The 57,351-nt window shown below is 40.9% G+C and carries 48 protein-coding genes and 6 tRNA genes (1 of these 54 cut by a window edge); 32 read left to right on the forward strand and 22 right to left on the reverse strand.

Going from position 1 to position 57,351, the window contains the following annotated elements; translation table 11 throughout:
• From dapE to AB4298_RS19490, 8 genes are all read left to right on the forward strand, one after another.
• On the forward strand, nucleotides 1-1,030 hold the 3' portion of the coding sequence (gene dapE / locus AB4298_RS19455) for a succinyl-diaminopimelate desuccinylase (RefSeq protein WP_371988027.1). It extends 116 nt beyond the left edge of the window; the window shows 1,030 of its 1,146 coding nt (coding positions 117-1,146); its start codon lies beyond the left edge, outside the window; it ends in the stop codon at nucleotides 1,028-1,030.
• Nucleotides 1,021-1,701: a M15 family metallopeptidase gene (locus tag AB4298_RS19460; protein ID WP_371988028.1), complete on the forward strand. Its 681-nt coding sequence runs from the start codon at nucleotides 1,021-1,023 to the stop codon at nucleotides 1,699-1,701. The genes dapE and AB4298_RS19460 overlap by 10 nt, the downstream gene beginning before the upstream one ends.
• A 71-nt stretch (nucleotides 1,702-1,772) precedes the next feature.
• Nucleotides 1,773-2,606, forward strand: a complete 834-nt coding sequence (locus AB4298_RS19465; RefSeq protein ID WP_248997256.1) for an alpha/beta fold hydrolase — start codon at nucleotides 1,773-1,775, stop codon at nucleotides 2,604-2,606.
• 482 nt (nucleotides 2,607-3,088) lie between these two features.
• Complete coding sequence (gene can / locus AB4298_RS19470) at nucleotides 3,089-3,706, forward strand: carbonate dehydratase (protein WP_371988029.1); 618 nt, start codon at nucleotides 3,089-3,091, stop codon at nucleotides 3,704-3,706.
• Between the two features lie 195 nt (nucleotides 3,707-3,901).
• Nucleotides 3,902-5,086, forward strand: coding sequence for an 8-amino-3,8-dideoxy-alpha-D-manno-octulosonate transaminase KdnA (gene kdnA, locus AB4298_RS19475; RefSeq protein WP_371988030.1), 1,185 nt, complete (start codon nucleotides 3,902-3,904; stop codon nucleotides 5,084-5,086).
• A gap of 78 nt (nucleotides 5,087-5,164) precedes the next feature.
• Nucleotides 5,165-6,235: a 3-deoxy-alpha-D-manno-octulosonate 8-oxidase KdnB gene (gene kdnB, locus AB4298_RS19480; RefSeq protein WP_248997259.1), complete on the forward strand. Its 1,071-nt coding sequence runs from the start codon at nucleotides 5,165-5,167 to the stop codon at nucleotides 6,233-6,235.
• Between the two features lie 69 nt (nucleotides 6,236-6,304).
• A complete protein-coding gene (gene kdsB / locus AB4298_RS19485) occupies nucleotides 6,305-7,042 on the forward strand; it encodes a 3-deoxy-manno-octulosonate cytidylyltransferase (RefSeq protein WP_371988031.1) in 738 nt (245 codons plus the stop codon).
• Between the two features lie 20 nt (nucleotides 7,043-7,062).
• Nucleotides 7,063-7,248, forward strand: a complete 186-nt coding sequence (locus AB4298_RS19490; protein WP_371988033.1) for a DUF2897 family protein — start codon at nucleotides 7,063-7,065, stop codon at nucleotides 7,246-7,248.
• Nucleotides 7,249-7,389: 141 nt separating this feature from the next.
• Here the strand turns inward: AB4298_RS19490 and AB4298_RS19495 are convergent, their stop codons facing one another.
• From AB4298_RS19495 to dapA, 4 genes are all read right to left on the reverse strand, one after another.
• The gene (locus AB4298_RS19495; RefSeq protein ID WP_371988034.1) at nucleotides 7,390-10,482 is read right to left on the reverse strand and encodes an efflux RND transporter permease subunit; all 3,093 of its coding nucleotides are present in this window, start codon (nucleotides 10,480-10,482) and stop codon (nucleotides 7,390-7,392) included.
• A complete protein-coding gene (locus tag AB4298_RS19500) occupies nucleotides 10,479-11,561 on the reverse strand; it encodes an efflux RND transporter periplasmic adaptor subunit (protein WP_371988035.1) in 1,083 nt (360 codons plus the stop codon). Before AB4298_RS19500 ends, AB4298_RS19495 begins: the two co-directional genes overlap by 4 nt.
• Before the next feature lie 373 nt (nucleotides 11,562-11,934).
• Complete coding sequence (locus tag AB4298_RS19505; protein WP_248997264.1) at nucleotides 11,935-13,032, reverse strand: NlpB/DapX family lipoprotein; 1,098 nt, start codon at nucleotides 13,030-13,032, stop codon at nucleotides 11,935-11,937.
• 3 nt (nucleotides 13,033-13,035) lie between these two features.
• Nucleotides 13,036-13,920, reverse strand: coding sequence for a 4-hydroxy-tetrahydrodipicolinate synthase (gene dapA / locus AB4298_RS19510; protein ID WP_248997265.1), 885 nt, complete (start codon nucleotides 13,918-13,920; stop codon nucleotides 13,036-13,038).
• 239 nt (nucleotides 13,921-14,159) lie between these two features.
• Between dapA and AB4298_RS19515 the strand changes: the two genes are divergently transcribed.
• Both AB4298_RS19515 and bcp read left to right on the forward strand, forming a co-directional pair.
• Nucleotides 14,160-14,696, forward strand: coding sequence for a glycine cleavage system transcriptional repressor (locus AB4298_RS19515; RefSeq protein WP_248997266.1), 537 nt, complete (start codon nucleotides 14,160-14,162; stop codon nucleotides 14,694-14,696).
• 20 nt (nucleotides 14,697-14,716) lie between these two features.
• Complete coding sequence (bcp, locus tag AB4298_RS19520) at nucleotides 14,717-15,184, forward strand: thioredoxin-dependent thiol peroxidase (protein WP_371988037.1); 468 nt, start codon at nucleotides 14,717-14,719, stop codon at nucleotides 15,182-15,184.
• Nucleotides 15,185-15,276: 92 nt separating this feature from the next.
• Here bcp and AB4298_RS19525 read toward each other — a convergent pair whose 3' ends face one another.
• On the reverse strand, nucleotides 15,277-15,891 hold the full coding sequence (locus AB4298_RS19525) for a LysE/ArgO family amino acid transporter (protein WP_371988038.1): 615 nt from the start codon (nucleotides 15,889-15,891) through the stop codon (nucleotides 15,277-15,279).
• A gap of 142 nt (nucleotides 15,892-16,033) precedes the next feature.
• On the opposite strand from AB4298_RS19525, the gene AB4298_RS19530 reads away from it, so the two are divergent.
• On the forward strand, nucleotides 16,034-16,921 hold the full coding sequence (locus AB4298_RS19530; protein WP_248997269.1) for a LysR family transcriptional regulator ArgP: 888 nt from the start codon (nucleotides 16,034-16,036) through the stop codon (nucleotides 16,919-16,921).
• A 140-nt stretch (nucleotides 16,922-17,061) separates the two neighbouring features.
• On the opposite strand, the gene AB4298_RS19535 is transcribed toward AB4298_RS19530, so the two are convergent.
• Entirely contained in the window at nucleotides 17,062-18,156 is a 1,095-nt protein-coding gene (locus AB4298_RS19535; RefSeq protein WP_371988040.1) for an AI-2E family transporter, read from the reverse strand.
• A gap of 90 nt (nucleotides 18,157-18,246) precedes the next feature.
• Entirely contained in the window at nucleotides 18,247-18,462 is a 216-nt protein-coding gene (locus AB4298_RS19540; protein WP_371988042.1) for a sulfurtransferase TusA family protein, read from the reverse strand.
• Nucleotides 18,463-18,572: 110 nt separating this feature from the next.
• On the opposite strand from AB4298_RS19540, the gene bepA reads away from it, so the two are divergent.
• The 4 genes from bepA (at nucleotide 18,573) to AB4298_RS19560 (ending at nucleotide 23,004) form a co-directional block, all read left to right on the forward strand.
• On the forward strand, nucleotides 18,573-20,033 hold the full coding sequence (bepA, locus tag AB4298_RS19545; protein WP_371988043.1) for a beta-barrel assembly-enhancing protease: 1,461 nt from the start codon (nucleotides 18,573-18,575) through the stop codon (nucleotides 20,031-20,033).
• Nucleotides 20,034-20,106: 73 nt separating this feature from the next.
• Complete coding sequence (gene arsC / locus AB4298_RS19550) at nucleotides 20,107-20,457, forward strand: arsenate reductase (glutaredoxin) (RefSeq protein ID WP_371988070.1); 351 nt, start codon at nucleotides 20,107-20,109, stop codon at nucleotides 20,455-20,457.
• A gap of 12 nt (nucleotides 20,458-20,469) precedes the next feature.
• Nucleotides 20,470-20,838 carry a DUF2069 domain-containing protein gene (locus tag AB4298_RS19555; protein WP_248997274.1) on the forward strand — a complete coding sequence of 123 codons (369 nt, stop codon included), beginning with the start codon at nucleotides 20,470-20,472 and terminating at the stop codon, nucleotides 20,836-20,838.
• Nucleotides 20,839-21,036: 198 nt separating this feature from the next.
• Nucleotides 21,037-23,004, forward strand: coding sequence for a hypothetical protein (locus AB4298_RS19560; protein ID WP_371988044.1), 1,968 nt, complete (start codon nucleotides 21,037-21,039; stop codon nucleotides 23,002-23,004).
• A 124-nt stretch (nucleotides 23,005-23,128) separates the two neighbouring features.
• Here the strand turns inward: AB4298_RS19560 and hda are convergent, their stop codons facing one another.
• Both hda and AB4298_RS19570 read right to left on the reverse strand, forming a co-directional pair.
• On the reverse strand, nucleotides 23,129-23,839 hold the full coding sequence (gene hda, locus AB4298_RS19565) for a DnaA inactivator Hda (RefSeq protein WP_248997276.1): 711 nt from the start codon (nucleotides 23,837-23,839) through the stop codon (nucleotides 23,129-23,131).
• Nucleotides 23,840-23,913: 74 nt separating this feature from the next.
• Nucleotides 23,914-25,026, reverse strand: coding sequence for a DUF2066 domain-containing protein (locus tag AB4298_RS19570; RefSeq protein WP_371988046.1), 1,113 nt, complete (start codon nucleotides 25,024-25,026; stop codon nucleotides 23,914-23,916).
• A 176-nt stretch (nucleotides 25,027-25,202) separates the two neighbouring features.
• On the opposite strand from AB4298_RS19570, the gene AB4298_RS19575 reads away from it, so the two are divergent.
• The gene (locus tag AB4298_RS19575; RefSeq protein ID WP_371988048.1) at nucleotides 25,203-26,459 is read left to right on the forward strand and encodes a uracil-xanthine permease family protein; all 1,257 of its coding nucleotides are present in this window, start codon (nucleotides 25,203-25,205) and stop codon (nucleotides 26,457-26,459) included.
• A 98-nt stretch (nucleotides 26,460-26,557) separates the two neighbouring features.
• Here the strand turns inward: AB4298_RS19575 and AB4298_RS19580 are convergent, their stop codons facing one another.
• Nucleotides 26,558-26,902: a Grx4 family monothiol glutaredoxin gene (locus tag AB4298_RS19580; RefSeq protein ID WP_371988049.1), complete on the reverse strand. Its 345-nt coding sequence runs from the start codon at nucleotides 26,900-26,902 to the stop codon at nucleotides 26,558-26,560.
• Nucleotides 26,903-27,389: 487 nt separating this feature from the next.
• On the opposite strand from AB4298_RS19580, the gene sodB reads away from it, so the two are divergent.
• Complete coding sequence (gene sodB / locus AB4298_RS19585; protein WP_220782184.1) at nucleotides 27,390-27,974, forward strand: superoxide dismutase [Fe]; 585 nt, start codon at nucleotides 27,390-27,392, stop codon at nucleotides 27,972-27,974.
• 589 nt (nucleotides 27,975-28,563) lie between these two features.
• Here the strand turns inward: sodB and AB4298_RS19590 are convergent.
• The 4 genes from AB4298_RS19590 to zwf are packed head-to-tail and all read right to left on the reverse strand — an operon-like array spanning nucleotide 28,564 to nucleotide 33,251.
• Nucleotides 28,564-29,208: a bifunctional 4-hydroxy-2-oxoglutarate aldolase/2-dehydro-3-deoxy-phosphogluconate aldolase gene (locus AB4298_RS19590; RefSeq protein WP_248997280.1), complete on the reverse strand. Its 645-nt coding sequence runs from the start codon at nucleotides 29,206-29,208 to the stop codon at nucleotides 28,564-28,566.
• A gap of 21 nt (nucleotides 29,209-29,229) precedes the next feature.
• Entirely contained in the window at nucleotides 29,230-31,056 is a 1,827-nt protein-coding gene (gene edd / locus AB4298_RS19595; RefSeq protein WP_371988051.1) for a phosphogluconate dehydratase, read from the reverse strand.
• A gap of 9 nt (nucleotides 31,057-31,065) precedes the next feature.
• Nucleotides 31,066-31,770, reverse strand: a complete 705-nt coding sequence (gene pgl, locus AB4298_RS19600; RefSeq protein ID WP_371988052.1) for a 6-phosphogluconolactonase — start codon at nucleotides 31,768-31,770, stop codon at nucleotides 31,066-31,068.
• Nucleotides 31,771-31,778: 8 nt separating this feature from the next.
• Entirely contained in the window at nucleotides 31,779-33,251 is a 1,473-nt protein-coding gene (gene zwf / locus AB4298_RS19605; RefSeq protein WP_248997283.1) for a glucose-6-phosphate dehydrogenase, read from the reverse strand.
• A gap of 316 nt (nucleotides 33,252-33,567) precedes the next feature.
• On the opposite strand from zwf, the gene AB4298_RS19610 reads away from it, so the two are divergent.
• The 3 genes from AB4298_RS19610 (at nucleotide 33,568) to AB4298_RS19620 (ending at nucleotide 38,507) form a co-directional block, all read left to right on the forward strand.
• Entirely contained in the window at nucleotides 33,568-34,422 is an 855-nt protein-coding gene (locus tag AB4298_RS19610) for a MurR/RpiR family transcriptional regulator (protein ID WP_220782179.1), read from the forward strand.
• A 184-nt stretch (nucleotides 34,423-34,606) separates the two neighbouring features.
• Nucleotides 34,607-36,046, forward strand: coding sequence for a pyruvate kinase (gene pyk, locus AB4298_RS19615; protein ID WP_371988054.1), 1,440 nt, complete (start codon nucleotides 34,607-34,609; stop codon nucleotides 36,044-36,046).
• Nucleotides 36,047-36,374: 328 nt separating this feature from the next.
• Nucleotides 36,375-38,507, forward strand: a complete 2,133-nt coding sequence (locus tag AB4298_RS19620) for a hypothetical protein (RefSeq protein WP_371988055.1) — start codon at nucleotides 36,375-36,377, stop codon at nucleotides 38,505-38,507.
• Between the two features lie 158 nt (nucleotides 38,508-38,665).
• Here AB4298_RS19620 and AB4298_RS19625 read toward each other — a convergent pair whose 3' ends face one another.
• Together AB4298_RS19625 and psrA are read right to left on the reverse strand one after the other, a co-directional pair.
• A complete protein-coding gene (locus tag AB4298_RS19625) occupies nucleotides 38,666-40,945 on the reverse strand; it encodes an acyl-CoA dehydrogenase (protein WP_371988056.1) in 2,280 nt (759 codons plus the stop codon).
• A 5-nt stretch (nucleotides 40,946-40,950) separates the two neighbouring features.
• The gene (gene psrA, locus AB4298_RS19630; protein WP_248997287.1) at nucleotides 40,951-41,598 is read right to left on the reverse strand and encodes a TetR family transcriptional repressor PsrA; all 648 of its coding nucleotides are present in this window, start codon (nucleotides 41,596-41,598) and stop codon (nucleotides 40,951-40,953) included.
• Nucleotides 41,599-42,037: 439 nt separating this feature from the next.
• On the opposite strand from psrA, the gene AB4298_RS19635 reads away from it, so the two are divergent.
• The gene (locus tag AB4298_RS19635; RefSeq protein WP_371988057.1) at nucleotides 42,038-43,876 is read left to right on the forward strand and encodes a M2 family metallopeptidase; all 1,839 of its coding nucleotides are present in this window, start codon (nucleotides 42,038-42,040) and stop codon (nucleotides 43,874-43,876) included.
• A gap of 135 nt (nucleotides 43,877-44,011) precedes the next feature.
• Here the strand turns inward: AB4298_RS19635 and smrA are convergent, their stop codons facing one another.
• Nucleotides 44,012-44,602, reverse strand: coding sequence for a DNA endonuclease SmrA (smrA, locus tag AB4298_RS19640; protein WP_371988058.1), 591 nt, complete (start codon nucleotides 44,600-44,602; stop codon nucleotides 44,012-44,014).
• A 162-nt stretch (nucleotides 44,603-44,764) separates the two neighbouring features.
• On the opposite strand from smrA, the gene AB4298_RS19645 reads away from it, so the two are divergent.
• Both AB4298_RS19645 and AB4298_RS19650 read left to right on the forward strand, forming a co-directional pair.
• On the forward strand, nucleotides 44,765-45,349 hold the full coding sequence (locus tag AB4298_RS19645) for a YybH family protein (RefSeq protein WP_248997290.1): 585 nt from the start codon (nucleotides 44,765-44,767) through the stop codon (nucleotides 45,347-45,349).
• On the forward strand, nucleotides 45,336-45,815 hold the full coding sequence (locus AB4298_RS19650; protein ID WP_371988060.1) for a YchJ family protein: 480 nt from the start codon (nucleotides 45,336-45,338) through the stop codon (nucleotides 45,813-45,815). The genes AB4298_RS19645 and AB4298_RS19650 overlap by 14 nt, the downstream gene beginning before the upstream one ends.
• A gap of 413 nt (nucleotides 45,816-46,228) precedes the next feature.
• On the opposite strand, the gene AB4298_RS19655 is transcribed toward AB4298_RS19650, so the two are convergent.
• The 3 genes from AB4298_RS19655 to AB4298_RS19665 form a co-directional block, all read right to left on the reverse strand.
• Entirely contained in the window at nucleotides 46,229-48,415 is a 2,187-nt protein-coding gene (locus AB4298_RS19655) for a bifunctional diguanylate cyclase/phosphodiesterase (RefSeq protein ID WP_371988061.1), read from the reverse strand.
• Nucleotides 48,416-48,543: 128 nt separating this feature from the next.
• The gene (locus AB4298_RS19660; protein WP_248997293.1) at nucleotides 48,544-48,831 is read right to left on the reverse strand and encodes a DUF406 family protein; all 288 of its coding nucleotides are present in this window, start codon (nucleotides 48,829-48,831) and stop codon (nucleotides 48,544-48,546) included.
• Between the two features lie 74 nt (nucleotides 48,832-48,905).
• Nucleotides 48,906-49,397 carry a VC2046/SO_2500 family protein gene (locus AB4298_RS19665; RefSeq protein WP_371988063.1) on the reverse strand — a complete coding sequence of 164 codons (492 nt, stop codon included), beginning with the start codon at nucleotides 49,395-49,397 and terminating at the stop codon, nucleotides 48,906-48,908.
• A gap of 326 nt (nucleotides 49,398-49,723) precedes the next feature.
• Here AB4298_RS19665 and AB4298_RS19670 point away from each other — a divergent pair.
• From AB4298_RS19670 to AB4298_RS19695, 6 genes are all read left to right on the forward strand, one after another.
• Nucleotides 49,724-49,808, forward strand: a tRNA-Tyr gene (locus tag AB4298_RS19670).
• A 29-nt stretch (nucleotides 49,809-49,837) separates the two neighbouring features.
• Nucleotides 49,838-49,922 (forward strand) — tRNA-Tyr (locus AB4298_RS19675).
• A 75-nt stretch (nucleotides 49,923-49,997) separates the two neighbouring features.
• Nucleotides 49,998-50,082, forward strand: a tRNA-Tyr gene (locus AB4298_RS19680).
• A gap of 78 nt (nucleotides 50,083-50,160) precedes the next feature.
• A tRNA-Tyr gene (locus AB4298_RS19685) sits at nucleotides 50,161-50,245 on the forward strand.
• Nucleotides 50,246-50,322: 77 nt separating this feature from the next.
• Nucleotides 50,323-50,407: transfer RNA gene (locus tag AB4298_RS19690), tRNA-Tyr, on the forward strand.
• A gap of 197 nt (nucleotides 50,408-50,604) precedes the next feature.
• Nucleotides 50,605-51,693 carry a PLP-dependent cysteine synthase family protein gene (locus AB4298_RS19695; RefSeq protein WP_371988064.1) on the forward strand — a complete coding sequence of 363 codons (1,089 nt, stop codon included), beginning with the start codon at nucleotides 50,605-50,607 and terminating at the stop codon, nucleotides 51,691-51,693.
• Nucleotides 51,694-51,809: 116 nt separating this feature from the next.
• Here AB4298_RS19695 and queE read toward each other — a convergent pair whose 3' ends face one another.
• Nucleotides 51,810-52,478, reverse strand: a complete 669-nt coding sequence (gene queE, locus AB4298_RS19700) for a 7-carboxy-7-deazaguanine synthase QueE (RefSeq protein WP_248997296.1) — start codon at nucleotides 52,476-52,478, stop codon at nucleotides 51,810-51,812.
• 126 nt (nucleotides 52,479-52,604) lie between these two features.
• Between queE and queC the strand changes: the two genes are divergently transcribed.
• Both queC and rrtA read left to right on the forward strand, forming a co-directional pair.
• Nucleotides 52,605-53,291: a 7-cyano-7-deazaguanine synthase QueC gene (queC, locus tag AB4298_RS19705; RefSeq protein ID WP_248997297.1), complete on the forward strand. Its 687-nt coding sequence runs from the start codon at nucleotides 52,605-52,607 to the stop codon at nucleotides 53,289-53,291.
• Between the two features lie 7 nt (nucleotides 53,292-53,298).
• Nucleotides 53,299-53,946 (forward strand): rhombosortase, encoded by a 648-nt coding sequence (rrtA, locus tag AB4298_RS19710; RefSeq protein ID WP_371988066.1) that lies wholly within the window; start codon nucleotides 53,299-53,301, stop codon nucleotides 53,944-53,946.
• Between the two features lie 248 nt (nucleotides 53,947-54,194).
• Here rrtA and uvrB read toward each other — a convergent pair whose 3' ends face one another.
• A complete protein-coding gene (gene uvrB / locus AB4298_RS19715; RefSeq protein ID WP_371988067.1) occupies nucleotides 54,195-56,201 on the reverse strand; it encodes an excinuclease ABC subunit UvrB in 2,007 nt (668 codons plus the stop codon).
• 1,017 nt (nucleotides 56,202-57,218) lie between these two features.
• On the opposite strand from uvrB, the gene AB4298_RS19720 reads away from it, so the two are divergent.
• Nucleotides 57,219-57,294 (forward strand) — tRNA-Asn (locus AB4298_RS19720).
• Nucleotides 57,295-57,351: the final 57 nt, after the last annotated feature.

The following is a 57,351-nucleotide window of genomic DNA, read 5'->3' on the forward strand; positions in this document are numbered from 1 at the left end:
AGTCGGCTTTGAAATCGAATCTATGGTGTTTGAAGATACAACTAACATGTGGGCTCGCAGAGGCAACAAGTCTCCGGTATTTTGTTTTGCTGGTCATACAGACGTCGTACCAGTTGGAGACTTAAACCGTTGGCATACACCACCATTTGATCCCGTCGTAATCGATGATTACCTGCATGGGCGTGGCGCCGCAGACATGAAAGGATCTTTAGCCGCAATGCTGGTGGCGACCGAGCGTTTTGTAACTAAACATCCCGATCATCAAGGTTCTATTGCATTTCTTATTACCAGTGATGAAGAAGGTCCATTTATCAATGGTACTACGCGTGTTATTGATACGCTTGAAGCCCGTAATGAAAAAATAACTTGGTCTTTAGTTGGAGAGCCCTCTTCAACCCATAAGCTTGGTGATATCGTTAAAAATGGCCGTAGGGGCAGCTTAACAGGTAATTTAACCGTTAAAGGAATTCAAGGTCACGTTGCTTACCCTCACCTTGCCGATAACCCTATTCATAATGCGGCCCCTGCGCTAGATGAGCTAGCAAAAATGAAGTGGGATAATGGTAACGAGTTTTTCCCGCCTACTAGTTTTCAAATTGCGAATATCAACGGCGGCACAGGTGCTTCAAATGTGATCCCTGGTGCTCTTGAAGTGATGTTTAACTTTCGTTATTCCACTGAAGTGACTGCAGAAGTATTAATTCAACGTGTACTAAATATCTTAGATGCACATGGCTTAGACTATGATATCGATTGGGTATTTAACGGTTTGCCTTTCTTAACCGGTGATGGTCCATTATTAGCAGCGACAAAAGCAGCGATTAAACAAGTCACAGGCACAGATACAGATCCTCAAACTTCAGGTGGTACCTCTGATGGTCGTTTTATTGCACCAACAGGCGCACAAGTCATAGAGCTTGGTCCGGTAAATGCTACCATTCACAAAGTTAATGAGTGCGTCAAAGTGTCCGATCTTGAATTGCTCACAGACTGTTATGAAGCGATATTGGAAAACCTGCTTTGCCAATAAATAATTCCCATTTATACGGCCTAGACGAGCAGCACCTGGTTGACTACCTAGGCCATCAATTAGAAGCAAATACCGCTGTAGCCTTTGCATCTTTGCAGCAAGCTGCATTAGCAGATGAGATTGATCTACAGATCTGTTCAGGCTTTCGAAATTTTGACAGGCAAATGCTGATTTGGAATGCTAAAGCCACTGGAAAAAGAGCCGTCTTAGATAACAACTCTAAGCCACTAACTATCGAAAAGCTAACATCAAAAGAATTGATTGATGCTATTCTTATTTGGTCGGCAATCCCCGGTCTATCAAGACATCACTGGGGAACAGATATCGATGTTTTTGATGGCAATATGATAAGTAAGCAAAATTTACAGTTAGTTTCCGAAGAGTATGCACTGGGTGGTCCTTGTTTCAAACTCAGCCAGTGGTTAGACGGCAACGCCCAAAAATATGGGTTTTATCGGCCTTTTCAGCCAGGTTTAAGCGGCGTAAGCCCTGAGGCTTGGCATTTAAGCTATTTTCCAATTGCAGAAACATACTTACGCGATTTCGATATTAACGCCGTTAGCGATATATTAAAATCATCAACGGTTAAATTACGCGAACCGATACTTGCTCAAATTGACAAACTTACTGCTGAATATGTTTACAGAGTCGCTCCAGTACCAAAAAGCTAGTTGCCATTATATTAACCTGCGAACACTTTACTTTTTATCTATCTAAATGCATTTTTTGAGACAAATAGAACATGACGAACCTTAGCCAACCATTTACAGAAAATAGACACCAAATCGAAATTGAAGGCAGCCTCCTAAGCTATCTCGATGTGGGTCAAGGTCCTGTTTTGCTAATGGGCCACAGTTACTTGTGGGATAGTGACATGTGGGCGCCACAAATAGCCCATTTAAGTCAACATTACCGCTGTATTGTTCCCGATCTTTGGGGCCATGGTTTTTCAGGTGACGTTCCAAAAAGTTGCCGTAATCTAAAACATATTGCAGCGCATATGCTTAGCTTAATGGATAGCCTTAAAGTCCAGTCGTTTTCTGTTATTGGTCTTTCTGTAGGCGCAATGTGGGGAGCAGAGCTAACACTATTAGCACCATCTAGAGTTAACAGCTTAGTCATGCTAGGCAGTTTTATTGGTTATGAACCGGAAATAACTCGGGACAAATATTACGCAATGCTTGATGTGATAAAAGCTGAACAAATCGTTTCTGACAAAATAGCTCAAGCTGTTACACCATTATTTTTTGCGAATGAACCACAACCAGAGCTTATTGCTCTTTTTAAACACAAGTTAAACCACTTTAATAACAGTAATATCGATTCAGTGTACCAACTCGGTAAAATGATCTTTGGTCGCAGAGATACCATGGATGATGTTGAGCAATTTACTCTTCCTTGCTTAATTATGACAGGAGTTGAAGACAAAGCCCGCAGCGTATTAGAAGGTTATCTAATGCATGATGCAATTGATGGCAGTCAATATGTGCATATTCCACAGTGCGGTCACATCTCAACGCTTGAACAAGCTGATTTTATTAACCATCGTTTGTCTGAGTTCTTATCAAGCTTGTAGAACCAGCACAAATTATGTCGTCATGCTGAAGAATTTAGCAGCAATAAGTTACACATTCTTAGCGTTATGGGTAGCTTATTGCTCTGCAAATATTGGCGAAACTCATTTATATAATGAACTTATAATAGAATAAAAGACGTATTTTATAGCAGCATAAATCTTTAGGTATTTTATTTTCTACTACATTCACATAAAGCCTACTCAGCAAAAGCAGGGAATTGATGTTTGGGCTACAACAACTCTGGTAGGTGGCAATAGTTAAGTCCTGCATAAGGCTGCGTTTCAAAAGTAGCACTTGACAAAATATCAATTCGGCACCAACGCAATAACATTGCGGCAGCATGCGAGACCAATTGAACACACTTTTAACAAATGTTTAAGATTACGTTCCTATACTACTGAGTAGACCAGCAAGGCTAGTTAACGGTGTTAAACTGGCTTAGCTACAAGTTAATCTTAACTGATGAATAAATAAGAGCAGAATGAAACTACTAAAACCTCTTTTTGATAATAATCGCCGCTGGGCAGGTAGGATTTTAGAAGAAGATCCTAAATTTTTTGAACAACTTGCTAAACAGCAAAACCCAGAATATTTGTGGATTGGTTGTTCCGATAGCCGCGTTCCATCGAACCAAATTATCGATTTGATGCCAGGTGAAGTTTTCGTTCACCGTAATATCGCTAATATGGTGATCCACACAGACCTTAACTGTCTATCAGTATTGCAGTATGCAGTTGAAGTACTGAAGGTTAAACATATTATGGTTGTTGGCCATTATGGCTGTGGCGGTATAAAAGCCTCAATGGGCACAGATAGGTTAGGCCTTATCGACAATTGGCTTGGACACATTCGCGACATTTATCGCCTTCATAAACGCGACTTAGAAAGTATGGATGAAGATGAACGTTTCGATCGTTTATGCGAACTAAACGTAATGGAACAAGTCGCTAACGTTACGAGCACCACGATAGTTCAAGATGCTTGGGCACGTGGCCAAGAAGTCGCCGTTCACGGTTGGATATACAGCGTCGAGAACGGTCTTCTTTCAGATTTAGATGTCACAGTTGACAATGAAATGGCAGCGAAAGAACAACAATAATCAGTAAGCACAGTGATATTTTAAAAGGGTATTCTTGCCATTTTGCAAGAATACCCTTTTTAGTATTTATGTTCCTAAAATGTTAGTAAATAGAAGAAAAATAGTAAGATTTCTCGCAGTTATTACACTATCCCAGTTATAATCCGGTATTTATTTTGAGCGCAATTCTGCACATTGAATACTAAGGAAATATCCATGCCTGGCTTTGAATTATTTGGTCCTGAAGAAAAACAAGAAGTCGCGGATGTAATGGAAAGTGGTTTTACCTTCCGTTATAACTTTGATCATATACGTAATGACCGCTGGAAAACTCGTGAAATGGAGGCATTGCTTTGCGAAAAAATGAACGTAAAGCACGCACACTTAGTGTCTAGTGGTACAGCAGCTCTGCAAACTGCTATGGCGGCTGCAGGAATTGGTGCTGGTGATGAAGTAATCGTACCGCCTTTTACTTTTGTCGCTTCTGTTGAAGCAGTATTTATGGCCGGTGCAGTACCCATTTTTGCGGAAATAGATGAAACGCTTTGTTTATCTCCTGAAGGGATAGAGGCTGTTATTACCCCAAAAACTAAAGCTATTAACCTTGTTCATATGTGTGGTTCTATGGCCAAAATGGATGAAATTAGAACTGTTTGCGCTAAACATAATTTAATTATCTTAGAAGATGCTTGTCAGGCAATTGGTGGCAGTTACAAAGGCCAAGCATTAGGTACCATCGGCGATGTGGGTTGTTATTCATTTGATTCAGTAAAAACCATTACCTGTGGTGAAGGTGGTGCAGTAATTACCAATAATGAAGATATTTATAACCACGCACATATGTTCTCAGATCATGGTCATGACCATGTGGGTAGTGACCGTGGAGCTGAAGATCACCCTATTATGGGATTAAATTTCCGTATATCAGAAATGAATTCTGCTATGGGGTTAGCCCAGCTACGCAAACTCGATAAAATTATCGACATTCAGCGCCGTAACAAAAAACAAATAAAAGAAGCAATGTCAGAAATAGCCGAAATTACTTTCCGCGAAATTCCTGACGTTGAAGGTGACTCTGCAGGGTTTTTAACTTTCTTCATGCCAAGTGAAGAACGCACCATTGAGATCAATAAAAAACTTGCTGAAAATGGAGTTGATGGTTGTTTTTACTGGTATATAAATAATTGGCATTATCTTGCAAATTGGCAACATATCCAGCAACTTAAGTCCCCAGCGGCTTTGCCAATCACCTTAATCAAAGAAAAACCTGATTATACAAAGGTTGCTGTCCCCAAGTCAGATGCGATAATGAGTCGTACTATCTCTATGCTAATCAAGCTTTCATGGACTGAAGCTGATATTAAGCAACGTATTGAAAATATCAAACGTGCTTTTGCTTAGGATCGAACACTAACCATCGCAGGTATATGCATCAGACGATGACAAAATTAAACGAAAGGCACAAAGGAGTATGTCCTAATGAGTTTTAAGAATTTCAAGTGTGTACCAAAAATGATTTTTGGCCGTGGTTCATTTGCCCAACTCGATGAAGTGTTGGCTGAAGAACGTAAAGTAGAAAACGATTTTGTTGTATTTTTGGTTGATGATGTCCATCAGAAAAAACCTCTAAGCCATCGTATTCCAGCTAAGACACATGATTTACTTATTTATGTCAACGTGGATGATGAACCAACGACAAAACAAGTTGATACATTAACCGAGCAAGTACAAGCGTTTAATAGTAAACTGCCCGTCAGTGTTATAGGCCTCGGCGGCGGGTCAACATTGGACCTAGCAAAAGCGGTATCGCTAATGCTAACCAACCCAGGCGGAAGTGCTGAATACCAAGGGTGGGATTTGATTAATAATCCTGCAGTACATCACATTGGGATCCCGACGGTGTCAGGTACTGGCGCAGAAGCCTCTCGCACCGCCGTACTTTGTGGCCCAGTGCGTAAGCTTGGTTTAAACTCCGATTATACCGTGTTTGATCAGATATTAATGGATTCTGAACTTATCACAGGAGTACCTACAGACCAATGGTTTTACACAGGTATGGATTGCTATATCCATTGCGTAGAATCATTAGAAGGTACGTATTTAAATGAATTTGCAAAAGCTTTTGCCGAGAAATCGATGGCTCTTTGCCGTGAAGTCTTCATAGACGATCATATCGAGAAAGATGACAAACTCATGATGGCCTCCTATATGGGGGGAATGAGTATCGCCTATAGTCAAGTAGGTGCATGTCATGCAGTGTCTTATGGTTTGGGTTATGTTTTAGGCTACCACCACGGTATCGGTAATTGTTTAGCATTTGATGTACTGGAAGACTTCTATCCAGAAGGTGTGGCTGAATTCCGTAGGATGATGGATAAGCACAATATTGTTCTGCCAAAGAATATCTGTAAAGATCTTCCCGATGAAACTATCGCCAAGATGGTTGCCGTCACTAAAAGCATGGGTCCATTGTGGGACAATGTGTATGGTGAAGGCTGGGAAGCTAAAGTCACCGATGAAATGCTGACTACGCTATTTCGTCGAATCTAAAAATCTAGCGTAAGCAAATATGGACTCTAATTTAAGGGTCCAGAATACTTTTTAAAGTAGGTAAATTGAATGAATGTAACCTTATTAATCCCTGCTCGATACGGTTCAAGCCGTTTTCCAGGCAAGCCATTGGCCCCTATCAACGGTAAGCCGATGATCCAGCATGTCTACGAGCGTGCAGCTTTAGCAAAAGGGCTTAACGACATCTATGTTGCTACTGATGATGAGCGCATTAAAAGTGCTGTTGAAGGTTTTGGCGGCAAAGTGGTTATGACAGGTTCAGATGCAGCCTCAGGTACCGACCGTATCGATGAAGCAATTTCTATATTGGGACTAGCTGACGATGATTTAGTTATTAATCTACAAGGAGATCAACCGTTAATTGATCCAATTGTGATTGAGCAGCTCGTTAACTTATGCGAGCGCCATGAAGGCCAATTTGATATGGCAACCTTAGGAGTTCAAATTACGGACGAAGGTCAGCTAAACGACCCTAATCATGTAAAAATGGTATTTGATAATGACCATAACGCTCTATATTTTTCCCGTGCCCGCATTCCATTTGGCCGCGATACTAGTGACTACCCAGTCTACAAACATATCGGGATTTATGCATATACGCGTAAGTTTATTCAAACATTTGCTAAGTTACCTTTAGGCCGTTTAGAAGAATTAGAAAAGTTAGAACAACTTCGGGCATTAGAATATGGGTATAAAATCAAAGTCGCAATTAGTGCGTTTGATTTTCCAGAAGTTGATACACCAGAAGATATCCGCATCTGTGAAGCAAGACTTTTAGCGAATTAAATAATAAGGCGAGCAATGTAATGTCAGATCTAGAAGTTGGATTATTAATTTTATTAGTTGTCGGCATTATTGCCAGCAACCTGGCTGTTTTAAAATACAGTGCTAAATTTAAAATGACCCAATTTGGTAAAAAAGATCAAAAGGGTGAATCGTCTACAGGTGATACCAAAGAAAATGACGACACTAGTGATGACAAACAGGCTTAGAATTAGTGAGTTTAGGTGGCATATTCACACCTAATTTAATAAAAAAGGCGCTTTGAGCGCCTTTTTTATTTTTGGAAAACAGGGAAAACTTAAATAAGAATGATATAAAGGGCATAGCAGCCTCATGCCCTTTACTTTCTCTTATTCAGCCAACTCTTTTTCAAGTTGCTTCGCAATCATCTCAGGAGAGCCTGAGTTTTTAGCAAGTAGCGAGTAAGCAACTGGAATAACAAACAAGGTAAAAAATGTCGCAAGAGTTATACCCGATAATACAACGACACCGATTACAAAACGCGTTTCGGCCCCCGCACCTTCAGCTAACACTAAAGGAATCGCTCCTGCTGCCGTTGTGATCCCCGTCATTAGAATAGGTCTTAAGCGTTGACTAGATGCTTGAATAATCGCTTGCTTAAACTCTACCCCTTTATCCCTTAACTGATTAGCAAACTCGACTATCAAAATGCCGTTTTTGGCAGCAAGTCCCACCAGCATAATGATACCAATTTGGCTATAAATATTAAGTGTTTGCCCTGTTGCCCAAAGACCAATAAGCGCCCCTAACGTTGCCAAAGGCACAGTTAGCATAATCACCATCGGATGAATATAGCTTTCAAATTGTGCCGCCAGAACTAAAAATACTATGCCTAACGCTAAAATAAACACAAAGTACATTGAATTACCTGAATCTTGATAATCCAAAGATTGACCTTTGTAGCTCACTATTGCCTCAGCAGGCAGGTATTCATGTGTTAAATCATTTAAGTATTCGAGTGCCTCCCCCAAGCTGTAACCATCAGCTAAATTCGCTTCAATAGTAATTGCACGCATTCGATTGTAACGATTTAACTGGCTGGCATCGGCAAACTCTTCCACATGCACCAAGTTAGATAACGGAATTAACTCCTTACTTCTATCCGAGCGCACATAGATATTTTCAAGATCCGTTGCCGTATTTTGATTTTCACGATTCCCTTCAATAATCACATCATATTCTTCACCATCACGCATAAATGTGGTCACTAGACGTGAGCCGAGCATTGACTCAAGCGTACGCCCGATATGAGATATAGATACGCCTAGATCAGAAGCTCTATCCTTATCTATTACCACACGTAGTTGTGGTTTAGTCTCATTATAATCATGATCTAAGCCAACGAGGTTGGGGTTTTCTTTAGCTTTTTCAATTATAGTATCCCGCCACCTTGCGAGCTCTTCATAGCTTGGTCCGCCAAGTACAAACTGCACAGGTTTACCAACACCTCGACCAAAGGCTTGGCGCATTACAGGAAAAGCACGCACACCTGCCAGATCTGATAAGCGCCCTCTTATATCACCAATAATTTCAAAAGCGCTACGTCTAACCGCCCAATCCTCTAATACAATAATCGCCATACCATTAGAGAAATTGGCACTGCGACCAAAGCCTCTTGGCGCACGTATAAGTAAACGTTTAATTTCTCCTGCTTCTACAAGTGGCATTAAGCGGTTTTCAATCTCGTCCATATAAGACTCGATATACTCAAAGCTTGCCCCTTGAGGCCCGTTAACGATTAAAAACATAGAGCCACGATCTTCACGAGGGGCAAATTCTTGCGGTACTTCTTTCGCCAAGAATGCGCTACTCACTAAAGCAATCAAGATAAGTGAAGACACCAAGTAAGGATGTCGCATCGCCCTGTGTAAAACTTGCCGATAACCATGAGACAGTTTTTCCATTCCAGTATCAATTTTTCTGACTAGCCAAGGATCTTGTGAAGACGGCTTTAACACTTTCGAGCACATCATCGGGCTCAGTGTCAAAGCAACAATACTAGAAAAAATAACCGCGGCGCTCATGGCTACAGCGAACTCTTTAAATAGTTTACCTAAATCACCTTCTAAGAATGTAATCGGCATAAATACAGCTACCAAGACTAAAGTGGTCGCAACAACAGCAAATGCAACTTCACGAGATCCTAGGTAAGCAGCCTTTAAAGGAGAATCCCCCTCTTCTATCCTTCGATGAATATTTTCAAGCACCACAATGGCATCGTCTACCACCATGCCGATAGCCAAAATCATCGCAAGTAACGTCAATAGGTTAATCGTGTAACCCAAGGCAAATAACACAATAAAGGTAGCCATTAATGATACAGGAACCGTTAATGCTGGGATCAACATTGCTCGCACACTACCAAGGAACAGGTAAATCACCACAATCACTAAGAACATGGCAATAAACAGGGTTTGGTATACCTCTTTAACGGACGCCTCAATGAACACTGAGCTGTCATATGAACGTTTAATTTCCATTCCAGCAGGAAGTGTTGGATTAATTTGATCAACGAGCTTATTTGCAGCACGAGCAACATCCAGTGTATTAGCGGTTGATTGCTTAGATACCCCCAAGCCAATCATAGATTCACGGTTACCTCTAAAAGTAATACGTTCCTCTTCTGAACCAATCTCTACTTTCGCTACATCACCCAATTTTATGAGATATCCATCATCCCCTTCAGCTAAAACCAAATTGGCAAAATCATCAGAGGTTTTAAAGCTACGCTCTAAACGGACGGTAAAATGACGCTCTTTAGACTCTACGCTACCGGCTGGAAGCTCAACGTTCTCAGAGCGAAGTGCTGACTCAATATCAGCTACGGTTAAGTTTCGAGCAGCTAAAGCTTGTCTGTCAATCCACACACGCATTGCATACACTTTGCCGCCACCTAGACGCATATTGGCAACGCCATCAATTACCGAGAATCTGTCGATTAAGTAGCGTCTTGCGTAATCGGTGAGTTGCAATGTGGTCATTTGATCTGATACCAAATTCAGCCACATGATCACCTCATCACCACCATTAGCCTTTTGTACTTCTGGTGGATCCGCTTCTTCAGGTAGATTATTCAGTAGACCTGATACACGATCGCGCACATCGTTTGCAGCCGCTTCAATATCCCGGCCAACATCAAATTCTAAGGTGACATTCGAGCGTCCATCACTGCTCGATGAGCTAATGTGTTTAATCCCTTCTACACCACTTATCCTGTCTTCGACTAGTTGAGTAATGCGGCTTTCAACCACTGCAGCGCTAGCACCACGATAGTTGGTTTGGATGGAAACCACTGGCGGGTCTATATTGGGATATTCTCTCAATGGCAGTTTTTCGAATGCCACAAGACCAAATACAATCAATAAAATACTGATAACTGAAGCGAATACCGGACGCTTTACCGAAAGATCAGTTAAAATCATACAACAGGCTCCACACTTGCCTGCTTAAGAAAACTAAATCGCTCACTAAAAGTCACTTTAACTTTGTCACCAGGTCGCACTTTTAATATTCCGCGAATAATAATTTGCTCGTTTAACTCTACGCCGTCAGTAATCTCAACCCAACCACGTTTACGTAATCCTAAAGTCACCTGCTTTTGTTCAACAACACCTTCATCATTGACCCAATAAACATAATGCCTATCTTGAATAGGGATAATGGCTGATTCAGGCAAGATCAATGCATCTCGGCTTGTTTTAATTAACTTTACTTTCATCAACATCCCCGGCAATAAACGCTGTTTAGGGTTAGGTATTTCAGCGCGTACGATAACCGCTCGGGTTTTTGGATTAATGCGGCTATCGATCGACACAACTTTGCCTTCAAACACTTCGCCATCAAATGCCACTGCGGATGCTTCTACTTTTTTTCCTAAAGCTAATGCTTGCAAAAATCGCTCCGGAACAGAAAAGTCCAATTTAATGACAGAGATATCATCTAAAGTAGTAATTGCATTACCTGGAGAGACAAGAGCACCAACACTCACTTGTCGTAACCCTAAAGCGCCAGAGAAAGGCGCTGCAATGCGTCTATCGCTTAATGCGGATTGAGCTTGAGCAAGCTCTGCTTTTGCCGTATCAATCAAGGTTTGTAAACGATCTCGCTCTAACTCTGCAATTGTTTGGCTAGTTACTAGGGTTCGAATACGTTCAAGTTCTCGTTGATGATCTTTGACTTTAACCTTGGCTACAGTTACCCGTGCACGTTGTTCACTATCTTGTAACTGTACTAACAAGCGGCCTTGATTAACCAAGTCACCATCGCTGAAATTAACAAGAGTAACCACATCAGTGACTTTCGGCGTAACGGTAATAGATTCATTGGCTTTACTAGTACCAAGAGCCTCGACTTCGTCACGAATCGGTTCCATTGAAGCTTTTGTTACCACTACATTAGGAATAGGCCTAGACTTTTTAGCCTGTTTAACTGGAGATTGTTGAGTATAAAAATATCCTCCTGCAATGAGGAGTAAAATGACAATTATTATTATTTTTCTCATGAATGCCTTCATAAACTACTTTTAATTGTCGTTAGTTTACCTAGACATAACTTTGCTTCAATACGTTTTACTTTTTCTTACAAATGACACATCTCAGTCACACTAGAGCAGTTTGCTAAAACAAACTTGCAGGGGACTAAAATCTAATTCACTAACTTAGCAAGATGCTACTTTTCTATAAATCAAATGCCTGTGGACAAAATAGGTCACAAAACTTAAGCGCAAACATTTAGCATCATTTTGTATCTCTCATAATGCATAAGCCTCTTGAGCTAATAAAAAATAGAAAGAGTAAGTTACTGAGGTAAATATTAGGCGACACAAAATAAAAAAGGAGCCCAAGGCTCCTTCTTAAACAGATATGTAGATTAGCTTAACGAACCTTACGATCTTCTTGCATAAGCTCCGAGAAACCTTCATAAATAGCTGTAACAACCTCGCTCGATAGCGGCTCGTTTTCAGCATTTAATAAGTGGATCTCTGTTTTATCGTCAGCAGCATCTTTTAGTTCAATACGGTAGGAGCCAGCTTCGATAGGTAATTCTTTCTCGCTCCACAAAGAGCTCCAGAAGCCAGAGTCATCTGTTACATTGATGTACAATAATCCTTTGTTACTGTCCATATCGATTATTTCAAAGCCCATCTCAGGCAGTACGATACGTAAGCGGTCCCAAGTGCGCTTGAACTTAGCATCAGCTAACCAATAAGCCGTTTCTTCAGCTTCAGTTATCAAGTTTACATCGATACCTAAACTTTGCTTAAGACGCTTAGCTTTCAACGCTTTAGCACGCTCAATACTGATGTAACTAATAGAGTCATTCAGTCTATCAATGGTATAACGACGCTTGTCTTCACCACTTAATAGAATGTCTTGTAAATCACCATCATAACTTTCTTCATGGTCGATCAAGTCAATCGTTAAATTGCCACTACGGCCGTGCGGACGGACATCAACAGTATACAAATAGCGCTGCTTTAGTTTGTACACCTTGTCGCTACCCCAAAGACTTGATTCAATGACTTCATCATTTTCAATCCAATCAGTCTCAAGTGTTCCTTTCTCATAGTCTTCACTACGCAATGAAATTGATTTGTCAGCAAAGTATTCTTTTAATACATCGAACATTTCTTCTTTTAGATCAATCTCAGTATCAATAGACTCAACAACAATTTTGATGTTTTCGCTGCCTTCTTCAACACGCGTACCTTCTGCCATAGGCAAAACTTGCAAAGGTGGACGTATATCGAGAGTTGCTCCCACGAGCTCCTGATTTGCTTTAGCGCCTACGTCAGGAATATCAAATTCTTTACTGTAAGTTGGCTTATTTAAACCCGCTGGAATGATAAGTTCAGGTGCAACAGTCAAATCTTGATAGTTTTGATCTGTGTCATTTGCCTGTCTTCTATCAATCGGAGTGCTACATGCCGTAACGGCTGCAACTAAAATCAGTGGAGATATTTGCTTTAGCATTTATTATTTAACCTCTATTCGGGCATTTTTCATCGCTTCTAGCAACAGACCATGAAACTCAGTAGAAAGTTCAGTTAAAGGTAAACGAATTTCATTATTACTGATAAGACCCATACGATGGGCGGCCCATTTCACTGGAATTGGATTTGCTTCGCAAAACAGCGTACTAAATAAGCCTTTGATTGATTCTTCTGCATTTAATGCAGCCGAAACGTCACCTGCTAATGCTGCAGCGCACATAGCTTTAAACTGTTTTGGTACAATATTATTAGCAACAGAAATAACACCGTTTCCGCCTAGTGATAAAAACTCTCTTGCAGTCGCATCATCGCCACTGTAAAGCATAAAGTCATCACCACACAAACGACGCAACTCTTGTACGCGAGATAAATCACCCGTCGCCTCTTTTACGCCGATAATATTTTTAACATCAACAAGTTGAGCAACAGTCTCAGGTAACATATCAACAGCAGTACGGCCTGGTACGTTGTATAGTATCTGTGGTACATCAGTACTTTGAGCCACCGCAGTATAGTGCGCAATCAAGCCTTTTGGCGTTGGCTTGTTGTAATAAGGTGTTACGCCTAACATTGCTGCGACACCAACTTTCGATAAACCTTTTGTTAACTCGATAGCCTCTGCTGTCGCGTTAGCGCCATTACCACCAATAATAGGAATGCGACCAGCGGCAAACTTCACCGTTTGCTCAACAACACTAATATGCTCTGTTTGGGGTAATGTTGCTGACTCTCCAGTTGTACCAACGGCAACGATGGCATCTGTACCTTGGGTAATATGGTACTCAACTAAACTTTCAAGACTTTTATAATCTACTGTGCCATCACTATTCATTGGTGTGATTAAGGCAACGATGCTTCCGTATATCATGTGTATTCCCCAAGGGTTCAGGACTGGCTATGGTACTGATGCAATCCACTAAAAACAAGCACTACAACGCAAGACTTCAGCATATTCATCATCAAGTTGAAACATATTAAATAAGTGGGGGGATCACAATGACAGAGATCGCAAACGGATCAAGTTGTGATAGCATTAGCAACCGCAATTAGAAATCGTTATTTAAATGACGGTTTTTTAATCAAACCAATAAAAATATGGGGTACTAGATGTCCAATCACTTGGTCGTTACTGCAATGGGCGCCGACCGCCCAGGTATTGTGAGTAAGTTTGCACGACTCGCGAGTGAGTGTGACTGCGATATCGTTGATAGTCGCATGGCGCTATTTGGTAATGAATTTACCTTAATCATGATGCTTGCTGGATCATGGCCATCAATCACTAAGATGGAAACCTCGTTACCAAGCCTTAGTGTTGAACTCGAGCTATTAACGGTGATGAAGCGTACTTCTAAACACACTCCACAAAACTACATTTCACGCCTAGATATTACATTTAGCGGTCGAGACCAACGCGGTACCATGAAAAAAATAACTCAATTCATGGCTGAACGCTCACTTGATATCGCTGCGGTTAAGTCACATGCCGAAGAAGATAAAGATGGTAATCCAACACAAAATATTAATTTGACTATCAACGTACCTGAGAAAGTGGATGTTGATAAACTTGAAGTTGGCGTGTTTGAATTGGCTACTGAATTAACGCTTGAATGTACAATCGAGCGCATGCAAGGTGTCGAAAGCTAACCACATAAATGGATAAGAATATGCAAACCTTAACTGCAGGCGATAAAGCGCCACTGTTTACCTTACAAAACCAACATAATGAAACGATTAGCCTAGAAGCAGAACTAAAAAAAGGCCCAGTTTTAGTCTACTTTTATCCAAAAGCTTCTACACCAGGCTGTACTGTACAAGCTTGTGGCTTAAGAGACAGTAAAGACGAACTCAACGATTTGTCTGTTACTGTACTTGGTTTAAGCCCAGATCCTGTTGCTAAACTAGCAAAGTTTTCTGATAAGCAATCACTTAACTTCTCTCTTTTAAGCGATGAGGACCATGCGATCGCTGACGCCTTTGGTGTTTGGGGCGAAAAAAAGTTCATGGGAAAAATCTACGACGGGATCCACAGACTGAGCTTTTTGATTGGCCCGGGCGGTAAAATCCTACACGTATTCAATAAGTTTAAGACTAAAGACCACCATGAAGTCGTACTTGCTCATCTAAAAAACTAAAGCATTTACATTCGAGACTTAACATCAAGATAAAAAAAGGAGCCTAAGGCTCCTTTTTTATCTCTGTCTGACCCGTCCTAAATAACAGCGAATTAAATCATGTATGGATATATGAGTGCTGCGGCAATAGACCACATAGTCACACAAATAAAGCGATCTAAGTAACACCATGCTTTTGGTTTTTTAAATACCGGGCTTAAGTATTTAGCGCCTAAGCTAAGGCTAAAAAACCAGACAAAAGATGCCAATACAGCTCCAGCACCGAACCATTGTTTTTCAGTCCCTTCAAATTGCACACTTATGCTACCTAGTAAAACCACTGTATCTAAATAGAGATGTGGGTTGAGTAAACTAATGGCCAGCGTTGTTAATACTGCCTTTTTTAAACTGTCAGCAGCTAAGTCACCATCATTATCCATACGGTTATCTGAAAAAGAGGACTTTAATGCACCATAACCATAAACCAGCAAAAATAAAGCACCACCAAAACTTGCGATATCTTTAACTAAGGGAAACGCAATAATTAAGTGTCCTAAACCTGCAACACCCGCGGTAATCATTATCGCGTCGATAAATGAGCAAATAGCGGCAATAGGTAATGAATGAGAACGTTTCAGCCCTTGTTTTAATACAAACGCATTTTGTGCACCCACTGCCATAATTAGGCTTCCGCCTATTCCCATACCTTGTATAAATGCTGTTTGCATGATGCCCCCTAAAGCAGTTTGATTTCTAGGGCCGCAGCATAGTCTCAAGCAGAAAATAAGTACAACTAATAAAATTAATAATGTATAAGTAAAACTTATTGCGATTGATAAGTTATTGATAAAAGCAAAAGAGACCAAAATCATGTTTGATTATGCCCATCTAAAAGCCCTCTCAATTGTCGTTTCTCAAGGTGGATTTGATAAGGCCGCTAAACATCTATTTATTAGTCAATCAGCGGTATCCCAACGTATAAAGCAATTAGAAGATAAGATTGGACAATCACTTCTTGTAAGAACTAACCCCGTTCGAGCCACCGAAACAGGCAAACGATTGCTAAGACACTATTCACAAGTACAGCTGCTAGAAAGTGAATTACGCTCGGAAATGGATGTTGATGATCCGTCTTTACCCACTATCGTAAAAATTGCGGTTAATGCGGATAGCTTAGCGACCTGGTTTTTACCCGCGCTAGTTGACGTATTCAAACAGCATAAATGGCTTTTAGAGCTTATTGTTGACGATGAAGCTTATACCCATAACCTACTAAAGAACGGTGAAGCCGTTGGCTGTGTAACAACCTCTCAGATAGCGCTATCAGGTTGCAGCAGCGAGTTTTTAGGTAATATGGAATATTTATGTGTAGCTACACCGGAGTTCGCAGATCAATACTTTCAATCAAACGATCCAATAGAGGAAGTTGCTCGGGCTCCAGCGGTGGTTTTTTCTACCAAAGATAAATTACACGACAAATTTGTTAACTTTTACTTTGGGATTAGCGATAAAAGTTGGCGAGAGCATAAAATCCCCTCCTCTGAAAGTTTCCTTGAAGCAATAAAAATGGGCTTAGGTTACGGACTTGTGGGCCATTTACAGGCAAAAGATCTGCTTGAATCAGGTGAACTTATAGAAATATTTCCAGATAAAAGAATGCAAGTCCCCTTGTATTGGCAACATTGGAATATAAAAGCTAAGCAAACTAGCATTGTTTACCGCTCCTTAGCCGCTAGTGCCCAGCAAGCGTTAGTTTAATCTTGCCTTTAATTCACTTGTCTATAGCGCAAGATTAGTGAATAGAATAAAAAGCAGCCAATTCGACTGCTTTTTGTTCGCACTATCTATTTATCTATAGCCAAATTAAAATTCGTTAAGCATTAAAGTAAACCTCAGCACTAAGATTCTGTTGTTTTGTTTACAGCTTGCTTCGCTAAATCATTGTTCGGAACCGGCCAAGCATTGATAACCGCTTTCACTAATGATGCTAAAGGAATGGCAAAAAATACGCCCCATACTCCCCATAACCCACCAAATATTAATACCGCTGCAATAATAAACACCGGATGTAAATCGACTGCATCTGAGAACAGAATTGGCACTAAGACATTACCATCAAGCGCTTGGATGATCCCATAACCAACCATCAAGTATCCAAATTCAGGGCTCACTCCCCACTGGAAAAAAGCAACTAATGCAATGGGTAAGGTCACCAGAGTTGCACCTACGTAGGGAATTAATACTGACATACCGGTTAAGACACCAAGCAATGCTGCATAACGTAGATCCATAAAAGCAAAGAATATGTAGCTCACAACGCCAATAATCACTATTTCAATCACCTTGCCACGAATGTAATTGAAAATCTGTTGATGCATTTCATTCCAGACTTTTCGTGCTAAATCACGATTAGTAGGAAAGAAACGTTTACTTCCGCTGATCAGTTCCTCTTTATCTTTCAAAAAGAAGAACACCAATAATGGAATTAAAATGGCATAAACCATAACCACTAACAATGACGCCGAATAACCTAATAATTGTTTCCCAATATCCAGTAAATGCTGGGTATCAAGCATTTTCTTAAGCTCTTCAACCATGGTATCGAGCTGGCTCGGGTTAACAAATTGAGGATACTGATTAATGTAGCTTTGAACCGTAATAAGACCTTTATCAATCATGCTAGGCAGATCAGCTATTAAACTAACACCTTGCTTCCAAATACTGGGCACTAAGCCAAAACTGATTAACAGCATTAATCCGATAAATAACACCAACACTAGAGAGGCTGCTGTTGTCCGATTAATACCGATTCTCGCCATTTGTGCTACAGGCCATTCGAGTAAAAATGCTAATACTAACGCGATTAATAAAGGAGCAAGTAAACCACCAGCAAAATAGATTGCTAAGGCTAAACCTGCAAGGATGAGAACTAAGGTAACGGCTTGTGGATCACTAAAACGTTCTTTATACCAACGGCTTAAAACAGATAACATTCAAATTCCCTAGTTAGACGACCTTTCTAGTCCTTTCCAGCCATCGTTATAAAAATATTTTACCCTATGTAAAATTATATAAAGTATCTTCTACTTAGTGACGATAATCGACAAAATGCTTGTTGTGTCTTCTTGAACGGTATGGCTGAGCCCGATTTTTTTTAAGTAACGGGGAACATCTTGCCTAGAACCGGGGTCGGATAATACAACACTGATACTATCACCCGCTGAGAGCTGCTTTAACGCAAGTTTGACTTTTACTAACGGTAACGGGCAACGAAAAGGTGTTAAATCAATAATAATCATAATGAACTTGCTATAAACAATCTAAGGCTATTATCCTAAAGGTCACGCAAACCACAAGCAAGTATTGTGACTCAGTGATATCAGAAGCATAGCCCAAATTAAGGATCCGCTTGAGTAAATTAACGTTTTCAAAGTCCGTCATAGCAGGTGCCCTCTCATTTATATTATGCACTAGCTCGCCTGTCACTTATGCTAATAATGACCTTCCCGATCTCGGCACGGCTGCAGTAAACACCTTTAGTTTAGAAAAAGAAACTGAATTTGGTGACGCTTACATGCGCGTTATTCGTGGCTCAGCTCCAATGCTGAATGATCCTGTTTTAAACCAATATTTAACAGAATTGGGCAATAAGCTGGTTGCCCACGCGACTGGCGTAAAAACACCGTTTTATTTTTTCCTATTAAGAAATGATGAAATTAACGCATTTGCGTTCTTTGGTGGTCATGTTGGCGTGCACACAGGCTTGTTTCTCAATGCAGATACAGAAAGCGAGCTAGCATCTGTCATTGGACACGAAATTACCCACGTGACTCAACGCCACTTAGCACGCTCTTTAGAAGCTCAACAAAAAAGCTCTACGGCAACTATTGCCGGCTTATTAGGTGCGATATTATTGACCATCGCCTCTCCACAAGCAGGTATGGCTGCTTTAGCAACAACTCAAGCATTAGCAACCCAATCAAAAATCAACTATACGCGCTTACATGAAAAAGAAGCTGATCGAATTGGTATGCAAATTATGGTTGATGCTGGATTTGATCCGAACGGGGCTGCAGACTTTTTTGGCAAACTGGCTACCCGTTACCGCTTTACGACAAAACCGCCACAAATGTTGCTTACTCACCCATTGCCAGAATCTCGTATTTCAGAAGCGCGAATTAGAGCTGAACGTTATCCATTCAGGTACGTTCCAGATAATCTTGATTTTCAATTGGCGAAGGCACGCATCCAAGTCCGCTTTTCAGGTTATAGCGAACAAGCTGCACTCTCAATCTTTGAAAAACAGCTTAAACACAATCGTTATGCTTTCAAAAGTGCTGCTCAGTACGGCAAAGCGTTAGCGTTATTTAGGCTTAAAAAATATCCTGAATCAGAAGAAATTATCGATAACTTATTAGCGAAAAGCCCTAACAACTTGTTCTATATCGATACTAAAACGGATTTGCTGCATGAAAGGAACGCTGATAAAGAGGCCATTGCCCTGTTAAAAGCGCAACAACAGCTAAAGCCGACGTCTCCAGTGGTCAACACTAACCTAGCCAATATCTATATAGAAGATAATCAAATAAGCAAAGCCATCCCTTTGCTTGAAGATCTTATTTTCCTCGATAAGCAGAACCAACTCGCTTATATGCTGCTGAACGAAGCGTATAAAAAGAATGGTAATAAGGCGATGCAGTATTTTGTTAAGGCCGAATCTTTAGCGCTTATTGCTGATTATAAAACAGCGATTGATCAGCTTAATTTTGCCTACCGAGAGTCTAAAGGTGATGCACTACAACTTGCTCGTATCGAAGCTAGAATTAGGCAGTTTAGACAAGCAGATAGAGCTTTAGAGAAAATGCAGTAGTAATAGTTTAACTGTGACTCTAATCACAAATTCAAGTATCATGAGCACAACTTTTAATAACAATAATATGACTATGAATAACGTTAGTATTTATCACAATCCAAGATGTTCAAAAAGCCGTCAAACTTTAGCGCTGCTGGAAGAAAATAATTGTTCAATTGAAGTCATTGAATATTTGAAGACCCCGCTTTCAACTGCTGTGCTTGAAGATATATTAAGTAAACTCAATGTTGAACCAAGAGCAATGATGCGCACAAAAGAAGCTGAATACAAAGAGCAAGGATTAGGTGAACCTTCGTTGACAACAGCTCAATTAATCCAAGCCATGGTCGATACGCCGAAGTTAATTGAACGCCCTATCGTGCTTGCTAACAATAAAGCCGCTATTGGTCGTCCTCCTGAAAGTGTATTAGCAATCTTATAATGGAGTAATCCAATGAGCTCAACCACCCTATTTAAACTATGCCGTGCCGGATATATGGTGTTAGTAATGATGTTAGGGGCATGGTTTATACGCCAAGGGCTAACAGGCGAATATTCTATGCTGTTTAGTCTTCTTTGGCTGATACCGTTGCTTTTACCGCTAAAAGGTATCTTAACTGGCAAGCCTTATACTTACGCTTGGGCAAGTTTCATTTTATGCCTATATATGTTGCATGCATTAACCTTAGTTTATGTAACTGAAACTGACCTACTGTTTGCTATAGCAGAATCATTACTTATTGCCGCACTTTTAATTGGCTTTCCTTTTTATGCCCGTCTACGTGGCCGAGAGCTGGGCTTAGGTTTAAAAAAGAAAAAGTAGTTTCCCTTTCTTAAAGGGTACAGAAGCTACAAACTTCTGTATCCTGCTTTAGTTTCAACCTTGTCATCTCCAGACTTTTTCACCCTCAACAATTAACAAACTCGCAAACAACACTCTTTTTACGTAACAACGCCCGTGCTATATTCAATGTAATAGCTTAATTATTTGCAGCAAATTGAATAAACAAAGGATATTTACATGAAGCGATCCTTAGGCTTTGCCCTATTAAGTGTTATTTCACTAACGGCGTGTGGTGGTGGCAGTGACAACGATGACTCATCAGGCGGCGTAATGCCGCCAATTACAACTGAGGGTTTAAAAACTTGTGACACTGGCTCTGACATAAATACCACTGCAACCCAATCTGCCCTTACGTTTTATAACGAATCACAATACTCAGCTGGTCGCCCTAGCGCTATTATCGTAAAAATTAATGATAACAAGGTAAATGATTTTACTTTCAACTGGACGCAAACATCTGGTGACAACTTAGTATTAAAAAGTGTTAAAAGTCCGGTTCTCGCTTTCACTGCAGAGAAAAGTGGTAATTATTCATTTGAAGTCACAGCTACTGGCAAAGGACTAACCTTCAATGAGTCAATTGAGATAACGATACAGGCTGCTAACTCAAATCAGCTTGCTGTACGTACAGATCAGCAAGCAATTAAAGGTAACTCGGTTAGCTTTAGATTAGACCAATCAACCAATAGCATGCCGACTAATATAAATTGGTGTTTAGCTGTGGGCCCCGCTATTGACGCAGATATCAGTACTCCAGAACAAGCATTATTTACTGCACCAAATGTCGGTGAAGATACTATTAGCATCCTAAGAGCTACGGCTACGATAAACGGCGTTCAAAGCAGTGACGATGTCAGTCTATTAATCACCCAAGGTGAACCAATCACATCAACTTATTTTGAAGAGCGAGTTGCTAAAACCTTTGCTTACAATGCTGACTCTCCCTACGCAACCGCATTACAAGAGTGTATTTATTCAAACCAACTTCAGCAAAGCTGTACTACATCAAGGTTGCCATTAATTGGCCAAACAACCGCTACAGACAAACAAGCCATATTAGACAGGTTACTCGTCTCCCATCAGTGGATGGGTGAAAATTTTGAGTATGTACTTGAGAATCTTGATCCTAGTGGTGATTTTTCAACTCTACTGCAATCCGTTACTGCCATAGTAATTAGCTATGATGTTCGTCCATCTTTTTATTGGGTGGTAACAGGCGCAATATACCTAGATCCGAACGACTTATGGCTACTTGCTGAAGAGCGCGACACGATTAATGAAGCCCCTGATTACCGCAGTGGCTTTAGCAATGAACTCAAATTCCTTATGCCTTGGCGATATGTCAAAAACAACAACTACACATCATATACTGTTCCACGAAGCGTCAGAACCGATAGAACAACCACCGAAATGATGCCTGACTTAGCATCATTGCTTTACCATGAATTAGCTCACGCAAACGACTTTTTCCCGCGCAGCGTGCATTCAAGTTTATCAGGCCCTACACTACTCGATGATTTCAACCGCCGTAATAATGCTAAGGCATTAGTATCTGACCAACTCAGTAACTTTTACCCTTTGATTAGTCAGGAAATGGCGAGTTTAGCTCAAGTCAGTTTTAGGGGAGAGACTGCGAATAGTACTCAAAAGAACTACTCTCCTACAGATGTAACAAGCTTCTTTTCCCCTGATAGAGCAAGTGATTATTACGCCTACTCTACTACTCGTGAAGATACAGCAATGTTGTTTGAAGAAGCGTTGATGAGTCATCGTTATGCAATACAACGCGATGTGGGGATCACCGATAAACCGGAAAACCCAAGTGCAAACTCTATCATCGTCGATTGGGGGCAACGTGGCCGTATTGGTGACATTAAACTTGAAAACCGAGCTGTATATGTTATCAATCAAATGATGCCAGAACTTGACGGAGCATCTTTGATCAAGGGCTTACCTGATCCCATTCAAATGGCAAAAGGGCTATCTTGGGCACAAAACCTTGAGATATCTCCGAGCCTGAACCGCACAGAAAGCCGCGCACAGACAAGTTCGCTCTCGAGTTTACAGCCACTATTCCCCCCCCTCAGGTATAGCGGTGATAGGCATATTAAACCCGTTGAGAATCCAACAAAGATAGTAGATTGAATAGAGACTTTTTAATTGGCTAACGGTTTTAAAAGCCTGCAACCAAAAAGCCCAGATACATTATCTGGGCTTTTACTTTTCTGAGCTATCTTTGATGACACAAGAGGCGTTCGATTTATCTCTACTACAAACGTAGCATCTCTTTAATAAAAGGAATCGTCAGTTTACGTTGATGTACCATCGATGCTTTATCTAATCTATCCAATACATCAAAGAGGGTACGAAGATCGCGCGCCAAACGATTTAATAAAAAACGTCCAACATCTTCTGGTAATTGTAAGCCTCTCATTGCTGCTCTACGCTGCAACGCTGCCAATTTTTCTTCATCAGCCATAGGCTGCAATTGGTAATTAAGTCCCCACTGCATTCGAGAAACTAAGTCAGGTAAAGAAAAACCGCTTTCACTTGGAGAAACACTTGCACTTACTATGAGAGAGCAGGTCGTTTGCTCAGAGATCCGATTATAAAGATCAAATATTGCTTCTTCCCACAAAGGATGACCAGCAATAGCATCTACATCATCGATACAGACAAGATCAAGTTTTTCCAAGCCTTCTAACAAAGCGGTGGAAATGCTTGCATGGATCCCAAGTGGAATATAAAAGCTACTGCGTCCAAGATCATTAGCATGGGCACATGCAGCATGCATAAGATGGGTTCGGCCAGATTTTTCTGGTCCCCATAAAAATACAGCACCGTCAGACCGGCCTTCAGCACAATCTTGTAGGCTTTTAATCAGCTCGTCATTACCAGCAGCAGGATAGTAACTATTAAAAGTTTCATCATCTGGTAGATGGACAGGCAGAGATAATTGTAAAGGAGAGTTTAACTTCACTCAGGGACTTCTCACACGACGCAATATTTCTATTTAAGACACACATGGTAGCATGTGTGTCTCTTGAATGGGAGTTATTGGCCTTTCCAATAATAGATCTGTGTCTCTTTCTGAGGCTGTTCTATTTCGCCTAATGATGAATAATCACCATTTTGCTGATTTATTGATTCAATCACATCAATCCTCGGATCCAGAGCCATCAAACGATGTAAGTCGGCATCGTTGCCAAACAGGCTAATATTGAAAGCCACATCTTGCCCAACAATAGTGGCAATGCTAGCAGACTTAATCGCGCTGAGTTGGTCTAAGTATCGTTCAATTGAAACCAGCTCTTGCATGCTCGCAACATTAGTAAAGGTAATACTCGTCGTATTACGCTCGCCCGAGTCAGCTATCGCGTATTGGCTAACATAGTATTCGCTCGTAGCAGCCATTATTGCTGCAATAGCTTCTTCAACTGTAGCCACTTCACCGCTATTACTAACTAACGAATTCATTTGTAGCGCGTGAGCGTCCTTCTCTCGTGGATATAAATCCATTTGATAACTAAAAACAGCCCCTTGAGGCTCGATCGCTGCTAAAACAAAATAATTAGACTGATACCTTAACGAAGCGTCTGCCACACTATCGGCAAAACGACCTCTAATATCATTGACGCCAACTTTCATCGCATCATCTAGATCCATCAATGGAAATAACAAAGGCACACCGCGAGCTGAAGACGCTAGGTTAAACGTATCTCGGCTAACCACATTTGCCCCGTCACTTAAAATATCTCGTTGACCATTTTCACTATTTACAAGCCACACTAAAGTTAACGGTCTTTGCTTCCCCCAAACAGGTAAACCCGCTTGCCTTAGCAAGGCAATAATACGCTTTTGGTCAAAATTCACCTTTAGAAATAGTTCACCGTCTCGCTCGACATAACCATATTGCGTCATCAACGCATTAGCACTGTTTAATTGCTTTTTAATTACGTCGTTATCCAAAGCACTTTGTGTACCTGAGTTTTTTAAAATTACATGTTCAAAAGCCTGTTTTATCCCTTGGCTTCGTAACGCAGCAGAACGCGATTCAATAGGCACTACGCCTTCATCTAACTGTTTTACTTCAGCTGCGTTCGCAAGTGTCAATACCAGCGTAAAAGACGAGAAAATAACAAAAATACGTAATATGAGTTTCAGCATGTTTTAAATTCAAAGACGGCTCAGTTATTAAAATTGTACCACATCTTTTGCAATTTATTTCCAGTTAAAGCGATTGTAATCACTCAAACTTTATGAGTGTTATTTGCACAACCTCACACACAAAGTGATACAAACCAGTTATTATTGATAGGTTTACTTAAAAATAAGAGAGAATAATGAAAAATTTGACCATGCCGCTACAAGGTGCGCAAATGCTATTCGTAGCTTTTGGCTCTTTGGTATTGATGCCATTGTTAACCGGGCTCGATACAAACGTTGCACTTTTTACTGCGGGTATCGGTACCCTTCTGTTCCAGCTAATCACTAAACGCCAAATCCCCATCTTTTTAGCATCCTCATTCGCATTTATCGCTCCAATCATGTATGGCGTACAAACTTGGGGGATCCCATCAACCATGGGTGGTCTGATGGCTGCTGGTGTGGTGTACGTTATTCTCGCCGGTGTAATCAAAGTAAAGGGCGGTGGCTTTATTAAGCGCTTGTTACCTCCGGTAGTCGTCGGCCCAGTCATTATCGTTATCGGCTTAGGGTTAGCGCCTGTAGCCGTTAATATGGCAATAGGTAAAACCGCCGATGGCAGTTTAGCGTTAGTAGACCAAAACACAGCTCTGCTCATATCTCTAGCATCATTATTTACAACCATTGCGGTTGCTATTTTTGCGAAAGGGCTACTGAAACTCATGCCGATTTTGGCCGGTATTTCTGTTGGTTACAGCTTAAGCTTAGCGTTTGGTATTGTTGATTTTACTCCAGTACAAGATGCACCTTGGTTAGCATTACCTAATTTCGTTGCCCCTGAGTTTAACTGGCAAGCTATTCTATTTATGATCCCTGTGGCTATTGCCCCAGCCGTTGAACATATTGGCGATATCCTCGCGATTTCAAACGTTACAGGTAAAGACTACCTTAAAAAGCCTGGATTACACCGTACATTAGCAGGTGACGGTGTGGCAACTATCGCAGCCTCTGCATTTGGTGGACCGCCAAATACCACTTACTCTGAAGTAACCGGCGCAGTCACTCTGACGAAAAATTTTAACCCGGTGGTGATGACTTGGACTGCTATTACCGCCATTTTGTTCTCATTTGTTGGCAAACTGGGGGCACTACTTCAAACCATTCCTGTTCCGGTTATGGGCGGTATTATGTGCTTATTGTTTGGCTCTATTGCTGCTGTAGGCCTAAATTCACTAATCAAAAACCAAGTAGACATAAATGAACCACGTAACTTAAGTATTGTGGGTGTGACATTAGTATTTGGTATTGGTGGCATGGCTTTTGGTATTGGGTCTTTCAGCCTAACCGGTATTAGCCTTTGTGGTATCGTCGCGATTATGATGAATTTAATCCTGCCAGATAATGCAGCTTCCCATGCAAAAATTGTCAGTGACGAAATTAACCGTCCTTCATAACGTGATAGTAAATATCGTTAGCGCTACCGATAATAGCTAATAAAAAGCCCCTAAAGGACTTCTCCATTAGGGGCTTTTTTAACAGTTAAAAACCAGCCTTATGCTTGCTCGTTTTCTTCTGTTTTGTATTTAGCTGCAGTTTCTTTGATAAGCGTTTGTAGCTCACCTTTTTGGTACATTTCAGTCAGGATGTCACAACCGCCAATTAGCTCGCCTTCAACCCAAAGTTGAGGGAAAGTCGGCCAGTTAGCATACTTAGGTAATTCTGCACGGATATCTGGATGCTGGAGGATATCAACAAATGCAAATTGCTCATCACAATTAATCATGATTTGAGCTACTTGAGAAGAAAAACCACAGCTTGGTAACTTTGGTGAACCCTTCATATATACGATAATTGGATTTTCGGCGATTTGCTGCTTGATCTTTTCTACTGTTTCCATTTTTCTTTCCTGGTTATAACGTCATTACAATCGCCCCATTGTACGCCACTCTTTGTCAGAACAAAAACCTACTTTTTAAAGGGATAATATCAATACCAATTACATTAGTAATTTAATCAATTCAGAAGCGCTCAAGCTTTTCAATTCAAGGCGCATGGACGACAGAATGGTTATTGTGAGACCATGCAAAGCAGAAGTGGAATGCTTGAGCGCTTCCCTCTGGGTGGGCTTCAAAGCACTGCATGCTGCGCCAGAAACTCTCGATATAGAATAACTATTAGCTTCAAGTTCCTGACTTGCCTTCAGTGCTTTGAATTCCCTCTGAATGAACAGATTATTAATGCAATTGGTATAATAGAAATAAACGATTAAGATAATCGCTCAATTGGAAGAAACAATGATACACTTCACAAGTTTATTAGGTAAAATGTTCCGCAGTGAGCAAGAACGCACAAAATAACAATCTAGAAGTTAACGGAGAAAACTAATGGCTTTTGAATTACCAGCATTACCTTACGCAAAGAACGCACTTGAGCCACATATCTCAGAAGAGACCATTAACTACCACTACGGTAAGCACCACAACACTTACGTTGTAAAGCTTAACGGTTTAGTTGAAGGTACTGACCTTGAGCAAAAGAGCCTAGAAGAGATCATCAAGACCTCTACTGGTGGTATCTTTAATAACGCAGCTCAAATCTGGAATCACACTTTCTACTGGAACTGCCTATCACCAAATGGTGGCGGTGAAGCTACAGGCCCAGTTGCTGATGCAATCAATGCAGCTTTCGGTTCTTTTGAAGCATTTAAAGCACAGTTCACTGATTCTGCAGTAAACAACTTTGGTAGCGCTTGGACATGGCTAGTAAAGAATGCCGACGGTACTGTAGCAATTGTTAACACTAGCAATGCAGCAACACCACTAACAGACGAAGGTGTTACGCCAATCATGACTGTAGACGTATGGGAACATGCTTACTACATCGATTACCGTAACGTACGTCCAGATTACCTAGCACACTTCTGGGAACTGGTTAACTGGGACTTTGTTAACGCAAACTTCGCAGGTTAAGCAAATCTATTAGGGTGTCTATTTATATAAGACCAACCTTATAGGATTTGAAAATCAGTACCGCTCATTATGAGCGGTATTTTTTTGCCTAACGATAGCTAACCAGTAATGTAAACTATGGTTACACCAAGCAATTATTCTGATTAGTATAACAAGTGCTTTTTACCTAGAAATCTCTTGGATGATTCTGAATAGTAGTAATGAGATGGTGAATAAAAGACACTGGAAGGCACTGAGGTTTTGAAGTTTGAGGTTTAAGCTATTTGTGTGAGCAATAAAAATTAAGCCCAAAGCTGTTGAAGTATCAAATGCTCGCTTATAAAAGCCCTCGAGTTACTGCTTAATAGCAAAAGTTAACACTAACGCTGACTGATACCAATCAGTGTAATAATTTATTCTACCCAAAGTTGTTAAACTCAGAGCGGCTAAACTCTCGCTGCGCGACTAAATGTTTATAAGGCTTGCCGTAGATAGATATATAAAAAAATCCGAATACCCACGGCATTCGGATTTATAGGTTGCTCTACGTTGTTTTGCTTTTAACTAAAACAATACACAACAGCTAACGTGTAGCGAGCCAGTTAAGGGCTTACTTAAGTGCACCAATCGCTTCTTTACATAAAGCGGTAATACGTTCCCAATCACCCTGCTCCATTGCATCAGTTGGCGCAATCCAGCTACCACCAATACAATCTACATTCTTAAGAGCTAAATAGTCTTTGTAGCTACTTGGGGTAATGCCGCCTGTTGGACAGAAACGAATATTAGCAAGCGGGCCAGAAAATGCTTTAAGTGCATTCACGCCACCAGATGCTTCAGCAGGGAAAAACTTAAAGTTTGTGTAACCCAGCGCCATGCCTTTCATGACTTCAGAAATACTCGCAACACCCGGAATTAATGGCGTATTGCCTTCCATCGCTGCTTCTAATAATTCTGTTGTCGCACCTGGGGTTATGACAAACTGTGCACCAGCGTTAACCGCTTGCTCAAGCTGCGCTTTATTTAGAATCGTACCTGCACCCACTAAGGCTTCAGGCACTTCTTTAGCAATTTTAGTAATTGCTTCTAAAGCACAATCTGTACGAAGGGTGACTTCTAATACAGAAATACCACCTGCGACTAATGCTTTAGCCAACGGAACCGCATGTTCAATCTTATTGATCACCATTACAGGAACAATAGGGCTGCGTTTAAAAATATCTTGTGGTTGTAATGACCAGTTATTCTCAAGCATTGCGTTACTCTTCCTTAAAGATTAATAATTTTCATCAATAGCACTAGTGCAACGGGCACCAGTTTCAGGGCTACTTAAGTTAGAACGAAGTGCACCAAATAACTCTCGGCCCATACCGTAACTCGTTTTATGAAGGTCGACTTTCTCTGCAACTCGAGCATTCAGTTCCGCTTCATCAACGAGAAGAGATAGTTCACCCGTTGTTGCATTAACTCGGACTAAATCACCATTTTGGATCTTTGCAATAAGACCACCATCAAGTGCCTCAGGCGTTAAGTGAATTGCAGCAGGCACTTTACCTGAGGCGCCAGACATGCGGCCGTCGGTTAATAATGCAACTTTAAAGCCACGATCTTGCAAGGTTCCAAGGATAGGCGTAAGTTTATGTAGCTCAGGCATACCAACAGCTTTTGGTCCTTGTCCCTTAACAACAACCACACAGTCTCTATCTAAATCACCCGCTTGGAAAATCGCTTCAAGCTTATTTTGATCATCAATTACAACAGCTGGCGCTTCTACAACGCGGTGTTGTTCTTGTACTGCTGATACTTTAATCACAGCGCGGCCTAAGTTACCTTTGAGTAACTTTAAACCACCGTTACTTTGGAATGGCTTATCAAGGCTGGTTAGTACTTCAGCATCTAGGCTTGTTTGAGGGCCATCAACCCAAATCAGTTCGCCATCGCGGATCTGCGGCTCTTGGGTGTAACGCTTAAGACCGAAACCAGCAACTGTATCAACGTCTTCATGCAATAAACCGCCCGCGAGCAGCTCTTTGATTAAGAACGCCATACCACCAGCAGCATGGAAATGGTTAATGTCTGCATGACCATTTGGGTAAACTCGAGCAACAAGAGGCACTGCATCTGAAAGCTCTGAGAAGTCATCCCAGTTAATGATAATGCCTGCAGCACGTGCTGCTGCAACGATATGCATAGTCAGGTTAGTTGAACCACCGGTCGCTAGCAACGCAACAATACCGTTCACAATCGACTTTTCAGAAACAATTTTACCGATTGGCGTATATTGACTGCCCATGTCAGTTAATCGACAAACTTGCTTAGCAGCCGTCTTGCTTAATACTTCACGTAGCGGATCATCTGGATTAACAAATGATGAGCCTGGAAGCTGCAGTCCCATGACTTCTAACATTAGCTGGTTACTATTAGCTGTACCGTAGAAAGTACAAGTACCCGCACTGTGGTAAGACTTAGATTCAGCATCTAACAAAGCAGCTCTATCAACTTCGCCTTGTGCATATTGCTGGCGAATGCGTGCTTTTTCTTTATTTGGTATACCAGACTTCATCGGACCCGCAGGTACAAATAGCATTGGCAGGTGGCCAAAACTCAAAGCACCAATCAACAGGCCCGGTACAATCTTGTCACAGATCCCAAGTAACAATGCGCCATCAAACATATTGTGTGACAAGCCAACAGCCGTGCCCATCGCAATGACTTCACGACTTAAAAGGCTTAGCTCCATACCAGGCTGACCTTGAGTCACACCATCACACATTGCGGGTACACCACCAGCAACCTGAGCAACACTGCCGATCTCATTACAAGCTTGCTTTAACATGTCTGGATATTCACCATATGGCTGGTGAGCAGATAACATGTCATTGAAAGAGGTAATAATACCTATATTGGCTTTGTTCAGCTGCTTAATAGCTGTTTTATCGCTTGGATTACAAGCAGCAAACCCGTGAGCTAAGTTACCGCAGCTAAGTGCGCTACGGTGTACACCTTGGTTTTTAGCATCATCGAGCGCCGCTAGGTATTTAGCGCGAGAATCTTTGCTTCGTTCAATAATTCTGTCTGTAACAGATTGTACAACGCTGTGCATAATTACTCCTTAAGCGCTCCAGTAAACATCGACAGGTGTTTTATGCTGACCGAGTACGGCTCGGATCGGCATCTCAGTGCTGTCATCGCTTACTAGTGCTTGTCGGTAAACATCCAATTTGGACTCACCAACGATATGTAAATAGATTTGACGGCTCGCTAAAATCGCAGACTTTGATAACGAGATCCGTGAATGAGGCGCATTGCCAGGTTTGACTGCAACACATAATTCATCAGTAGTAAGAGCATGATTAAGCTCTGTAGGTTCAGCACAAGGGAACCATGAACAGGTATGCCCATCATTACCCATCCCCAAAACCACAACATCAAAAGGCTTTGGAAAACTACCCAATTGCTCAATCGTCATGTGACAACCTTCTTCAGGTGAAGAATACATATTCTTCAAACCACGAAATTTAGCGCTTGCAGCACGGTTTTTAAGAAGATTGTTCCTAACTAATCGCTCATTCGAATCACTGTGGTCAGCATTGACCCAACGTTCATCGGCAAGCGTGATATAAACATCACTCCAGTCGATAGTTTTTTTGCTCAATAACTCAAATAACTTGAGCGGTGTAGAACCACCAGAAACAATAAGACTCGCCTTACCTCTACTATCGACAGCTTCTTGCAACTGGTTTGCAATGCGCTCCGCTAGCTGTGCTTCAAGGGCTTCTTTATTATCAAATGACTTGAAAACGGTTTCTTTAATCATGCTTCCCCCTACTCGTCCCAAGAACGGCCGTCTTTCGTGATCAGAGCCACTGAAGCCACTGGTCCCCAGGTACCCGCAGGGTAAGGTTTAGGCTTTTCGTCAGTTTCTTCCCAAGCTTGAATAATACCGTCAACCCAGCTCCACGCTTGCTCGACTTCGTCACGGCGCACAAACAATGCTTGGTTGCCTAACATAGCTTCAAGTAATAAACGTTCGTAAGCGTCTGCAATACGTTCGTTTTTAAACGTTTCAGAGAAACTTAAATCCAATTTGGTCGTTTGCAAACGTTGCTTTTCGCCCAAACCAGGTACCTTGTTTAACATCTGAATTTCTACGCCTTCGTGAGGCTGTAAACGAATAGTCAGTTTGTTTGGCGGCAAATTACGATAGTTAGAGCTATATAAGTTGTGCGGCGGGTTTTTAAAGTACACCACAATTTCAGAGCTCTTAAACGGCATGCGCTTACCACTACGCAGGTAAAATGGTACACCAGCCCAACGCCAGTTATCGATATCGACGCGAAGTGCCACAAACGTTTCAGCATTGGATTGAACGTTTGCACCTTCTTCTTCTAAGTAACCAGGAACAGGCGCACCTTTTAAGAAGCCTGAGCTATATTGGCCACGAACAGTATTTTCGTAAATATTATCAGCATTAATTGGACGCAATGACTTAAGTACTTTTACTTTTTCGTCACGAATATTATCAGCATCCAAGTTAACAGGTGGGTCCATCGCTACTAGCGTCAATACCTGTAGTAAATGGTTTTGGATCATGTCGCGCATCTGACCAGCTTTATCAAAATAGCCCCAACGCCCTTCAATCCCCACTTCTTCGGCAACAGTTAATTGCACATGGTCAATCGTTCGGTTATCCCACTTAGATGCAAATAAAGAGTTAGCAAAACGCAATGCTAGTAAGTTTTGGACCGTCTCTTTACCTAAATAATGGTCGATACGATAAACTTGATTTTCTTCGAAGTAAGCAGAAACTTGGTCGTTAATAATGCGGGAGGTTTCGAGATCAGAGCCGATAGGTTTTTCTAGAACAACACGAGAGTCAGGATAAATAAGATTTTGTTCATGGAGGCAACGGCAGATATCGCCAAAAATTGCTGGCGGAGTGGCAAAATAACTGACCATAACGCGCTTTTCAGGCTCTAAAATATCATGAAACGCCTGATAGCCATCAGATACAGTGAAGTTTGTTCCGACATAATGGCAACGGTCCAAGAAACGGTTCTTGGTTTCTTCGCAGAGCTCATCTTTTACAAATGTCTCTAACGCAGTGATCACCAACTTGCGATATTCTTCTTGGCTAAAGTCATCTTTTGCTACGCCGAGGATTTTAGTATCGACATTCAGTAAGTTTGCTTTATCAAGTTGGTATAAAGAAGGAAGCAACTTACGCTTAGCTAAATCTCCTTTAGTCCCAAATAGAACAAAATCACAAGCTTTGGCTTTTGGTGTTGTTATGCCCATAGCTTCAAAATCTCCTTTTTGACTCTGTGCCCCATCGTTTTTGATGGGTATTCACACATTTGTTGTAATATAACAACAGAAATTAGTAATTGCATCTAAATTTTATAATAAACTTCAAGTTAGCCTATTAGGTATGTTACGCCATAATCTGATATGCTTTTGTGATAAAATTACTAAAATTTATCGTGTTTGTACCTGTTGTCATTATAAATTATTGTTGGCGTCAACGCTCCGCAAATAACGGTTAAAAGGCGTCAACCTAAAAGCTTTAACGAAATATAATAAAACTACATTACTATTGAGTGGACGTACGCATATGAATACCCTAGAAAAGGTGCAAAAAAGCCTTACCCATTTTAGTAAATCTGAACGTAAAGTTGCAGAGGTTATTTTATCCTCTCCACAAACGGCTATTCACTCTAGTATTGCCACTTTGGCTAAAATGGCTGATGTGAGTGAACCAACCGTCAACCGTTTTTGCCGACGTCTAGACACCAAAGGTTTTCCAGACTTCAAACTTCACTTGGCCCAAAGCTTAGCCAACGGTACACCTTATGTCAGTCGTCATGTAGAAGAAGATGATAGCCCAGACTCATATACGACTAAGATCTTCGAATCATCTATGGCATCGCTCGATACAGCCAGGCAAAGCATTGACACTGCGGCCGTAAACAAGGCCGTTGATATTTTAACCCAAGCAAAGAAAATTTCTTTCTTTGGCCTTGGAGCATCTGCGTCAGTAGCCCATGATGCACAAAACAAATTCTTCCGCTTTAATGTACCTGTTATCAGTTTTGACGACGTTTTAATGCAACGTATGAGCTGTATAAACAGTAATGAAGGCGATGTTGTTGTTCTTATCTCGCACACTGGACGTACAAAGTCGCTTATCGATATCGCAAAACTTGCCCGTGAAAACGGTGCCGCGGTTATTGGTATTACAGCTCGTAACTCTCCACTTTCTACAGTGTGTACACTTCCTGTGACAATGGAAGTACCAGAAGATACCGATATGTACTTACCAATGGCTTCACGTTTGGCACAGTTGGTTATAATTGACGTGCTCGCAACAGGATTTACACTAAGACGAGGTCCACGTTTCCGTGAAAACTTGAAGCGTGTTAAAGAAGTATTAAAAGAGTCAAGAATCGACAAAGATCCAATTTTGTAACTGACTTTCTACATAATATGTTGCTATTCAGCTGAAGCTGAATAGCCCATTTATCAATTAATGTTGGAATGCGTCACAAAATTAAAAACTTGAGTTAGATCATTTTGTTCGTAATTTTACTACATTTATGGACATTGTCTGATAATATAGGGTTAGAATTTTTTAAAACTTAACGGAGTATCTCATGTTCCGCAGAACCAAAATTGTAACAACTTTGGGTCCAGCCACTGACCGTGATGACAACTTACGCCGCATTATTGCTGCTGGTGCTAACGTTGTTCGCTTAAACTTCTCTCACGGTGCACCAGAAGATCATAAAAAACGCGCAGATGACACACGAGCTATTGCAAAAGAGCTAGGTGTGCACGTTGCTGTTTTAGGTGATCTACAAGGTCCAAAAATTCGCATTTCAACTTTCAAAGATAACAAAAAGGTTATGTTAGAGCTTGGTCAAGCCTATACCCTTGATGGCGATTTAGCGAAAGGTGACGGCGACGAGACTCAAGTCGGTATCGATTATAAAGAGTTGCCAAAAGACGTTAGTCTAGGTGACATCTTAATGTTAGATGACGGCCGCGTTCAACTACGTGTTGAAAGTGTTGACGGTAATAAAGTTCACACAACAGTGACCGTTGCCGGTCCTTTATCTAACAATAAAGGTATCAATAAACAAGGTGGCGGTTTATCCGCTGCGGCACTTACAGAAAAAGATAAGCAAGACATCGTAACAGCAGCACAAATTGGTGTCGACTACCTTGCCGTATCTTTCCCTCGTAGTGGTGCAGACCTTAATTACGCTCGCGACTTAGCTCGTAAAGCTGGTAGTAACGCTCTTATTGTTTCAAAAGTTGAACGCGCTGAAGCGGTAGCAACTGATGAAGCAATGGATGATGTGATTATAGCCTCTGATGCCGTTATGGTTGCTCGTGGGGATTTGGGTGTTGAAATTGGCGACCCTGCGCTAGTTGCAGTGCAAAAGCGCTTGATCAGCCGTTCTCGTCAATTGAATAAGCCTGTTATTACAGCAACTCAAATGATGGAGTCAATGATCTCTAGCCCAATGCCAACTCGCGCAGAGGTTATGGACGTTGCTAACGCTGTACTTGATGGTACAGATGCGGTAATGCTTAGTGCAGAAACAGCTGCTGGTGACTTCCCAGAAGAAACCGTTAAAGCAATGGCTGAAGTATGTCTTGGCGCTGAGTCTCACCCAAGTGTTCAAGTCTCTAAGCACAGACTTGATCAGCAATTTACAACGATTGAAGAAACTGTTGCGCTATCAACCATGTACGCTGCTAATCACCTAGAAGGGATTAAAGCAATTATTGCCTTAACAGAATCTGGTGCTACACCACAGATGATGTCACGCATCAGCTCTGCGCTACCAATATTTGCACTGTCACGTCATGAGTCAACTCTTGCTAAGATGGCGCTATATCGCGGTGTCAAGCCGGTTTACTTTGATTCAACTGCACATGCTCCTGAAGCGGTTGCTCAAAGAGCACTAGAAACTCTATCTAAAGCGGGTTACCTTGAAAAAGGTGACATGGCAATGATGACTAAAGGCGATGCAATGGAGACTGTTGGTGGCACAAACACCAGCAAAGTCGTTGTTGTAGGTTAAAGTCAATATTTTTACTTGGGTTATTAAGTAAGATAAAAAGCTACTATTTTCCCAAATAGTAGCTTTTTTTATACCTATTATCGCTAAAAATTCAAATCGTATACCGCTTATAATCAGGTATTTAGCTGTAGAATAAACCAAGCTAAAACCACACCAATTTGCATTAGCAGACCATCCCCCCCAATATAACCATTCCATTTAAAAGCAATACATTTCAATGCGTTTATTAAATAAGGTTAAAACACGATTGTTTTTATCTTATTCACATAGAAAATGTGTAGTCATACATATAAAAAATGATAGATAAACAACAAGGAAAAGTTGGACAATGAAACGGAAGTTATTAGTTATCTCCTGCACCACAGCATGCATAGTCGGCGGTTATTATTTTTATGTCTTTGATAAGCAAGAGAAAACTACATTACAAAGTATTCCCATTCCAAGCACGTCATTAACAAGCCGTAACGAAATGACTGAACACCAACAAACATTGGAAACTTCTGTTTCTAGTGAGACAGCTCAACAAACTAAATTGGTGCAGCTAACTTCCGCACACGCTCAATGCCAAAAACGCTATCAAAATTTTAGCGAGCAGGTTGCTGATATCCACAACGTGATTATTGCTGCAATCGAACTGGAATTACAGCAAGGCAAAACAGATAGGGAACTTCTCGCATATAGGTCGCAGTACAAGACCTTCTACGATAGTTACCAAGACTTATTGATTGAAGCTAAAAGCAATAACGAAAGAAACAAATACGTTATCACCCAATCGAGTTCAATTTTGAAAGACTGGAGTGGACTGTCAGTCATTGAAGGTTTTAACACTGATACTATTGCAGTGTTAGCAATAGCACTAAAGCCATTAGAAAATGAAAATCCCGGGCTTGGCATGATTATATCGTTAGCGCAAGATATAAATAAAGCTGATATTTACGCACTCCTCGATAATACAGACCATTTTACGACATATTTAGAGTCTCCACTTTATATTGCCGACAGTGCTGTTTTGTCACCATCGATTCTATTTATATTAACCGCTGAAAAGTTGAATATAGAAGAATATAAGCAAGCCGTAGCGTTACATTCATTTACTGTCAATGAAGTCGGTATCGCGATACAAAACAATATGGCAACCGAGTACTTAATCCCGCTGCTTGAACAAACAAAATCATTAGCGGATTTCCCTATTTTTGCCCAAAAACAGCTCCATAATTCTAAAAATCTAGCTGACATTGCAGCCGCTAATTTTAATGTAGATGCGCTAACCTTACTCGCTCAATATGGTGTTAAGCCCATTAATGAACCTGGTATCCTAACAGCAATGGATATAGCTATATTGAACTTGCCCTATGATAATGTTGATTACAATAAGCTCAATCCTGATGCCAATAAAATACTCGACACACTTATTTATCTAAAAGCTCAAGGTTATAAAGCTCACGGAAAAATTAAGCAACTTGATAATTTAACTATCACGGTATTTAAAGCGCCAAGAAAACCACGTACCAATAGTGAGAAAATTTCTAATCCTAAGTTAAAATCTCTTCTAAATAGTATCTCGCTTATTGATAACAGCTTTAATATTAAACAGCAGAAAGCTGATGACTCAGTTATCTCACTCGCCATTGCTAAAGCAAAGAGTAAACAAATGGCAATGAAACAAAAATCAGAGCAATGCACATCAGTAAAACAACAGCTGCTTGCCGAACAAAGTTTTAAAGGACGAGATAAAGCTTACGATATCATTAAAGAGATAGAGCAAGATCCTACCGATGTTAAACAACGTTTACATGATATTGACCCAGTGCTAGTCGGACTTTGGCAAGAGCATAAGCTTAACTTTAGACCCGCCCCATTAAATTCTGACTCGAGTGATACATTCGAACGTTTGATCGCCGACGGAAAAATAGCACAAGCACGTGATTACAGTGCTCACACCCCATTAACACTGTCACAAACAGATATATTATTTAGGTTCATGCTACGTCGAAATATTGATTTACTGTCCGTATGGAAGGCTAGAGTTTCACCGCTAGCGCCCACCGACTTAATGTACTTCAAAAATTTGCCGATAGAAAAGTGGCAGGGCTTATTAGATCAGGGTTTTGATTTTTTGCTAGTCGATCAGCTAGGAAGAGATGTTTTTATGGCTGCGGCTTTACATTCACCACAAGCACTCCAGTTTTTAGTTGATAATAATTTTAAACTCAATGTTGATAAACATGGCTTAGATGCACTTGATACACTGCTCGAAGCTAGCTATGAAAATGGACAGTTACATGAAAACTTGCCAAAATTGCTCTCACTCTATCCCAAGTTTCGTGTAAGTCATTACGCAAGAGTCGCAAGAATAAAGACATTCCTTCCGAAAGAGTATCAACAGCTTATAGCTATGAATAAAGCCCTTACCCCGCCTGCAGGAGCAGAACTAAACAAATACAGAAGCCTCTACTTTTAATAACCAGAGTAATATTGCAATCAAAGCATAAGCTATAAACCAAAAATACCGCCTTAATCAGTACTCGAATGGGTACATCATAATGCGGCATTTTATTTGGCAGCTCTTAGAGTAAATAACTAAGAGCTCACTCAATTACATCTACATTCTCTTATCGATTAAAGAGTCTCAAAGTCATCAACATTGATAGCAGCAAGACGCAATGCATCAGCTTTAACCAATTGTTGATACTCTTCAGTCGTAATTAGCGAACTTTCTAATGCTGCATCGAACAATGGCAATGGTGCTAGCTTAGGCAGCGCTCCTTCTTTTTGTGCTTGTTTAAGCTTGGCATATAATCCTTTACAAGCACACTTAGCCATAAATGCATTTTCAACGTCGGCAATACCGCCAGTATCACCTGTAAAGTCAGGGCATAAATGAGTCAATCTATCACGAGCCGGTGATGGTTTACTCATAGCAGCAACAAGATCGATAGATTGCTTATCTGTCGCGTCTTTAAAACGATTACCTAGAGGGAAAATTAGAGCACGCAAAATCAGAGCAATACCACGATTAGGGAAATTGCGTATGGCTTCATCTAAGGCCTTAGCAGCTAAATGTAAACGGGTAGCCATAACATGTCGCACTGCAGGTAAATCATCAAACTGGCGACCGTTATCTTCAAATAACTTCAGTGTTGCAGAGCCTAAGTAAAGTTGGCTTAACACGTCCCCCATTCGAGCACTCAACATTTCTTTACGTTTTAAATCACCACCAAGGATCAACATCGATACGTCTGTCATAAAGGCCAACGCCGCTGACAATCGAGTCATGTCTTTATAATATTGCTTAGTTTCACCACTCACTGGCGACGCTGTAAAACGGCTCCCCGTTAATGCATTACCTAATGCACTAAATGCATTACGTGTTGCGTAACCTATATGCCCAAGCAATAAAGAATCAAAACGTTCAAGTGCTGCGTCAGTATCTTGCATTCCTGCAGCTTCCATTTCCGCAAGCACATAAGGGTGACAACGTGTGGCACCTTGGCCAAAAATCATTAAGCTACGAGTTAGAATATTCGCGCCTTCAACCGTAATTGAAATCGGAAGAGCCATGTAACCATGACCTAAGTAGTTCTTAGGACCAAGTTGGATCCCTTTACCAGATTGAATATCCATTGCATCGTCAACGACTTTACGACCAAGCTCTGTCATATGGTATTTAGCGATAGCGGTTACCACTGATGGCTTTACTTTTAAGTCGATACCCGTTGTGGTTAAACGTCTAGCAGCTTCAAGCTGATAGGTGTTAGCAATAACACGAGCAAGCGCCTCTTGCACGCCTTCAAACTGCGCGATAGGCAGACCAAATTGTTGACGAACAACGCTGTAAGCCGTTGTAGTTTTGGTTGCCATATGGCCTGATGCAGTTGAAAGAGCCGGCAATGAAATACCACGTCCTGCAGATAGGCACTCAACCAACATACGCCAGCCGCGGCCAGCGTATTGCGGTCCCCCAATAATCCAATCTAGAGGAATAAATACATCTTCGCCTTGGGTTGTACCATTCATAAAAGCTAGATTTAACGGATTATGACGGCGACCAATTTTAACGCCTTGATGATCAGTTGGAATTAACGCACAGGTGATACCAATATGTTTAACATCCCCTAATAACCCTTCTGGGTCTGACATTTGAAACGCCAAGCCAAGTACGTCGGCGACTGGAGCAAGGGTAATGTAACGTTTATTCCAATTAAGTTTTAAACCTAAGGTGTCTTCACCATTAAATTCTCGGCGGCAGACAACTCCAGTATCAGGAATTGCACCTGCATCACTTCCCGCTTCAGGTCCAGTTAACGCAAAACATGGAATTGCTCGCCCATCAGCAAGTAATGGCAACCAGTGTTCTTTTTGTTCAGAGGTACCATAGTGTGTCAGTAACTCACCTGGGCCTAACGAGTTAGGTACCATAACCGTTACTGCTGCACTTACGCTACGGCTAGCAATTTTACTGACAATGGTTGAGTTTGCGTAAGCAGAAAATGCTTTACCACCATATTTTTTGGGGATAATTAAGGCGAAGAAACCTTCTTTTTTGAAATAGTCCCATAGCTCTGGTGGTAAGTCTTTTCTATTATTAACAATGTCGTAGTCATCAATCATTGTTAACGCTGTCATGACCTGATTATCAATAAAATCTTGCTCTTCTGAAGTCAGTGTCGGTTTACCGTAACTATGTAAAACTTGCCAATTAGGTTTACCTTTAAATAGCTCTCCTTCCCACCAAACATCACCCGCTTCCATCGCTTCTTTTTCAGTGCTAGATAAAGGCGGCAATACTTGTTTAAAAAAACTGAAAACAGGACGCGTGATTAGCTGCATCCTGATATTTTTAACACTGAATACAACGACTATTGCAGCAAGCAATAATATTAATAATGTCGTAGCCATAATTTTTACATTACATCCTTAGTAAGTGGAACAGACACACCAGCTGATAAATAGGGGATAACTTTTCTGATCACGGCTTCGATGTCATTGTGCTCACCAAAATCTGCAGCGGCAATTTCAGTTAACGCATCGGCCGATGCCATAGTGAAAACAACGGTACCTAAAGTGAAGTGTAATCGCCAAAACATCTCTGCAGGTGGAATATGCGGCGCGCTTTCAGCCACAGCCTTGACAAATAAGCCGAGGTACTCGCCATAATGAGTGGTAATAAACCAACGCAGATGCCCTTGACTCTCAATATAACCTCGACCTAAAAGCTGTAGAAAAGTCGTAGTACCTTCAGCACGAAGCTGATTAAGGTCAAGTAAAGGGCCGACAAGAGTTGAGAAAATTGCATCCAAAGAAGCATTACTATTCTCTTCACGCACAGCGACAATAGCTTTAGCTGCTGCTGGCATAAACACATCTAGGTAGCGGGCTAACACCGCTCTAATTAGCTCTTTTTTAGAACCAAAATGATAATTTACAGAAGCAAGGTTCACTTCGGCTTTACTTGTAATTAGTCTTAGTGAGGTCTCTGAGAAGCCTCTTTCTGCAAATAATTTTTCCGCAGCGTCCAGTATTCTTGTTTTTGTATCGGAGCGATTTGCCATTCCGTTGCCTTCACATCTATTTAAAACACTCGTTTAAATTAAACATTCGCTTTCAGCTTGTCAAACAAATTCCCGATATATCAGTATAAACTGACCTTTATGGTCTTTATAAAACCGAGATAGCACTAAGGCCTATTTAGGCCTTTATTGACCCAACTAATTTTCACCTTAAAAAATAGAAACTTTAATAACAATTAAAACGACAATTAATATTCATCCTGATAAAAAAAGCCTAAGGCGAGTATTGCCTGAAGATGAAACATCTAATCAGCGTTAAGCAAAATCGTAACAAAACTCTTAGTCAAGTTAGCCTCCATTAATAGTGACTAGAGTCGTTATCATTTTAAGCCTTTCTGATGTTAGCTTTTACTGAACCCACTGTTAATTGGCAACAAAACAAGTAAAATGGGCAACACAAAAATAACAAAGGATTTCAACGATGAACACGACCTTAATTAAGGTATCTAAATTGTCGGCTGTTATTGCACTAGTATTGGGGGCTTCAGCTTGTAGCCAATCAGAAACCGACTCTAGCCCTGCAACAGTAGATAAAACAGCAGAGGCAAAGCAGTTTATTACTAATGCTGAAGCACAAATGGCTGACCTTTCACTAGAAATTAACCGCTCAGAATGGATTTACAGTAACTTTATTACGGAAGATACTGCCGCTCTGTCTGCTAGTGTAGCTGAAAAATACACTGCAAAATCAGTGGAGCTTGCAACTCTTGCAGCACAATATGCAGGTTTGGAGCTGAGCGATGAAGAAAAAAGAAAGCTCAATATTCTACGTAGCTCTATTGTATTACCCTCCCCTCTCGATCCAGTAAAAAATGCAGAGCTTGCTAACATTAGTGCTGAATTAAACGGCTTATACGGCAAAGGGAAATATTGCTTTAAAGATGGTCGCTGCCTAAGTCAACCGGAATTATCAGCGATTATGGCTGATTCAAAGGATCCAGATGAACTATTAGAAGTTTGGCAAGGTTGGCGAAAAATTGCTAAGCCTATGCGCCCTCTATTTGAACGTGAAGTTGAACTTGCCAATGAAGGTGCAATAGACCTTGGCTATGCTGATCTTTCAGAGCTTTGGCGCAGTAACTACGATATGAAACCTGATGAGTTTTCTACTGAGCTAGATCGTTTATGGGGCCAAGTTAAGCCGCTGTATGATTCACTGCATTGTTATGTGCGTGGTGAACTAAATGAACAATATGGAGAAGACATTGCTCCTGCATCGGGGCCAATACCAGCGCATTTACTCGGTAACATGTGGGCACAAAGTTGGGGCAATATCTATGAACAAGTTGCTCCTCAAGATGCTGATCCGGGTTACAACGTAACAGAGCTACTTGCTCAGCATAACTATGATGAAGTAAAAATGGTCGAGCAAGCAGAGAGCTTCTTTACTTCACTAGGCTTTGAGCCATTACCAGACACGTTCTGGAAACGATCTTTGTTTGTACAGCCAGAAGATCGAGATGTTGTGTGCCATGCGTCAGCGTGGGATCTCGACAACTTAGACGATATTCGCATTAAGATGTGCATTCAAAAAACGGCTGAAGACTTTACCGTTATTCATCATGAATTAGGTCATAACTTCTACCAACGCGCTTATAAAAATCAACCTTTTATCTTTAAAAACAGCGCTAACGACGGCTTCCATGAAGCTATTGGCGATACCGTTGCGCTTTCTATTACGCCAAATTATCTAAAGCAAATAGGGCTATTAGATGAAGTGCCAGATGCTTCTAAAGATATTGGCCTATTGCTTAAACAAGCATTAGATAAAGTTGCCTTCTTACCTTTCGGCTTGATGATCGACCAATGGCGCTGGAAAGTATTTAGCGGTGAAATTACACCAGAGCAATACAATCAAGCTTGGTGGGAACTACGTGAAAAATACCAAGGTGTTAAAGCACCAATGGCACGTACTGAAGCAGACTTTGACCCAGGCGCTAAATACCATGTGCCAGGAAATGTGCCATATACACGTTACTTTTTAGCGCACATTTTGCAATTCCAATTCCACAAATCATTGTGTGAAATTGCTGGTGATAACGGTCCGGTGCATCGCTGTAGTATATATGGCAATAAAGAAGCCGGTGCTAAACTTAACACCATGTTAGAAATGGGACAAAGTAAACCATGGCCAGAAGCTTTAGCGGCCGTTACAGGCACGAAGGAGATGGATGCAAAAGCTGTACTTGATTACTTTGCGCCTTTACAAGCATGGTTAGATGAGCAAAACAATTCAGCGAACCGACAGTGTGGCTGGTAAATTTTTACACCATGTATAGTTTATAGCAAAAAGGCCATTAATTGTTGTTAATGGCCTTTTTAGACATTGTCGCAATCACCTCAAATTTAATAAAAGCTTTCACTGACACCTTTCGAATATTGTTCAAAATTGATACTAGCGTACCTTGACGCCCTTATGGTTAGTTTCTCGGGTTTCAATCCGCTTTTGTTCAGACTTAGTCAACATAACATATAAAGCTCCGGTACCTCCGTGATGGCGCTGTGCGCTATGGAAAGCCAAGACTTCTTCGATCTGCTCTAACCATGAAGCAACAAAAGACTTCATTAACCCCGGGAAAGGTTTAGCCTTAGCTCCTTTACCATGAATCACTAGTATACTGCGTTCCCCGCGGGCTCTGCTTGCTAGGATCTGCTGATACAGAGCTTCTCTTGCCTGCGAAACCTTAAGCATATGCAAATCAATTTCATATTTAATCGGATATCCCCCGAGGCTTAGGCGATGAAAAACCGCTTCTTGAACCCCATCACGTTTAAACTCAACGATTGCATCGGGTAAAATAGCTGTAATTAAATTAGGGTCTAGCGTCAACTTGGCGAGTTGCTCACTCACCTGTAATTGTTTTCTGCGCAGGTTTTGCGCTTCAGTTGATACCTTCTGCTCGCTAATCGTAGTCGTCGTATTATTTTTAAGTGGCTGAACACCTGCCATCTCAGAAAGAAACAGACTCATTTCTTCTTCAACCATAATCCCCCCAATTAGCCTAGAACCACCAAACCATTATCTGAAAAATGTTCAATGTGCGTAAAAGCTAAACACTGCAACACATCTTGTAATGATCTAGTACTTTAGTTCACCTTAACCATCTATTATAGTGTTAGTTATTATATTCCTAGTTTGCCCTATTACATGCTTAAAAAAGTTGCAACAGCGTTTACACTCATTAATTTAATTTACTTTAGCCTACTTCAAGTCGCACTTGCGGATGATAATGAAGCACTAAATGCTGTCTATAACCAATTTAGTGATGCTTTTAACGAGCTTGATGCTAGCAGAATGAAATCCATTTATTCTGAAGATGCTTGTTATATTCCAGAAAGCCAAGGTGAAGGGATCACTATGGGTCGTGATAAAATCGTCGCTTTATACGATACTTTTTTCGGTAAAATTAAACACAAAAATGCAAAAATTGAAGTCGACTTCCGTGTAATAGAACGCAATATTGAAGGCTCCAGTGCAACGGATATCGGTTATTACCTCATTAGATTCCATCCACCAATTGATAATGGCGAGCCAAGCAGTGAATTTGCGGGGAAATTTGTTGGTGTATCGAAAAAGAAAAATGACGGTAAATGGTACCTCACTGTTGATACTAACAATCGAGCTGAAGCGTCATTTTATTATAATGCTAAACCTAGTCCAAACCTTTATTATGGTCGCCAATTTCCAGCGTTAAGCCAACAATCAGTACCAAGTAACCATGACCAACATTAATATTGATCCACAATCTCTTTGCCCTTGTTGCTCAAAGCAAACTTACCAGCAATGTTGCCAACCATTTCATCTTAAAAAGCAATCCGCAAAGACACCAGAGCAATTAATGCGCTCACGTTTTTGTGCTTTCTATTTAAAAGATTATGACTACTTAATTGCGACTCACCATAGCCAATACCTTAACGGCCTCGATAAGGAGACGCTCGCACAAGAGCCTTTACCGCAATGGTTAAGTCTGGATGTGATCCGCAGTTCGCATACAAATGATAAAGGACAAGTTACATTTCAAGCTTGGTATAAATTCGATGATGAGATTGATGCTATCCATGAATGCTCAGATTTTCTAAAATGTGATGGCCAATGGCTGTATACCGAGGGCAAGCAAATGAATCCAGTGATGCCTAAGCGTAACGACAAGTGCGTTTGCTATAGTGGTAAGAAGTTCAAACAATGTTGTGGTGGGTAACGATCAGAAACATTACTGCAAAGTGATTAATCGAAAATCTGTTTTAACTTAGTAATGACTCCCCTATTGTTTCATTTACAAATCAGCCTTTAGTCATAATTGATAATATTCAATTATGACAGCCTAACCGGTCAAGATGAGGCTACAAAGCTCTTTAGCTGTATGTTGTACAGGTTACACCTCTTCAAACTCTTAACCCCTACCGAGCAAAACTCAACAACTCGATTCTAAAATTCAGACTCAAGGTTAGCGCTTAAAAACTGCAAATATTGGGGCTTATGAATAAAGAGAGGTAACTGCAACATGCTGGCATAAAACTGACGAACAGTAAGAAGCCACTAAATACCCTATAGCTTATTGCTTTTAATAGAGATTGGACTATGTGTTACTAAGTATTACAAAGGCCTACAGCTCTAATGAATTGAAGGGGATTTCGCTAAAAACTGGCTAAACTCTGACTCTCTTAATGCTGGACTGTATAAAAACCCTTGAGCTTGATGGCATAAATGTTCAGCCAAAAATGACTCTTGTTCTTTGGTTTCAACCCCCTCGGCTGTTAATGAAATATTCAACGCCGATGCCATGGCAATAATAGCACTAACAATTTCTCGACTTTCATGGCTAACGCTGAGATCAGAGATAAAGGAGCGATCAATCTTCAATTTACTGATCGGGAACTGCTTAAGGTATCTCATTGAGCTATAACCTGTACCAAAGTCATCAATGGCTAAGCCAACACCTAAATCAGCTAATTCATTGCAGAGATTTGTCGCAGAACGTATATCTTCCATCAGCTCTGTTTCAGTGATCTCCAGAATTAAGCTATGAGGCTTTAAGCGATAACGAGTAACCAACGACCAAACTTGTTCAAACAAGGTACCGCTAAAAAACTGTCTCGCTGACACGTTTACATGCATTGAGATATCAATTTGGTGACGCTGCCACAAATTTAACTGTTTGCATGCAGCCTCTAGTACCCAAGAGCCAATATCATTAATTAACCCTGATTGCTCAGCAATATCAATAAAAGCTCCAGGATATAACACGCCTTTTTTAGGGTGATGCCAGCGAATAAGCGCTTCTGCGCCAATATAAGCCTGCTTTTTTAAGTCTTTTAGCGGTTGATAATAAAGCTCAAACTGACGACCTTTAATTGCAGCTACCAAATCACGCTCAATCTGTGCATCTTCTTTAAAGGCATTCAGTAACGCTGAATTAAATACTTGAATCGCGTTACCTTGTTTATTTTTAGCATATTGCAGCGCAATATCAGCACAGGTTAACGAAGAAAACTGCTCTTCAATAGATGCTATATCCACTCGTGCTAATGCCGGTTTAGGCTCTATCTGCTCAATACCTATGGTGATTGGGGCTTCAAGCTGACGATATAAGCGTTCTGTCGCTTGTTGAATACTGAACTCATCTTCGTTATTTTCAAATAAAATACCGAACTCATCACTACCAATGCGCGCGATTTCTGATAGTTGATGTACCTCGGCAAAATGGCGGATACGCCGGGCAATTTCAATCAACATCACATCGCCATTTGCATGCCCATAAGTATCATTAAACCGTTTAAAGCCACGTAAATCGATCAGCACCATGTGGCCTGATTTAAGCTTTTTAAGTACTCGACTAAAATGGGTACGATTATAAAGGCCTGTTAATCCACACCGCCAAGCTAAGCGCAATAACTCACTTTGATGATGATGTTGCTCAGTGCAGTTTTCTGCATTCACCAGTGCAAAGTGATTACCCCTTTCAGAGATAAAACGTTTTACAGATAAGCGCATCCAATAAGCGCTGCCATCATGCCGAATGAGATTTATCTCTTCTTCGCAAGGCTCGCCATTACGGGCTTTATTAAGGACGGACTCAGATAAATTGGGATACTGTTTGAAAAAATCTAAGACTTGAATTTTGCGACCTAAAATTCGCTCTTTAGGGACTTTTGTCAATTCAAAATGGGCATTATTCACATACTCGATACAATCAGTAGCTAAGTTAACGACCATCATGATTTGGTCTGATTGCTCGGCTGCTGATAGCAGTAATGTTAAACGCTCGTCTTTATCATATCCATACTTAGTCGCTAGAGTCAGTGCTAATTGGTCCGCTACTTGAGAACAGAGCTGCACTTCGCTTTCATGCCAAGGTTCAGAGCTCTCGGTACGTTCCAAACTTAACATACCCTCTAAATGGCCGTTAATTCGAATAGCGACTTCTAGCACAGCGCGTATGCCATGCCCTTGATAGTAAGCTTGCAACTCCACTAACCGAGGGTCGTCAACACAATATTCAGAAGTTATGTGACGCTCTACTTTCAACTGGCTAATGAAGTCGTCACACAAAGAAGGTTTTGGTCGGTAAGATTGAACTTGGGATAGAGTTTTAGGAGGTAAAGAAGCTATTGTTAAGCGTGTGATTTGTTCGAGCGTGTCGTTTTCACTACAAATCGCAGAAACGACAACACTTGATACATTAAGCTGCTGTGAAAGTAATTCAGCGGCAATTTGTGCAGTGGCCTTAAAATCACCGAGCTGCTTTGCTTCTGAATTAACAATGTATTCCAACAATTGTTGAGATTTTTGCTTCTTCACACGTCATCCTAAAATAAGGCAAACAACTTGTTCACCAATCGCTTTAATACTTAAAGTTAAATTATATTTTTTATAGGGTACAAGACTACACGAATTAACGTAATTTCAGCAAGTTCTACCAGTCTAATTTACAGACCATTTTCAAGTTGAAATATCATTTTTTCAGCAGTAAATGCAAAGGTTAGACTAATTTTTACACTTTGGTCTTCAACCTGGCTGTCTGCTGTTACGTCGTCAAAACGTTGTTGTGCCTTAGCGATTATATCATTTGCTAATTGCTGGCAATTTTCGCCATTTAATTCTAATTCTAAAACCGTATCGTGCTCATCGATTACAGCACCAACATCCACAAAGCTACCACAATCAGTACAAGTGTCGTTGACCAAATTTGACTGCGCTTGTTGAATATTTTTCATATTAATATGTCTCTACTTTAAGATAATGAAAAGCCAATTATATATCAGCAATTCAAAATAAAGCAGGATCACCATCATGCTTGCGCAATTAATTCGCTCATTTGACGCTGCATTTGTAACTGTTCAACAAAGTGAGTTAACTGAATTGATGGTGCTGTATGCTGCAGTTGATAGCGGTTACGGGTGTTGAGCTCACAGTTGGCTAAAACGTCTGCCATTTCTAATGATTCATTTTTACGAATAACCAAAGCTTCTTGGTGTAATACATTGGCTAAACGAAATGCAGCCGCTCCATCGCGCTGATGGACATAACTATTATCAATAACAACATCATCGATATCAGTTTGGTTTAATAGTACTTGCGCCACTGGCAATTCAAATTTAGTTCTTAAGTCATTTGACCGGTGCGTGGCAGTTTGAAACTGCGCCATATCACGAGCATCGGCAGAAAGTAGTGAAAGTAATAAGCCAAACTCACCCCGTCGGTTAGAACCAATCGCATGATTGAGTCTCGAACCTAGCTGGGATTCATTAACTAATGTACTACTTGCTTGAATTGCATTCATTTAGAACAAAAATAAACCTATAAAACAAACCGTTGAAACTTTATCGACCAAAGAAGTCATAGCTTTAGGTTTAATTTCAAATTCGAATAAATGAATACAGCGATTTATTGACAAGTACGAAGCGAGTGCTTTCTTTTAGCAATAACCCCCTAACATGATAGAGATTCTTTTACCAATAAGCCAATTACTAACCATATTGAACAAGAATACATCCACAAAACAACTTGTTGTAAGTTAATTGACCAAACAGTCGAAACTTTACCGTTTATTTCATATTTAAGCTTTACAGCAGAATTTTTTCTGACTACTATTGCCGCCGCAATTGAGGAGGGGTTCCCGAGTGGCCAAAGGGATCAGACTGTAAATCTGACGGCTCAGCCTTCGAAGGTTCGAATCCTTCTCCCTCCACCATTTGCGCACAATTTGTAGAGAAATACTCTGGAGGGGTTCCCGAGTGGCCAAAGGGATCAGACTGTAAATCTGACGGCTCAGCCTTCGAAGGTTCGAATCCTTCTCCCTCCACCATTTCTACCGCAAAGAGTGAAAGTAAAAAGCACAATAGGCCAATATTGTGTGCAAGAAAAGAAGTTAAGAAAATGTGGAGGGGTTCCCGAGTGGCCAAAGGGATCAGACTGTAAATCTGACGGCTCAGCCTTCGAAGGTTCGAATCCTTCTCCCTCCACCACTTCTTAATTTCAATATGAAGTAAAAGTTGTAAACATTGCAGGCCAATGCAATGTGCAAGACCGAAGTAAGATAATGTGGAGGGGTTCCCGAGTGGCCAAAGGGATCAGACTGTAAATCTGACGGCTCAGCCTTCGAAGGTTCGAATCCTTCTCCCTCCACCACTTCTTAATTCAATTAGAAGTAATTGCTACAAACATTACAGGTCAATGTAATGCGTAAGACCAAAGTAAGATAATGTGGAGGGGTTCCCGAGTGGCCAAAGGGATCAGACTGTAAATCTGACGGCTCAGCCTTCGAAGGTTCGAATCCTTCTCCCTCCACCACTTCTTAAACACCTATAGTTACTTATTTAGTTTAAACTCTTGTAAGTCCTCCATTGTTCAAACTCTCTCACAGTAAAAACACATTCAATCAAATATTTACACAATATCAACAAACAAAGTCTTAGAGTTTTTCTGCTACCAATCTCAGTACCTTTTCACTATGATTTAAGCTAAATGTATTATTCAGAGGCTACATAGTGACTAATTCTTGGGTAAATCAAGCAATAGAAAAAATCGAAGCTGACTTTCAACGTAGTGCCGACACTCACTTAATAAAACTCGACACCCCACACTTAAACGGTATTGATATTTACCTAAAAGATGAAAGTACTCACCCTACGGGTAGCCTTAAGCATCGCCTCACTCGCTCTTTGTTTCTGTATGCCTTGTGTAACGGTTGGATAAAAGAAGGCACGCCTGTAATTGAATCATCTTCAGGCAGCACTGCAGTCTCAGAAGCCTATTTTGCCAGATTACTGGGCTTACCCTTTATCGCAGTTATGCCAAGCACCACAGCAAAAAGAAAAATTCAACAAATTGAATTTTACGGCGGTCAATGCCATTTTGTTGATCACTCAAGTAAAATCTATGCCGAATCGGAGCGATTAGCTGCTGAGTTGGACGGCCATTATATGGATCAATTTACTTACGCAGAGCGCGCTACCGATTGGCGCGGTAATAACAATATTGCTAATTCTATTTTCAATCAGATGGAAAAAGAGCAACACGCTATTCCATCATGGATAGTAATGACCCCCGGTACTGGCGGGACATCAGCCACGATAGGTCGATATATCCGTTATCAACGTTTAGACACTAAACTTTGCGTAGTCGACCCAGAAAACTCTGTTTTTTTCGATTACTTCACTACTGGCGATAAAACTGTGAGCTGTAGCAACGGCAGTAAAATTGAAGGCATTGGGCGACCACGTGCCGAACCCTTATTCATTCCAGGGGTTGTTGACGAAATGCGCAAGATCCCAGACCCAGCCTCTGTTGCGACTATTAATTGGTTAGAAAATATCATAGGCCGTAAAACCGGTGCATCCACAGGAACAAACCTTTACGGGGTTTTACAAATTGCCACAGAAATGGCGGCCAGAGGGGAAACTGGCTCGATAGTGACCCTGATCTGTGACTCAGGCGAACGTTATTTAGACACCTATTACGATGCAGACTGGATCGCTGAAAATATTGGTGATTTAAGCCCTTATAATGCGGCGCTAAAAAAATTTAGTGAAACGGGTGGTTTGGCCTGCCCGGCAATAACTAAATTGGCTTTATAGCCGAATCAACAGAGTAAATTACAAGCTTACAAAAAAGCCCTTACATGACGTAATGTAGGGGCTTTTTTGCATTCTCAGGGAATTAATTCAAAAAGACTTAATTCAACATCTTAAACCTAATCGATGTCTAAATACTTATGAGTTTGAATTGATAAACGCCAGTTGCGTGCAATACACGTTGCCATGGCTAATTCGGTTGCTCGTGGTTTTTGACTAATTGGTTGTAAGCAAACTGTTTTACCTGTTAAATCGATATCAGCTAATAAGTTATCTAGTTCATCAATATGCTTTTGTGTGGCTACAGGATGCTTAATTTCATCAGCACGATTTAACGCTTGAGCTAACACCACGTAACCACCTTTCATATTCACTTTTGGCGATACAGTTACCCAAGTTTTGTTGTCACAAATAACCTCAAATGTACCACTGGTTTCTATTTGAGTTTGATAACCCTGGCTGTGAAGCTGGCTTGTTAATTCACGCAAATCATATAAACACGGCTCGCCGCCGGTGATAACCACATGTTTAGCATTAAAGCCCTTAGCTACAAATGCGTTAACTAACTCTTCTGCTGTTAGCTCTGCCCAGCGGCCTATCGTGCCATCGACTTGAATCACAAGTTCTGACGCCACGCGATTTTGTTCAAGTAGTTCCCATGTTTGCTTAGTATCGCACCAAGAACAACCCACCGGACACCCCTGAAGTCTTACAAAAATAGCTGGTACTCCGGTGTAAGTCCCCTCGCCTTGTATTGTTTCAAACACTTCATTCACTGGATATTTCATGATCTTGCCTCTTGGTTAACCGGGGCGCAGTTATAGAGGATTTCGACCCGAGTCGCAAGTAGTTTAAAAGCATTCGTTGCTGCGTTAAACTATGCAATCTTATTTATTACAAGATTATATTTTATTATGTCAAAAGCCGTTGTAGTTTTTAGTGGTGGTCAAGATTCGACAACCTGCCTCATCCAAGCCCTTCAACAATTTGATGAGGTGCACGGCATTACCTTCGATTATGGACAACGACATAGAGAAGAAATTGAAATAGCCCAAGATCTTGGGCTCAAACTAAAGCTTGCCAGTCATAAAATTATGGATGTTACGCTATTAAATGAATTAGCAATTTCAGCTCTAACTCGTGACTCTATTCCGGTTTCTAATGAGCTCATGGAAAACGGCTTACCTAATACGTTTGTTCCTGGTAGAAACATTTTATTTCTGACATTAGCAGGCATTTATGCTTATCAGTTAGGTGCAGATACCGTCATTACTGGAGTCTGTGAAACTGATTTTTCTGGTTACCCAGATTGCCGCAATGATTTTGTAAAAGCCATGCAAGCTGCATTAGAACAAGGAATGGACAAAAAGCTGACTATTTCGACTCCCCTGATGTGGCTTGATAAAGCTGAAACATGGGCGTTAGCCGACAAGCTACAGAGTTTAGATTTAATTCGCCATGAAACGCTAACTTGTTATAACGGCATTAAAGGTGATGGTTGTGGTACTTGTCCTGCTTGTCTGTTAAGAAAGCGCGGCTTAGAAGATTACCTCAACAATAAAGAGTCTGTTATGGCACAACTGATCGCTAAAAACAATTAAACCAAAGATGCCTCAACTAAAGCCCATTAAGCGTTATAACGCCAGATCTTTGCTAACAAGCCCATATTTAGTGGCATTAGTTTGTAGCATTGTCTGTATCTGTTTGTTTTATCTTGGACTAGATAGCGAGCTTGCGTATCAAAGAAGCTTAATTTTAGATGGTCAATGGTGGCGTTTAATTAGTGGTAATTTACTGCACACGAATGCATGGCATTTAGTCATGAACCTAGCCGGTTTATGGGTCATTATTGCGTTACATGAGCAACATTACAAAGCTGCTGGCCTTAGCCTTCTGTTTATTATTCTGTGCCTACTGCAAGGGATCGGCTTACTCGCCTTTTACCCAGCACTTATCGGTTACGTAGGTTTAAGTGGCATGCTACATGGACTTTTTGCTTATGGTGCTGTGTATGATATTCGACAAGGTTTTAAGTCTGGCTATCTGTTATTACTTGGCGTAATCATTAAAGTCGCTTATGAGCAGTCTTTTGGTGCTAGCGAAGAAATGACTGCATTAATTAATGCTAGGGTGGCAACTGAAGCACACTTAGTCGGCTTAATAAGTGGGATTATCTGTGCGCTGATCATTTGGCTAGGTCAGCTCTCCTTAAAACGGTATCAAGCTAAATGCAATAAACGAGTATCTAAAGTTTAAATACTAAGCTCTAGCGTTAATCTAACACTCAGCTTTAGCCGTTCAACGACACTGATTTTAGGTTCTCAACCTTTTATTTATTGCATCAAAAAAGGCAGCTTAGTTTCCTAGGCTGCCTTTATGACGGTTATTACGTTAATAAACCAGCTTAATTTTGAATAAGAGTTCCAATTAGTAACATCGCCATGACAACAGTTCTAATCTCCTAGAACACAGCAGTTAAATACCTGGGCACACGCCCAAGTCATTTACGCTTTAATAAACTGCTCTCGTAATCGGCCCACTTTATCTCGAATAGCTGCGGCCTCTTCAAACTCAAGATTTTTAGCATGCTCGTGCATCTGTTTTTCAAGTCTATCAATTTCATGGCTGATATCAGCAGGTTTGACGTGATAATTCGCATCTCGCTCGGCTACACGCTTGCGCTCATCATTGGATATATCGCTCGTATCACCAACATCCATTACATCAGTAATTTTTTTAATAACGCCTTTTGGCGTTATGCCATTATCCAGGTTATATTGATGCTGTTTTTCACGACGACGATTGGTTTCAGTAATCGCTTTATCCATCGATTTAGTGATCCTATCGCCATATAAAATCACTTTACCATTCACGTTACGCGCAGCACGACCGATGGTCTGAATAAGTGAACGCTCTGAACGCAAGAATCCTTCTTTGTCAGCATCTAGAATACACACCAAAGATACCTCTGGCATATCTAACCCTTCTCGAAGTAAGTTAATGCCGATGAGCACATCAAATACACCAAGTCGTAAGTCACGAATAATCTCTACTCGCTCAACAGTATCAATGTCAGAATGCAAGTACCTTACTTTAACTCCGTGCTCATCTAAGTATTCAGTTAAATCCTCAGACATTCTTTTGGTTAAAGTTGTCACCAAAACTCGCTCATTAACAGCCACGCGCTTTCCAATTTCTGATAGCAAGTCATCAACTTGAATACCAACTGGTCTTACTTCAATCTCCGGATCGAGAAGACCTGTAGGTCTTACTACTTGCTCAGCTATCTCACCGTCTGACTTATCAATTTCATAATCACTTGGCGTAGCAGACACAAAAATACTTTGGGGCATTAATGCTTCGAACTCTTCAAACTTCAATGGACGGTTATCGAGCGCTGAAGGTAAGCGGAAACCATATTCTACAAGATTCATTTTTCTCGAGCGATCACCCTTATACATAGCGCCAATTTGTGGCACAGTGACGTGTGATTCGTCAATTATCAATAAACCGTCTTCAGGTAAATAATCTAGTAAAGTAGGCGGCCCATCACCTGGAGCGCGTCCAGACAGATAACGTGAATAGTTTTCAATACCCGAGCAATAACCAAGCTCGGTCATCATCTCTACATCGTATTGCACGCGTTCGGTGATCCGCTGCTCTTCAATCAACTTATTAAGATCAAGTAACTGCTTCTTACGATCGCGTAGCTCTTCTTTGATCTCTTCGGTTGCCGCTAGAATTGATTCACGTGGGGTAACGTAGTGACTTTTTGGATAAACGGTAATTCGAGCGATGCGTTTAACAATGTGACCGGTCAAAGGATCAAACAAACTCAAACGCTCAATTTCGTCATCAAACAGTTCGATGCGAATAGCATGCTTATCAGAGTCAGCAGGGAAAATATCAATCACCTCACCTCTAACCCGATAAGTACCACGCTGAAGATCAATATCGTTGCGGGTATATTGCAGTTCACTTAATCTTTTTAAGATCTCGCGCTGTTGTATAATTCCACCTTCTCGAAGGTGGAGCAGCATCTTCATATAAGACTTAGGATCACCTAGACCATAAATAGCCGATACAGAAGCAATAAGCACCACGTCTTTCCGCTCTAAAAGTGCTTTAGTCGCTGACAACCGCATTTGTTCAATGTGGGCGTTAACCGACGCATCTTTTTCAATAAAGGTTCCGGTCGACGGGACATAGGCTTCAGGTTGGTAATAGTCATAGTAAGAAACAAAGTATTCAACCGCATTATGCGGAAAGAACTCCTTCATCTCACCATAGAGCTGTGCGGCCAATGTTTTATTAGGTGCCATGATAATGGTTGGGCGCGACATCTTTTCAATAACATTAGCAATGGTAAATGTCTTACCTGAGCCGGTAACTCCCAGTAATGTCTGGCAAGCAACGCCCGATTCAAGACCATCAACTAATTTATTAATAGCCGTTGGTTGGTCACCAGCAGGTTTATACATGGATTCTAATTGAAATACAGATTCAGACACTCAGATACTTCCTTCAAAAGATAAGCAGTTATTTTACCCTAATTTGTTTACTAATGGCGCGATATTGTCAATTTAGGCATGAGGGCATTCATTGCAAAGTATCTACATCACTACGCCAAGATACAGAAGCAGCGCACTCACCTGCGAGGCAAAACTCCCGTAATGTCTAATACAGAATAACGAAATAGCAATCAAATGCCCTCGGAGTTACCACCCTAGATGCATAACACAGCCTTTGAGATACGTTAGCTATCGATTTTTAGACCAGTACGCTTTATTGAAGCAGCATTAATTAACGACTGCCTTTTGCCGTTTTAGCAATTGTTATTGTAATTGCGAGTCTAATATTAGCAATACACTATATAATTAGTGCCGTTGAATATTATGATGAAACTTTATAACGCCGCCTTAAAGCTCACTTGGCCGGCTGACCTCCGCGTCAACGCCAGTAATAACGCTAGATTAATTCACAATAGATACCGACAAGTTTGTTACAAGATTCTTACAACTAATCAAATCATCCTAATTAACTGTTGCTTTTTCCATCGCATTGTTTTTAATCGTTAAAAAAATCTGCAAAGAATTTCGCTCAATTTAACCTCAAGCCGCTATCCATCGGCGGTTGCCGTTGATTTTTTCGATTAACCCACAGGCTTATCCACAGATTTAGTGGATAACTCTTGCAAAGCTTGTGGCTATGGGCATTTAAGCGGCAATCCCCATAAAACGAGGCCAAAGCTATTTTCTGTAATTTTACTACTTTTGTAATTAATCTGGCTCGGTAGAGCGAATTTTTGAGCGAGTTATTAAAAATTGTACAATCGAAAACTATGAATATCTCATAGGCTTATATTGCAACTGCTCATATATTAACAAAAATGCTGCATTCGCCATCATTATGCGCGTTAGGTGACCACTTAAGCGTATTATTTCATTTTTTTCCCCTTGTTGAGTTGACTCAATTGTAAGAGCGATTTAATATGCGCTCCGTCTTCAACGAGACGTAACTTAAACGCTTCCCCTGTAGTTCAGTTGGTAGAACGGCGGACTGTTAATCCGTATGTCACTGGTTCGAGTCCAGTCTGGGGAGCCAAGTTGAGTTAGATTAGATAATTATCTAATAATGTAAAAGCAATTCCCCTGTAGTTCA

Origin of the sequence: Shewanella sp. 10N.261.52.F9, assembly GCF_041471165.1 — a bacterium.
Classification (GTDB): Bacteria; Pseudomonadota; Gammaproteobacteria; order Enterobacterales; family Shewanellaceae; genus Shewanella; species Shewanella marinintestina.

Excerpts from the sequence above, each read along its gene's own strand:
- bcp (WP_371988037.1), top strand. The coding sequence starts at position 14,717 with ATGCAAACCTTAACTGCAGGCGATAAAGCGCCACTGTTTACCTTACAA.
- AB4298_RS19505 (WP_248997264.1), bottom strand. The coding sequence starts at position 13,032 with ATGCTAAAGCAAATATCTCCACTGATTTTAGTTGCAGCCGTTACGGCA.
- AB4298_RS19540 (WP_371988042.1), bottom strand. The coding sequence starts at position 18,462 with ATGATTATTATTGATTTAACACCTTTTCGTTGCCCGTTACCGTTAGTA.
- AB4298_RS19575 (WP_371988048.1), top strand. The coding sequence starts at position 25,203 with ATGAAAAATTTGACCATGCCGCTACAAGGTGCGCAAATGCTATTCGTA.
- AB4298_RS19515 (WP_248997266.1), top strand. The coding sequence starts at position 14,160 with ATGTCCAATCACTTGGTCGTTACTGCAATGGGCGCCGACCGCCCAGGT.
- pyk (WP_371988054.1), top strand. The coding sequence starts at position 34,607 with ATGTTCCGCAGAACCAAAATTGTAACAACTTTGGGTCCAGCCACTGAC.
- edd (WP_371988051.1), bottom strand. The coding sequence starts at position 31,056 with ATGCACAGCGTTGTACAATCTGTTACAGACAGAATTATTGAACGAAGC.
- kdnA (WP_371988030.1), top strand. The coding sequence starts at position 3,902 with ATGCCTGGCTTTGAATTATTTGGTCCTGAAGAAAAACAAGAAGTCGCG.
- AB4298_RS19635 (WP_371988057.1), top strand. The coding sequence starts at position 42,038 with ATGAACACGACCTTAATTAAGGTATCTAAATTGTCGGCTGTTATTGCA.
- AB4298_RS19495 (WP_371988034.1), bottom strand. The coding sequence starts at position 10,482 with ATGATTTTAACTGATCTTTCGGTAAAGCGTCCGGTATTCGCTTCAGTT.
- AB4298_RS19490 (WP_371988033.1), top strand. The coding sequence starts at position 7,063 with ATGTCAGATCTAGAAGTTGGATTATTAATTTTATTAGTTGTCGGCATT.
- rrtA (WP_371988066.1), top strand. The coding sequence starts at position 53,299 with ATGCCTCAACTAAAGCCCATTAAGCGTTATAACGCCAGATCTTTGCTA.
- AB4298_RS19590 (WP_248997280.1), bottom strand. The coding sequence starts at position 29,208 with ATGCTTGAGAATAACTGGTCATTACAACCACAAGATATTTTTAAACGC.
- sodB (WP_220782184.1), top strand. The coding sequence starts at position 27,390 with ATGGCTTTTGAATTACCAGCATTACCTTACGCAAAGAACGCACTTGAG.
- queC (WP_248997297.1), top strand. The coding sequence starts at position 52,605 with ATGTCAAAAGCCGTTGTAGTTTTTAGTGGTGGTCAAGATTCGACAACC.
- AB4298_RS19500 (WP_371988035.1), bottom strand. The coding sequence starts at position 11,561 with ATGAGAAAAATAATAATAATTGTCATTTTACTCCTCATTGCAGGAGGA.
- AB4298_RS19610 (WP_220782179.1), top strand. The coding sequence starts at position 33,568 with ATGAATACCCTAGAAAAGGTGCAAAAAAGCCTTACCCATTTTAGTAAA.
- AB4298_RS19620 (WP_371988055.1), top strand. The coding sequence starts at position 36,375 with ATGAAACGGAAGTTATTAGTTATCTCCTGCACCACAGCATGCATAGTC.
- psrA (WP_248997287.1), bottom strand. The coding sequence starts at position 41,598 with ATGGCAAATCGCTCCGATACAAAAACAAGAATACTGGACGCTGCGGAA.
- AB4298_RS19560 (WP_371988044.1), top strand. The coding sequence starts at position 21,037 with ATGAAGCGATCCTTAGGCTTTGCCCTATTAAGTGTTATTTCACTAACG.
- can (WP_371988029.1), top strand. The coding sequence starts at position 3,089 with ATGAAACTACTAAAACCTCTTTTTGATAATAATCGCCGCTGGGCAGGT.
- arsC (WP_371988070.1), top strand. The coding sequence starts at position 20,107 with ATGAATAACGTTAGTATTTATCACAATCCAAGATGTTCAAAAAGCCGT.
- AB4298_RS19530 (WP_248997269.1), top strand. The coding sequence starts at position 16,034 with ATGTTTGATTATGCCCATCTAAAAGCCCTCTCAATTGTCGTTTCTCAA.
- zwf (WP_248997283.1), bottom strand. The coding sequence starts at position 33,251 with ATGGGCATAACAACACCAAAAGCCAAAGCTTGTGATTTTGTTCTATTT.
- pgl (WP_371988052.1), bottom strand. The coding sequence starts at position 31,770 with ATGATTAAAGAAACCGTTTTCAAGTCATTTGATAATAAAGAAGCCCTT.
- AB4298_RS19660 (WP_248997293.1), bottom strand. The coding sequence starts at position 48,831 with ATGAAAAATATTCAACAAGCGCAGTCAAATTTGGTCAACGACACTTGT.
- smrA (WP_371988058.1), bottom strand. The coding sequence starts at position 44,602 with ATGGTTGAAGAAGAAATGAGTCTGTTTCTTTCTGAGATGGCAGGTGTT.
- AB4298_RS19650 (WP_371988060.1), top strand. The coding sequence starts at position 45,336 with ATGACCAACATTAATATTGATCCACAATCTCTTTGCCCTTGTTGCTCA.
- AB4298_RS19525 (WP_371988038.1), bottom strand. The coding sequence starts at position 15,891 with ATGCAAACAGCATTTATACAAGGTATGGGAATAGGCGGAAGCCTAATT.
- queE (WP_248997296.1), bottom strand. The coding sequence starts at position 52,478 with ATGAAATATCCAGTGAATGAAGTGTTTGAAACAATACAAGGCGAGGGG.
- AB4298_RS19465 (WP_248997256.1), top strand. The coding sequence starts at position 1,773 with ATGACGAACCTTAGCCAACCATTTACAGAAAATAGACACCAAATCGAA.
- AB4298_RS19555 (WP_248997274.1), top strand. The coding sequence starts at position 20,470 with ATGAGCTCAACCACCCTATTTAAACTATGCCGTGCCGGATATATGGTG.
- AB4298_RS19570 (WP_371988046.1), bottom strand. The coding sequence starts at position 25,026 with ATGCTGAAACTCATATTACGTATTTTTGTTATTTTCTCGTCTTTTACG.
- AB4298_RS19580 (WP_371988049.1), bottom strand. The coding sequence starts at position 26,902 with ATGGAAACAGTAGAAAAGATCAAGCAGCAAATCGCCGAAAATCCAATT.
- AB4298_RS19665 (WP_371988063.1), bottom strand. The coding sequence starts at position 49,397 with ATGAATGCAATTCAAGCAAGTAGTACATTAGTTAATGAATCCCAGCTA.
- dapA (WP_248997265.1), bottom strand. The coding sequence starts at position 13,920 with ATGATATACGGAAGCATCGTTGCCTTAATCACACCAATGAATAGTGAT.
- kdsB (WP_371988031.1), top strand. The coding sequence starts at position 6,305 with ATGAATGTAACCTTATTAATCCCTGCTCGATACGGTTCAAGCCGTTTT.
- AB4298_RS19645 (WP_248997290.1), top strand. The coding sequence starts at position 44,765 with ATGCTTAAAAAAGTTGCAACAGCGTTTACACTCATTAATTTAATTTAC.
- AB4298_RS19625 (WP_371988056.1), bottom strand. The coding sequence starts at position 40,945 with ATGGCTACGACATTATTAATATTATTGCTTGCTGCAATAGTCGTTGTA.
- AB4298_RS19535 (WP_371988040.1), bottom strand. The coding sequence starts at position 18,156 with ATGTTATCTGTTTTAAGCCGTTGGTATAAAGAACGTTTTAGTGATCCA.
- kdnB (WP_248997259.1), top strand. The coding sequence starts at position 5,165 with ATGAGTTTTAAGAATTTCAAGTGTGTACCAAAAATGATTTTTGGCCGT.